Source organism: Granulicella aggregans, from assembly GCF_014203275.1.
In the GTDB taxonomy this organism is placed as follows: domain Bacteria; phylum Acidobacteriota; class Terriglobia; order Terriglobales; family Acidobacteriaceae; genus Edaphobacter.
On the sequence record NZ_JACHIP010000007.1, the window covers coordinates 1 to 57,671 of the forward strand.

The 57,671-nt window shown below is 59.0% G+C and carries 44 protein-coding genes, 1 tRNA gene and 1 riboswitch (1 of these 46 running past the window's edge); of the genes, 28 read left to right on the top strand and 17 right to left on the bottom strand.

Annotated elements, in window-relative coordinates; all coding sequences use genetic code 11:
- The 4 genes from HDF16_RS21455 to HDF16_RS21470 all read right to left on the bottom strand — a co-directional run.
- The coding region (locus HDF16_RS21455; protein ID WP_184221484.1) for a VirB4 family type IV secretion system protein at positions 1 to 1,823 on the bottom strand (1,823 nt) is incomplete at its 3' end.
- Complete coding sequence (locus HDF16_RS21460) at positions 1,807 to 2,067, bottom strand: VirB3 family type IV secretion system protein (protein WP_184221487.1); 261 nt, start codon at positions 2,065 to 2,067, stop codon at positions 1,807 to 1,809. The genes HDF16_RS21460 and HDF16_RS21455, both read right to left, overlap by 17 nt.
- A gap of 13 nt (positions 2,068 to 2,080) precedes the next feature.
- Positions 2,081 to 2,464, bottom strand: a complete 384-nt coding sequence (locus HDF16_RS21465; RefSeq protein WP_184221825.1) for a TrbC/VirB2 family protein — start codon at positions 2,462 to 2,464, stop codon at positions 2,081 to 2,083.
- A gap of 130 nt (positions 2,465 to 2,594) precedes the next feature.
- Positions 2,595 to 3,572, bottom strand: coding sequence for a LysR family transcriptional regulator (locus HDF16_RS21470; RefSeq protein ID WP_184221489.1), 978 nt, complete (start codon positions 3,570 to 3,572; stop codon positions 2,595 to 2,597).
- 324 nt (positions 3,573 to 3,896) lie between these two features.
- Between HDF16_RS21470 and HDF16_RS31625 the strand changes: the two genes are divergently transcribed.
- The gene (locus tag HDF16_RS31625; RefSeq protein ID WP_432432263.1) at positions 3,897 to 4,229 is read left to right on the top strand and encodes a helix-turn-helix transcriptional regulator; all 333 of its coding nucleotides are present in this window, start codon (positions 3,897 to 3,899) and stop codon (positions 4,227 to 4,229) included.
- On the opposite strand, the gene HDF16_RS21480 is transcribed toward HDF16_RS31625, so the two are convergent.
- From HDF16_RS21480 to HDF16_RS21490, 3 genes are all read right to left on the bottom strand, one after another.
- On the bottom strand, positions 4,226 to 5,452 hold the full coding sequence (locus HDF16_RS21480) for a phage integrase central domain-containing protein (protein WP_184221491.1): 1,227 nt from the start codon (positions 5,450 to 5,452) through the stop codon (positions 4,226 to 4,228). The two genes, HDF16_RS31625 and HDF16_RS21480, sit on opposite strands and share 4 nt — an antisense overlap.
- 206 nt (positions 5,453 to 5,658) lie before the next feature.
- Positions 5,659 to 5,732 (bottom strand) — tRNA-Gln (locus tag HDF16_RS21485).
- Between the two features lie 97 nt (positions 5,733 to 5,829).
- The gene (locus HDF16_RS21490) at positions 5,830 to 6,987 is read right to left on the bottom strand and encodes a VWA domain-containing protein (protein WP_184221493.1); all 1,158 of its coding nucleotides are present in this window, start codon (positions 6,985 to 6,987) and stop codon (positions 5,830 to 5,832) included.
- Between the two features lie 111 nt (positions 6,988 to 7,098).
- Here HDF16_RS21490 and HDF16_RS21495 point away from each other — a divergent pair, with 111 nt between their 5' ends.
- The 7 genes from HDF16_RS21495 to HDF16_RS21525 all read left to right on the top strand — a co-directional run bounded on the left by HDF16_RS21495 (position 7,099) and on the right by HDF16_RS21525 (position 17,983).
- Positions 7,099 to 8,922 carry a SpoIVB peptidase S55 domain-containing protein gene (locus HDF16_RS21495; protein WP_184221496.1) on the top strand — a complete coding sequence of 608 codons (1,824 nt, stop codon included), beginning with the start codon at positions 7,099 to 7,101 and terminating at the stop codon, positions 8,920 to 8,922.
- Between the two features lie 134 nt (positions 8,923 to 9,056).
- Entirely contained in the window at positions 9,057 to 10,064 is a 1,008-nt protein-coding gene (locus HDF16_RS21500; RefSeq protein ID WP_184221498.1) for an NAD(P)-dependent alcohol dehydrogenase, read from the top strand.
- A gap of 126 nt (positions 10,065 to 10,190) precedes the next feature.
- Positions 10,191 to 12,371, top strand: a complete 2,181-nt coding sequence (locus HDF16_RS21505) for a hypothetical protein (RefSeq protein ID WP_184221500.1) — start codon at positions 10,191 to 10,193, stop codon at positions 12,369 to 12,371.
- A gap of 20 nt (positions 12,372 to 12,391) precedes the next feature.
- Positions 12,392 to 13,639 carry an FtsX-like permease family protein gene (locus HDF16_RS21510; protein WP_184221502.1) on the top strand — a complete coding sequence of 416 codons (1,248 nt, stop codon included), beginning with the start codon at positions 12,392 to 12,394 and terminating at the stop codon, positions 13,637 to 13,639.
- 397 nt (positions 13,640 to 14,036) lie between these two features.
- The gene (locus HDF16_RS21515; RefSeq protein ID WP_184221504.1) at positions 14,037 to 14,483 is read left to right on the top strand and encodes a carboxymuconolactone decarboxylase family protein; all 447 of its coding nucleotides are present in this window, start codon (positions 14,037 to 14,039) and stop codon (positions 14,481 to 14,483) included.
- Between the two features lie 25 nt (positions 14,484 to 14,508).
- Positions 14,509 to 15,255 (top strand): ABC transporter ATP-binding protein, encoded by a 747-nt coding sequence (locus tag HDF16_RS21520; protein WP_184221506.1) that lies wholly within the window; start codon positions 14,509 to 14,511, stop codon positions 15,253 to 15,255.
- 250 nt (positions 15,256 to 15,505) lie between these two features.
- Positions 15,506 to 17,983 (top strand): ATP-dependent Clp protease ATP-binding subunit, encoded by a 2,478-nt coding sequence (locus tag HDF16_RS21525; RefSeq protein ID WP_184221508.1) that lies wholly within the window; start codon positions 15,506 to 15,508, stop codon positions 17,981 to 17,983.
- Positions 17,984 to 18,087: 104 nt separating this feature from the next.
- Here the strand turns inward: HDF16_RS21525 and HDF16_RS21530 are convergent, their stop codons facing one another.
- Positions 18,088 to 18,393: a YtxH domain-containing protein gene (locus HDF16_RS21530; protein ID WP_184221510.1), complete on the bottom strand. Its 306-nt coding sequence runs from the start codon at positions 18,391 to 18,393 to the stop codon at positions 18,088 to 18,090.
- Between the two features lie 90 nt (positions 18,394 to 18,483).
- Entirely contained in the window at positions 18,484 to 19,200 is a 717-nt protein-coding gene (locus tag HDF16_RS21535; RefSeq protein ID WP_348641385.1) for a uracil-DNA glycosylase, read from the bottom strand.
- 193 nt (positions 19,201 to 19,393) lie between these two features.
- Between HDF16_RS21535 and tig the strand changes: the two genes are divergently transcribed.
- The 5 genes from tig (at position 19,394) to lon (ending at position 26,384) form a co-directional block, all read left to right on the top strand.
- Entirely contained in the window at positions 19,394 to 20,833 is a 1,440-nt protein-coding gene (gene tig, locus HDF16_RS21540) for a trigger factor (RefSeq protein ID WP_184221512.1), read from the top strand.
- A 77-nt stretch (positions 20,834 to 20,910) separates the two neighbouring features.
- A complete protein-coding gene (clpP, locus tag HDF16_RS21545; protein ID WP_184221514.1) occupies positions 20,911 to 21,501 on the top strand; it encodes an ATP-dependent Clp endopeptidase proteolytic subunit ClpP in 591 nt (196 codons plus the stop codon).
- Positions 21,502 to 21,790: 289 nt separating this feature from the next.
- Positions 21,791 to 23,074, top strand: coding sequence for an ATP-dependent Clp protease ATP-binding subunit ClpX (gene clpX, locus HDF16_RS21550; protein ID WP_184221516.1), 1,284 nt, complete (start codon positions 21,791 to 21,793; stop codon positions 23,072 to 23,074).
- Positions 23,075 to 23,249: 175 nt separating this feature from the next.
- Positions 23,250 to 23,804: a hypothetical protein gene (locus HDF16_RS21555; protein ID WP_184221518.1), complete on the top strand. Its 555-nt coding sequence runs from the start codon at positions 23,250 to 23,252 to the stop codon at positions 23,802 to 23,804.
- Positions 23,805 to 23,957: 153 nt separating this feature from the next.
- Positions 23,958 to 26,384, top strand: a complete 2,427-nt coding sequence (lon, locus tag HDF16_RS21560) for an endopeptidase La (RefSeq protein ID WP_184221520.1) — start codon at positions 23,958 to 23,960, stop codon at positions 26,382 to 26,384.
- 68 nt (positions 26,385 to 26,452) lie between these two features.
- Here lon and HDF16_RS21565 read toward each other — a convergent pair whose 3' ends face one another.
- The 4 genes from HDF16_RS21565 to HDF16_RS21580 form a co-directional block, all read right to left on the bottom strand.
- Positions 26,453 to 26,599 (bottom strand): lmo0937 family membrane protein, encoded by a 147-nt coding sequence (locus HDF16_RS21565; RefSeq protein WP_184221522.1) that lies wholly within the window; start codon positions 26,597 to 26,599, stop codon positions 26,453 to 26,455.
- 140 nt (positions 26,600 to 26,739) lie between these two features.
- A complete protein-coding gene (locus HDF16_RS21570; protein WP_184221524.1) occupies positions 26,740 to 27,021 on the bottom strand; it encodes a MoaD/ThiS family protein in 282 nt (93 codons plus the stop codon).
- A gap of 51 nt (positions 27,022 to 27,072) precedes the next feature.
- Complete coding sequence (gene thrC / locus HDF16_RS21575; protein ID WP_184221526.1) at positions 27,073 to 28,350, bottom strand: threonine synthase; 1,278 nt, start codon at positions 28,348 to 28,350, stop codon at positions 27,073 to 27,075.
- A gap of 115 nt (positions 28,351 to 28,465) precedes the next feature.
- Positions 28,466 to 28,569: riboswitch (SAM riboswitch) on the bottom strand.
- Between the two features lie 121 nt (positions 28,570 to 28,690).
- A complete protein-coding gene (locus HDF16_RS21580) occupies positions 28,691 to 29,119 on the bottom strand; it encodes a hypothetical protein (protein WP_246409616.1) in 429 nt (142 codons plus the stop codon).
- Between the two features lie 198 nt (positions 29,120 to 29,317).
- Here HDF16_RS21580 and lpxB point away from each other — a divergent pair, with 198 nt between their 5' ends.
- The 3 genes from lpxB (at position 29,318) to HDF16_RS21595 (ending at position 33,856) form a co-directional block, all read left to right on the top strand.
- Positions 29,318 to 30,544, top strand: a complete 1,227-nt coding sequence (gene lpxB, locus HDF16_RS21585; protein WP_348641393.1) for a lipid-A-disaccharide synthase — start codon at positions 29,318 to 29,320, stop codon at positions 30,542 to 30,544.
- Between the two features lie 86 nt (positions 30,545 to 30,630).
- A complete protein-coding gene (locus tag HDF16_RS21590; protein ID WP_184221528.1) occupies positions 30,631 to 32,643 on the top strand; it encodes a M1 family aminopeptidase in 2,013 nt (670 codons plus the stop codon).
- A gap of 94 nt (positions 32,644 to 32,737) precedes the next feature.
- Positions 32,738 to 33,856: a Gfo/Idh/MocA family oxidoreductase gene (locus HDF16_RS21595; protein ID WP_184221530.1), complete on the top strand. Its 1,119-nt coding sequence runs from the start codon at positions 32,738 to 32,740 to the stop codon at positions 33,854 to 33,856.
- 114 nt (positions 33,857 to 33,970) lie between these two features.
- Here HDF16_RS21595 and HDF16_RS21600 read toward each other — a convergent pair whose 3' ends face one another.
- Positions 33,971 to 34,660, bottom strand: coding sequence for an L-ribulose-5-phosphate 4-epimerase (locus HDF16_RS21600; RefSeq protein WP_221312993.1), 690 nt, complete (start codon positions 34,658 to 34,660; stop codon positions 33,971 to 33,973).
- A 117-nt stretch (positions 34,661 to 34,777) separates the two neighbouring features.
- On the opposite strand from HDF16_RS21600, the gene argJ reads away from it, so the two are divergent.
- Complete coding sequence (argJ, locus tag HDF16_RS21605; RefSeq protein ID WP_184221532.1) at positions 34,778 to 36,046, top strand: bifunctional glutamate N-acetyltransferase/amino-acid acetyltransferase ArgJ; 1,269 nt, start codon at positions 34,778 to 34,780, stop codon at positions 36,044 to 36,046.
- Between the two features lie 50 nt (positions 36,047 to 36,096).
- Here the strand turns inward: argJ and HDF16_RS21610 are convergent, their stop codons facing one another.
- Positions 36,097 to 36,849, bottom strand: coding sequence for an SDR family NAD(P)-dependent oxidoreductase (locus tag HDF16_RS21610; RefSeq protein WP_184221534.1), 753 nt, complete (start codon positions 36,847 to 36,849; stop codon positions 36,097 to 36,099).
- 189 nt (positions 36,850 to 37,038) lie between these two features.
- Here HDF16_RS21610 and aceE point away from each other — a divergent pair, with 189 nt between their 5' ends.
- The 4 genes from aceE to HDF16_RS21630 all read left to right on the top strand — a co-directional run bounded on the left by aceE (position 37,039) and on the right by HDF16_RS21630 (position 45,212).
- Positions 37,039 to 39,744 carry a pyruvate dehydrogenase (acetyl-transferring), homodimeric type gene (aceE, locus tag HDF16_RS21615; RefSeq protein WP_184221536.1) on the top strand — a complete coding sequence of 902 codons (2,706 nt, stop codon included), beginning with the start codon at positions 37,039 to 37,041 and terminating at the stop codon, positions 39,742 to 39,744.
- Positions 39,745 to 39,780: 36 nt separating this feature from the next.
- Positions 39,781 to 40,638: a thiamine pyrophosphate-dependent enzyme gene (locus tag HDF16_RS21620; RefSeq protein WP_184221538.1), complete on the top strand. Its 858-nt coding sequence runs from the start codon at positions 39,781 to 39,783 to the stop codon at positions 40,636 to 40,638.
- A 40-nt stretch (positions 40,639 to 40,678) separates the two neighbouring features.
- Positions 40,679 to 42,610 carry a capsule assembly Wzi family protein gene (locus HDF16_RS21625; protein ID WP_348641386.1) on the top strand — a complete coding sequence of 644 codons (1,932 nt, stop codon included), beginning with the start codon at positions 40,679 to 40,681 and terminating at the stop codon, positions 42,608 to 42,610.
- 91 nt (positions 42,611 to 42,701) lie between these two features.
- The gene (locus HDF16_RS21630; protein ID WP_432432261.1) at positions 42,702 to 45,212 is read left to right on the top strand and encodes a hypothetical protein; all 2,511 of its coding nucleotides are present in this window, start codon (positions 42,702 to 42,704) and stop codon (positions 45,210 to 45,212) included.
- Positions 45,213 to 45,500: 288 nt separating this feature from the next.
- Here HDF16_RS21630 and HDF16_RS21635 read toward each other — a convergent pair whose 3' ends face one another.
- Positions 45,501 to 46,916 (bottom strand): UDP-glucose dehydrogenase family protein, encoded by a 1,416-nt coding sequence (locus HDF16_RS21635; protein WP_184221542.1) that lies wholly within the window; start codon positions 46,914 to 46,916, stop codon positions 45,501 to 45,503.
- A gap of 119 nt (positions 46,917 to 47,035) precedes the next feature.
- On the opposite strand from HDF16_RS21635, the gene HDF16_RS21640 reads away from it, so the two are divergent.
- The 5 genes from HDF16_RS21640 to HDF16_RS21660 all read left to right on the top strand — a co-directional run bounded on the left by HDF16_RS21640 (position 47,036) and on the right by HDF16_RS21660 (position 53,508).
- On the top strand, positions 47,036 to 49,297 hold the full coding sequence (locus HDF16_RS21640) for a GumC family protein (protein ID WP_184221544.1): 2,262 nt from the start codon (positions 47,036 to 47,038) through the stop codon (positions 49,295 to 49,297).
- Between the two features lie 2 nt (positions 49,298 to 49,299).
- Positions 49,300 to 50,316 (top strand): polysaccharide biosynthesis/export family protein, encoded by a 1,017-nt coding sequence (locus tag HDF16_RS21645; RefSeq protein ID WP_246409619.1) that lies wholly within the window; start codon positions 49,300 to 49,302, stop codon positions 50,314 to 50,316.
- Between the two features lie 62 nt (positions 50,317 to 50,378).
- Complete coding sequence (locus HDF16_RS21650; RefSeq protein WP_184221546.1) at positions 50,379 to 51,641, top strand: glycosyltransferase family 4 protein; 1,263 nt, start codon at positions 50,379 to 50,381, stop codon at positions 51,639 to 51,641.
- Positions 51,642 to 51,695: 54 nt separating this feature from the next.
- Complete coding sequence (locus HDF16_RS21655; RefSeq protein WP_184221548.1) at positions 51,696 to 52,880, top strand: glycosyltransferase; 1,185 nt, start codon at positions 51,696 to 51,698, stop codon at positions 52,878 to 52,880.
- Positions 52,881 to 52,911: 31 nt separating this feature from the next.
- Complete coding sequence (locus HDF16_RS21660; protein ID WP_184221550.1) at positions 52,912 to 53,508, top strand: putative colanic acid biosynthesis acetyltransferase; 597 nt, start codon at positions 52,912 to 52,914, stop codon at positions 53,506 to 53,508.
- A 97-nt stretch (positions 53,509 to 53,605) separates the two neighbouring features.
- Here the strand turns inward: HDF16_RS21660 and HDF16_RS21665 are convergent, their stop codons facing one another.
- Positions 53,606 to 53,989 carry a response regulator gene (locus tag HDF16_RS21665; RefSeq protein WP_184221552.1) on the bottom strand — a complete coding sequence of 128 codons (384 nt, stop codon included), beginning with the start codon at positions 53,987 to 53,989 and terminating at the stop codon, positions 53,606 to 53,608.
- A 194-nt stretch (positions 53,990 to 54,183) separates the two neighbouring features.
- On the opposite strand from HDF16_RS21665, the gene HDF16_RS21670 reads away from it, so the two are divergent.
- Together HDF16_RS21670 and HDF16_RS21675 are read left to right on the top strand one after the other, a co-directional pair.
- A complete protein-coding gene (locus HDF16_RS21670) occupies positions 54,184 to 55,536 on the top strand; it encodes an ABC transporter ATP-binding protein (protein WP_184221554.1) in 1,353 nt (450 codons plus the stop codon).
- Between the two features lie 276 nt (positions 55,537 to 55,812).
- A protein-coding gene (locus HDF16_RS21675) for a hypothetical protein (protein WP_184221556.1) crosses the window boundary here: on the top strand, positions 55,813 to 57,671 show its 5' portion. Its footprint extends 355 nt past the window's final position; only the first 1,859 of its 2,214 coding nucleotides appear in the window; its start codon is at positions 55,813 to 55,815; its stop codon lies beyond the right edge, outside the window.

The following is a 57,671-nucleotide window of genomic DNA, read 5'->3' on the forward strand; positions in this document are numbered from 1 at the left end:
TCGGCGTACTGCTTGGTATTTACCCCTTGGAAGTCGAAGCACTGAAGGCGGGACATCTCCAGGCTGTCTTCCACATTGTCGAAGACGGAGTGATAAACGCCGTGCCCGGTCCACTTCGCCATGTAGCGGTCGAGATGCTTGGGAAGAGTGAGGTTTGAGAGTCTCCGCATCGCTTGCGGAAGGTTGTAGATGCCTTTGACCGACTTGAATACCTCGTCGTCATCTTCAGGACCAATCGCCGCCCCTGAATTGGTAAGCAGGAGCTTGATGAAGGAGTGGAGAAAACCGATGTTGGTTTCAGTTGGTTCGAGTGCGAAAGGGTTGATGCGGGGACCGTTCCTTCCGACCCGCTCGATGCGCCCTCCATACAGCTCAACGACGCTCTCGTAGCTGCCGCCGATGTCGAAGATGAAGGTGAAACCACCGTATTTCTGCTCCAGGCTGAGCATTTGGCAGGCGTTTACGCTTTTTCCACTACCCGTTGGACCGATGATGAGCTGGACCCTCACGCCATTAACGTAGGCATCCTGGAAGTAAGGGGTCCTTGTTCGCGTCTCAAAGATGTTCAAATACTCGGCGTCAAGATCGTCCGAACGAACGTGGCCTAGGTTCGGAGCGAAGATGCTCGACAGGCGCGCGTGATGGTCTTCCCGCAGCCAAAGCGGATAGACATTGAACTGCCGGTTGCCCGGGAACATCGCGTAGAAAGCGGAAAGATTGCCGTAGGTCTCTTCGATGATTGGAGCGCGCGCATCCACAAAGAGACGATGGACAGCGGGCGTTGCATCACGTAGCTCAGCTGCTGTACCTGCGGAGAGCAGCAACCGGAGCGCATAGTCGCCCTGGCCCAGTTTGTCGAGCGATGAGACAACCTCCGCGAGGCTGTCCACATTTCCCGTGACAGCTTTGGCGGTCGCGCTTGTTTCGAGCGGTGCCGTATTCTTACCGCTCATCAGACGCTGGATGGGCGAGTGTTTGAAGAACTCCAGAAACTTCTCCTGGCTCGTTACCTCCTTAAGCGTGGCGCTGTCAGTTTGTGGCCGCCAAACCGAGCACAGGATGCTGTCGCAATCGAGCTCCATCAGGTTCGTGAACAGACACGGGCGAGAGATCTCAGGTGTGTTCGTCAACGGGAACATCTGGACGTAACGACGTCCGATGCGAAGATGGTCGCGATGCCATTCCACTGGGGATTGAACTATCTGTCGGTCAATACCCGCGTCAGAGCGCAGACGAACGCCCGATGACCACTCTTCAAGGTTGAACATGTAACTGAAGAACTGAAACGCTTGTTCCTTGCCCAGAAGTTTCAGACCGATCGCATCGCTCAGATGTGACTCTAGGATCGTTGCTGCCTTTTCGAGTTCAAGCAGCCGTCGGTCTATTACCGTCCTCTGTTCCTTTGGCTTACGAGCTAGCGGATTACCGGTATCGGGCTCAATTGTGAGGCACCAATGCAGGTCGACGCGGCGGAAGCGGGCCGTCTTATCCAGGAATGCGATTCTGTCGCTCACAAAGGATTCCGTCGCTGTGTCGGGGTATCTCCCCTGCCGGGGCAGATCGAAACCAGCCCTTACGCGGGCGTATTGGTACAGGCATGAGTCCTGTGGCAGACCACGCAACGAAGCTTCAACACCCCGCACGCGGACATCAAGATCCTCGTCGGTGCGGCTCTCGGCATCTATTCCATCGAGCGAGAACAGGCAACCGTAACCGCCGCCCTTGAGCGCGAAGATGCTGTCCCCAACAAAGTGTGAGATCGGTACAATGCTGCTCGCTGCTCCTGCCTTCGTAAACCACGGTGCGTTATCTGCGCGGGTCATAGTAGCTCCTCTGCTTCAGACTCAGAGACCAGAGTTGGAACATCTTTGGGTGCTTCCGGACCACCAGCCATGCTCCAAGCAAGAGTGCGGGAAAGCTGAAGATGGCAAGCCATTTGAAACCGGCGAGGAATACCGTCACCGTAACGAACACAATGGACATCCACGCTGACAGTTCGAGACCTAATTTGGTCCTGGGTCGATTCAGTGCGCCATTGATTGGGGACGGAATTCCTCGCCTTATCATGTCGATGTACCTCCTACATCGACTGCCCGGTCAGTGAGCCGATCCAGCCGGCACCCCAACCGAGCACTCCGGCGCCAAACAGCGCACCGAAGAGCCCTGGGATAGCATCTTGAAATCTCCCACTCATCATGCGGATTCCGGCGAAGATCAAACCGCCGAAGCAGATGACCGCCCCCGCGTAAGTTGCGAAAGTTTTGAATGAGCCCATGAGCGTTGTGGCCCCAGAGAAGTCCATCGTTCCCTGGGCATGAGCAATGCTTGTGACTGTGAGCGCGGCGAGCGCCGGCCACATCACACGCGTGGCGCGGAACAGTTTACGTTTCGAAAAAAGTCGGGCCAATCGCTTGGCAAGGCGGGCGGTACTGCGGGAGATCACTACTTGGCTGCTGCGTATCATCGGCACCTCCATCGACTGGTCTCAGTCGGGAATATGTCGTGATGATTGAGCCTGTCCTCCGCCCTCGTCCAATACTTGTTATCAATCGGGTGATTGATCTGATTGATCGGCGTCCTCCGTGAAGGCCGTTTCAGCTGAGAAGTGTGAGTTGAGTGGGCTTGTCTTGCGGCGCTTCAGAGGCCCGTCCGAGGCTCGTGGAGGCCGCCTGCTTTCCGTTTTTTCTGAGCTGTCGTTTGAATCTACGAACCAGGACGGGAAGCGTTTTTGGATGACGTTCTTGGTGGTAGATCAATACGGTATCTACTGTCCAATTCACACCGGCGATCGGACGAGTCGTCAACTCGCTCTCAAGCGTTGATCCTTGTCGAATCAGAGCTAGCCCGTAGCCTTCTTTCACGAGAGTTTGCATCTCGTTCGGATGCGATGCTCGGGAATGCTCCTCGAGTTCGACACCGGCATTTCGGAGCAATTCAAGGAGCCTAGCGTGAGCCATGGGATGTCGTTGCGGGTGATAAAGGATAGTGAGATGTTTCTGCAAATCCAGCGTGGTTAAGGCATTTTTCGAAGCCAGAGGATCATCTTTGCGCAGGCAAACGACGAGGCGATCACATTGGATGTCCTCGACCCGCAATGCCGCGTGTTCAATCGGGCGGGTCACGATTGCGGCATCGAGCACGCCTGCCAATACATCTTCTACGAGCGGCATCGTGTCGTCTCGCTCCGGACGAACGGCACAGCTTGGCAGAAGCTCTCGATGCATTTTGCAGAAGCTTTGAAATAGAGTTTGATCCGCGAGAGGAGAGCACCCAAACCTCACTGAGGTGATCGCCCTACGCTCGATTGCAGCCAGAGCCTCGAACGCCTCCTCTCTTGCCTCCAAGACTGACTTCGCAATGAATTGGAAGGCAACGCCGGTATCGGTCGGCTTGATGCGTCCATCTTTTGCCTTCTCATACAGGCGAACGGAGGCATTTTCCTGAAACTGTTTCGCCTGGATGCTCAGGTTGGGTTGCCCCGTGTTGAGTTGTTCCGCTGCCGCGCGAAATCCCCGCAGTTCCAGAATCGTTAGCAGGTATCTGAAGTGTCGAAATTCGGCCCAATCATACATAGTCCAACCGCCTCAATCATTGGAAATCCAACTCTAATTCGGCGAACAAAAGTTCGTGCATGAAGTCCGATTCTTCCGGTGATTTTGGCAAACGAGGGCACCGATAACAACAGAAATAGTGCAATTTGGCCAAACTTACTGCACATCAAGCGAAAAAACACGAAGTTTCATCTCGCCCGATCAATGAAATGAATCACCCGATTGATAGCAAGTATTGGACAGCATGCCGCAGTCGAGCGACGCTAGATATATTTCCCGATATGAATTCGAAAGCGCGCTTCTGAGTTGGCTGAGCTGGAGGTCACTGTGAGGAACCGATTAGCCGTGGAGTCAAAACTTGTAGAGCATCTTGGAATCAGCTCAGGCAGCCGCAAGGCTATATTAAGCGGTTCGGATGAAATTATTTTTTGGCGGCTGCCAGAGGTGAAAGCGGTGACAGGGCTGTCGAAGTCGAGCCTTTATGAGTTGATCCGAGCGAATAATTTTCCTTCGCCTGTCCACCTGGGAGCACGCACGGTTGCATGGGTTGCGTCCGAGGTCAAACAGTGGGCAGCTGAACGCATCCTCAGCTCAAGAACCCCTGCGCCTAGTGTCGGCAGCAGGCGGATGCCCCAGGGTGCTCTTCCGGCACAATGGGCGTCGAAGAAGTGGGCTTAGGCTGTCAACGCCCGTCTTCCTTTGGCGAGCTGCGCGTCCAAATAATCTGCCCACCACTGCATCATTTCCGCGCGCTGCTTTAGGTATTTCGCGTGGTTGTAGGCTGCAGCCACTTTGTCCCGTTTCATGTGGGCAAGCTGCAATTCGATGTGTGCTTCCTCGTAATCGTTCTCGTGAAGAATGGTCGAGGCCAAGCCGCGGAATCCGTGGCCAGTCATCCGGCCCTGATATCCAAGCCTGTAGAGCGCGTAAAGGAGGGTGTTGTTGCTCATGGGCTTCTTCTTATCCATGGCTCCTGGGAATACCAAAGCGCCATTGCCAGTGAGCAATTTGAGAGCTCGCAGCACGGCCACCGCCTGATGTGACAGAGGAATGATGTGAGGTGTGTCCATCTTCATCCGTTCAGGCGGGATTATCCATCGCGCCTGGTCTAAGTCGAACTCTGTCCACGGGGCCTCGATCAGTTCGCTTGTGCGAGGAAAGCAATAGGCAAGAAGCTTGAGTCCGAAGCGAGTGAGCGCGTCCCCGTTGTAGTCATCCATCTTGGCCAGCAATTCCGGCAGGTCCTTCTCGTCGACTCGCGCGAAGTTCTCAGTCTTTGCTGCGGCCAAGATGTCTCTCGGCCTAAAGTCGGCAGAGGGATTCCGGCTTGCAAGATCGCGGGCGATCGCAAAGCGAAAAATCTGTCCGATCGATTGATGTGCTCTCTTGGCGACATCGCGAGCGCCTCGCGTCTCGATCGCAAGCATGATGTCGCGAACATGGCCTGTTTGAACGCCGTCAATGGGCAAGTGCCCGATGACGGGGAACACATCCGCTTCAAGACGGTTCATCAAGATTTCTGCGTGTCTAGGCGACTTGCCAATCGACCACCAAGTCCACCACTTGCGGGCGACCTTCTCAAAACTGCTGTCAGCTTCACGTTCGAGGGCCTTGACCTCCTGTTGCTTTGCTTCCGCCTCAGCTTTGCGTTCGGCCATCGGGTTGACGCCCGTGGCCAGCAGTTTCTTCGCAGCATAGTGAAGCCCGCGCGCGTCCTTCGGGCCGACGAGTGGGTATTCCCCGAATGTCATGTTCTTTTCTGCGCCATCAAACCGATAACGCCACAGCCAAGACTTTCCACCCCATGGCTGCACGAGGAGACAAAGCCCACCACCATCAGCCAATTTGTATTTCTTGTCCTTCGGCTTTGCGTTCTCGATTTCCTTGATTGTCAGTGCCACGGCGGACCCTCCATAGCTGGGGTTTTTCTTTCCCCACACTTTGGCTCATCCTACCCCACATTTTTCCCCACAGGAAAGTCTGGGTGTCCTCGGACGTTCCCGCACGCTCACACACGCATTTAAGACGTAAGTAGCTGTAAAACAACAACACCCTCGCGTGCGAGGATGTTTGGGGAGGTGCGAGGAAGTTCAGGTTTTAGGTGTTTTGGTTGCCCCCCAGGGATTCGAACCCCGATCGAGCGAGTCAGAGTCGCTAGTCCTACCATTGAACGAGGGGGCAATGCAGAGTTGTGCGGGCCGCGAGGTGCTCATCACAGCCACTAGCTAGAGTGTACGAGGCATTGGGCTTAAGGTCAACGCGCCGCGATCCACAGACGTCACTCCACCGGCAACTTTGCTTTGTACCCATCGCGCGCGATGATGGAGTACTTCACCGACTTGCCTTTCTCATCCACCATCTTCAAGGGATGTCCTTCATTGTCAACCAATAGCACCTTGATCTTGCGATAGGTCCCGTCCGGCTTCGTATTCGTTGGCCGGTACGTCAAGACGTATTGGTTGCGAATCGAGTCGTTGATCTGCGCAAACACATCCGGCAGTTCGCCCTGGAAGATGGGACTGAAACTAAGGCCGCCGGTCATCGAGGCGAAGGTCTTCAGTTGGTTCTGTGCCTGGAGGTAGTTCATGTCGCGAATGGAACCGCCAATGCCGCCCCGGCCGCCGTATAGTTCGTTCTGGAACGCTCCCGTTCCAATGGTGAAGATGGTCACATTCGGAGTCGCCTTCACCTTGGCGAGAATCTTGTCCAAGGTCAACTTCGAAAAAGTATCTCGGCCTGAACCGATCAGGATGATGTACTTCCTTCCCTCAATGCGGCTCACACGGTCGAGCGTCTCGTAGAGCGCGTCGAAGGTATTCGTATCGCTAAAGCCCGGAATGGTCAGGCTCTGCAACGCTTGTCCGAGAATGTCCTTGTTGTTCGTGAAGTCGTTCAGGATATGGGTCTTCAGATCAAATGTGACGACTGCGATGTAATCATCGGGCCGTAGAGACCGAAAGAAGCTATAGGAGGCGTTTCGCATGTCCTGGATGTATCCCCAGTTGTTGGCCGCGAACTCAAGCAGCATCACGGCGGTGATGGGAGTCTGGGTCATGCGGACGGTGTCTACCTTCTGCTCCACTCCGTCTTCCAGAACGAGAAACTGTGCGGGCCTAAGCCCGGGGACAAACTGCTTGGTCTTATCCAACTGGACGCTAACGTCGAGTGACACCAGAGGATTGTCGACGCGCAGGTTGTAGTTCGCGCCATTCGGATTCTTGATCTTCTCCTCAGCCGGGGCTGCTGGCGGGGGCGGCTCTTGCGCATCCTTCTTCTTCTTGATGACCACGGGGCCATTATCTGTTTGTGGTCCACCCTCGTCGGGCGCAGGCTGCTGCTGTTGTGCCGGGACGGTAGCGGGAGTCGACGTCTGGGCCTGCCCGGCCTGGGGCAGAGGAGACAGGGCTGCGAGAAGAAGCAGATAGCGGAACTTCATGATGAAAACTGTACCTCACGCGTCGTTACGAGTGCTGCTTTGCCTATTGTGCATCGTTGCAGCAGCTTTGAAGTAGGGATGATCTAGTCTGTAGATGTGAGACGAATCCGAATGAGCCAAACCCCAGAACATGGAAGGCCGTGGCTCCGCCTGCTGATCTGTTTGACGTTCCTTGCGCCTGGTTTGGTAACGGGCAGCTCCGCTCAGTCCGCAAATCCTTGCAGCAGCTCGATAGTTCCACCCTCTCCCCCGGCAACCACCATCGTCTTCCCTCTCTCGGAGGTTCGTCGCGGTCTGTGCGGCACCGCCTATACGGTCTTCGAGGGAGTCAACCCCGAACCCATGCAGGTGGAGATCCTTGGCTTGCTGAAGAACTCCCGCGGTCCGGGCCAGGACATGATCCTTGCGCGACTCCACGGACTGAAGCCGGAGTACACGGGCGTAGTCGCCGGCATGAGCGGCAGCCCTGTCTACGTTGAAGGCAAATTGCTGGGAGCACTGAGCTTCCGTATCGGCCAATTCAGCAAAGAGCCAATCGCCGGAATCACCCCGATCGCCGAAATGCTCGCAGTTCGCGACGGAGCAACAACGGTGGCTGCGGGGACTGAAAAAGCAGCCACTACGCCAACCCTCGGTGGCGCATCGGCGACGCCCATCGAAACACCGCTGGTCTTCAGCGGTTTCTCTCAGGAAGCCATCGACCGCTTCGGCGACCGATTCCGCGCTCTCGGACTTAGCCCGGTGATGGGGCTCGGCTCCTCTGCAAGCGATCTCCCTCAGCCCGAACCTATCGTGCCGGGATCGGCGGTCAGCGCAGTCCTGATTCGTGGCGATCTCTCCATGGCCGGGACCTGCACTGTCTCTTACGTCGACAAGTCGAGCCTTCTCGCCTGCGGCCACCCCATCACGCAGTTCGGCCACATCTCGTTCCCGATGACGAAGGCCACCGTACTGGCGACATTGCCATCTCCCCTGAACGCCTTCAAGATCATCACCACCACGGAGACAGTGGGCCAGTTCACGGAGGATAGAAATGCCGCGATCGAGGGGCGTTTCGGTGAGACAGCGCACATGATTCCGGTAGAAATCGAAATTACCGGCGACCCCGCCGCGGAAGGCGGCGCTGCACCAAAGAAGACTGTTCAATTTGAGGTCGCGGATAATAAGGAGCTGACTCCTTCGCTCATGTTGGTCTCGATCTTCCAGAGTCTGCAGCAGAATAATCTCGCCTCAGCCGAGGCCAGCTATCGTCTGTCTGGAGAGCTAACCTTGGAAGGGGAACGCCCGGTACAACTTGACGCGCTGGTGTCCCCAAACGAGTTGAATCCGGCGGCGATCAATGCTGCTTTATATGTCAATGAGCGATTTTCCCGGCTCTATGGAAACGCAACGACAAAGCCGGTGATATCCGGTCTGCATCTGACGTTGTCGTCCGTCGGACCGACCCGCTCCGCGACTTTGGAAGGTGTTCGCCTGAGCCGAAACGACGTTCGTCCCGGAGATTCCATCGACTTGGAAGCTACCCTGCGTCCGGTGCGTTCTTCACCAGTAATTCTCCGCCTGTCAGTCAGGATTCCGCCCGGGACCGCGCCCGGCGACTTGCGCCTTGTTGTAGGAGATAGCGCAACGGCGGACAGAATGAGTCTGCCCAATAGCGTTCAGGGACAAAATATCTCGCTCGCCGATGCTGTCACCCAGCTAAATCGAACGCACGCGAACCACCGCGTCTATGTCACTCTACTGACACATGACGTCCAGACCTCGCTTGAAGGCGGGACGATAGGAATGGTGCCGCTCTCCCTGGCAAACGTCTACGAGTCGCAGCGATCGGAACAAAAGATTCAGCTGAATGGCGAAAGCGTGGAAGAACTGGGTTCGGTCGAGGGTGGATTCGCTATCAGCGGGTCACAGGTTCTTACGTTGAAGGTAAAGTGATTGATGGCGCTGCTGATTGCCGAGGTCCGACCTGTAGGCTGAAGTCCGCAGGGAATTCCACCGGGCCGGTGTTGTAGCATCAGAACATCTGGGCCTGAGAAAATACAGCGCACAAGAAAGTCGGGAACAGAAACATGAAACAGATCCATGGTCTGGCCGTGCACGCGGCCGGGGCCCAGTTGTTGGCCTATAAATACGGCGTTGAAGAGATCGCGCCAAACGATGTCGAAGTCAAGATCTCTCACTGCGGCGTCTGCCACAGCGACGTCCATCTGATCGACAACGATTGGGGCATCAGCAAATATCCCTTTATCCCCGGCCACGAGATCGTTGGCGTCATCACTGAGATCGGAAGCTCCGTCCGTGATCGCAAGGTCGGTGAGCGTGTCGGCATCGGCTGGCAGGCAGATAGCTGCGGCATCTGCGAATGGTGCCGGCAGGGCGACGAACATCTCTGTGCCCTGTCACAGCCCACCTGTGTCGGTCGCAATGGCGGATATGCGGATGGCATCCGCGTCAACTCACGGTTTGCCATTCCCGTTCCTGAAGTTCTCGAGAGTGAGAATGTCGCTCCCCTCCTGTGTGGCGGAATTACCGTCTATGCTCCGATCCGCAATCATGGCATCCGGCCATCGTCGCGCGTCGGTGTCGTTGGCATCGGAGGTCTCGGGCATATCGGACTCCAGTTCGCCAAGGCTTTCGGCGCAGAGGTCACAGCCTTCTCCACATCGAAGGACAAGGAAGCCGAAGCAAAGTCGCTCGGAGCTCATCACTTCGTGAGCACACGCGATACCGGAGCCCTCAAGAAGGTCGCCGGATCATTCGACTTCATCCTGTCGACTGTCAGCGCCGACCAGGACTGGCCCGCATACATTGCTGCGCTTCGTCCCAAGGGCACTCTTTGCGTCGTCGGAGTTCCTCCGAGTCCGATTCAACTTCCAGCCTTCGGCTTGATTGCCGGACAGAAGGCCGTAGCCGGCAGTCCGATAGGAAGTCCGCGCGACCTGCACGAGATGCTGGACGTTGCAGCAAGGCACGGCGTGAAGGCGATCACCGAGCGCTTCCCCATGGCCAAGGCAAACGAGGCCATCGCAAAGGTAAAGAAGAACCAGGTCCGCTATCGCGCGGTGCTCGGAAACTAAGCCGCTTCAACCTCTCAAGACACAAAGGGAACGTCAGCGATTGCTGACGTTCCCTTTTTCTTTGCTCGCCCTATCCTCGCCCCCGCTTCCGCTTTCGCTTAGACTCGAAAGACGATGATGCGACGGATGGCAGCAGTTTTAGCGGTATGTGCAACCTCACTTGGAACACTGTCCGTGCAAGCCCAGGGGACGAAGCTCTGGACGCAATCGCGTTATGAAGAGTTCGAGCGAGGAACGGCGGATGGCGTCGCGATCCGCAACGACGGACGCCTTGAAGTGGCTCCTGCGAAAAAGCTTCTGTACACCACAAGCGGAAATTACATCTGGTCCATCGCATCCGATGCCGCTGGCAACGCCTTCCTTGGCCGCGGCGGTACGTCTTCCGGCTCTGCGACGATCACTCTGGTTAAGCCAGATGGCAGCGCCGCCGACATCTTTACCGGCAAGGAGATGGCTGTCCAGGCTATCAAGTCCACGTCTGAAGGAACGATCTTTGCCGCGACCTCACCGGACGGCAAGGTGTATCGCATTGACGCGCCCAAGGCTGCAGCGACCGCGAAGGTCATCTTCGATCCGGCTGAGACCCAGGAGAAGCCGAAGTACATCTGGGATATCGCGACGGGCAAAGGCGGCGAAGTTTACGTCGCGACCGGTGCCCCGGCAGTGGTCTACAAGATCTCTCCCGGCAGCAGGCCCGCAGTTCTCTTCAAGACTTCAGATCAGCACATCCGCTGCCTCCTGCTCGCCCCCGACGGCACACTCTTTGCTGGCAGCGACGGCGCGGGCGTGATCTACAAGATCGACACGACCAAGTCCGACGCCAAGCCCTTCGCGCTCTACTCCGCCGCTCGCCGAGAGATCACTTCCCTCGCGCTCGATTCCGCAGGCGCTCTCTACGCCGCCGGAGTCGGAGCGCGCGGAGCCGTCCCCCTGCCCAATCTTCCGGTGAGTGGAGCATCGGGAATATCGATCACCTTTGTTCAACCCGGATCATCGACCGCAGCAACCTCCAGCACGGTCATTCCTGACGGCTCCGAGATCTACAAGATCACCTCTGATGGTTCACCGTCAAAGCTGCTGACCCTGAAAGACGACGTCGTCTACGCGCTCACTTTCCGGAACGGAAGTCTTCTCGCGGCGACCGGCAATCGCGGCCGCATCTATCGCATCGACACGACCGTAGCCGGACGCTGGACCGACATCGCCCATCTCGACGCCACGCAGGCCATGGCCTTTTCTTCGTCTCCGAACGGCCTTCTCGTCGCGACGAGCAACAGCGGCAGGCTCTTCCAGATCGCGGACGCGGGAGCTTCAGATGCAACCTTCATCAGCGCCGTCTTCGATGCGCAGATCTTCTCCCGCTGGGGTAGATCAGAACTGCTGCCAACGACGGCGAGCAGCGATCTTGACTTGTATGTGCGGAGCGGGAACGTCGAGAACCCCATCCTCGGCTGGAGCGATTGGATCAAGGCCACGCCAAACTCTGGGGGCACGGGCGCTCCACCAGCGCGCTACATCCAGTGGAAGGCAGTCCTGCGTGGCCCCGCCGCTATCGACTCCGTCAGCCTGAGCTACCTCACTCGCAATGTAGCTCCGGTAGTGGAAGAAGTGGTCTCCCAGCCCGGTGCCCGCGTCGCCGTCGTCCCACCTACACCAAACCTCACCGTCCAGGTGAATCTTGCGCCAGGCACGCCCACGACCTCGCAAATCGAGAACGCCGCTACCCCGCTCACCGCGCAGAAGGACAAGACCGCCGTCACCGTCCGCTGGTCTGCTCGTGACGACAATGGCGACGATCTGGTCTTCAGCGTCTTCTACAAGGGTGAAGGCGAGCAGAACTGGCGATTACTCAAAGAGAAGATCACAGATCGCTTCTACAGCTTCGACTCTTCCCTTCTCCCCGACGGCACCTATTCCGTGAAGGTCGTGGCAAGCGACCTGCCAGCCCACTCTCAGGCAGATGCGCTGTCAGGCGAGCGGACCAGCGAATACTTCGTCATCGACACCACACCGCCAATCCCCGGCACATTGACCGCAACGATCGAAGGCAAGAACATCCACGCTCGATTTGAAGCGAAGGACACAATCTCGCCTATCAGCCACGCTGAATACTCTATCGACGCCGGCCCTTGGCAGTATCTCGAACCCTCGGGCGGCATCTCGGACTCGCTCGCGGAACATTATGACTTCCTCGCCCCTATCCCGCCGCCAACCACCGCAGTCGTCGATGCCAAAGAGCACGTAATCGCAATTCGCGTCTACGACCGCTACGAAAATGCCGTCACCGCGAAGGCGATCGTTCGATGATCATGGACACTGAATAGCCGATGCGATTCGAACTCTTCATAGCCTCACGTTATCTCCGCGCCAAGCGCCGCCAGGCTGTCGTCGGCGTCATCACGGCGATCTCCGTCATCGGAGTCGCCGCCGGGGTCGCCTCGCTCATCATCGCCCTCGCGATCACCAACGGCATGCGTCGCGACCTACAGGACCGGCTCGTCGGCTCGACCGCCCACGTCATGCTGATGCGCGTTGCTGGAGATGGCATCCGAGATTGGCAGCCTCTGCTATCCCGCCTTCGCACGACACCGCACGTCACTGCTGCTGCTCCCGGCCTCTGGGAGCAAGTCTTGATTTCGCGTGGCGCACGCAGCAGCGGAGCGCTCATCAAGGGCATCGTCCCCGCCGACGAGCGCACCGTCAGCGATCTCCTCAAAGGCATGGTCGCCGGATCAGCTAACGCTCTTGAGCCTCTTGTTGACAGCGACCCTAACGCCCCCGCGATCCCACCCATCGTCATCGGCAAAGACATGGCCGACAGCCTCGGCGTACAAGTTGGCGAGACCGTCCAGGTCATCAGCCCGCAGGGAGAGATGACTCCCTTCGGCCTCGTCCCTCGCTACCAGCGCTACACCCTCGTCGGCATCTTCAAGTCTGGCTTCTACCAGTACGACTCCGCCTACGCCTTCACCCGCCTCGCCGACGCCCAGCGCCTCTTCTCCGAGCCCGACCTCATCTCCGTCATCAGCTTCAAGGTCGACAACCTCTACGCCGCCGACAAGATCGGCCGCGCCATTGAGACCTCCGCAGGCCCCGGCTTCCAGACCACCAACTGGATGGAGCAGAACATCGAACTCTTCCGCGCCCTCCGACTCGAGCAGTACGTCTCCTTCATCGTGCTCACGTTGATCGTCTTCGTCGCCGCGCTCAACATCCTCATCGCGCTCACCATGATGGTGATGGAAAAGACCCGCGACATCGCCGTCTTGATGAGCTTCGGCGTGCGCCCGGAGCAGGTTCGCCGCATCTTCCTCTTCCAGGGCCTGCTGATCTCGGTCATCGGCACCGTCCTGGGCCTGATCGTCGGCTACGGGATGAGCTGGCTTGGCGGCCACTACCGCTTCATCCACCTCGACGCCTCGGTCTACTCCATCGAGTACCTTCCGTTCGCGCCAACCCTGATCGACGGCCTGATCGTCACCGCTGTCTCGTTAGGAGTTAGCCTCATCGCCACACTCTACCCCAGCGGTAGCGCCGCCAGTGTGCTTCCTGCAGAGGCGTTGCGCTACGAATAGTCCGGCCCTCGACTGATAGGATCTCTCATGCGGCCAAATAGAGCGATTCACACGTTGCTGTCTTCCACAGGATGGGTCTTCGCGGGCATTGCGGCTAGTGCATTATTGGGAATTGCGCTTCTTGTTCTCGTGATGATGTTGTCGAATAGCGAGGCTGTCGGACAAGGGATGATTCTTATCGGAGCTTGGATGATTCTTGTACCCGTAGGGGTCTGCATCGGGTTTACTCACGCTCTCTTCGCGTGGGAAAGGAGGAACGCGCTCCGTCAAGAGCTGCCGAGCACTTCCTACCAGAAGTAGATTTTCGGAAATTCTGCTCGTCAACCTTATCGCGACTCTCTACCCCAACGGGAGCGCCGCCAGCGTGCTACCTGCCGAAGCATTAGGGAAAACCCTCATGGATCAACGCCTTCGCTACGCCCGCCTCATCCCCGACGGTCTCGCCAAGATGACCGCTCTCGAGCACTATCTCAACACCGAAACTGGACTGGAACCGATCCTTCTCGAACTAGTCCGTCTGCGCGCCTCCCAGATGAACGGCTGCGAGTACTGCATCACCCTTCACACAGCCGAACTCAAGAAACACAACGAATCCCCCGCACGCATCGACTCTGTCGCCGACTGGCGAAACTCCGACGCCTACACCCACCGAGAGCGTGCCGCCCTTGCCTGGGCCGAGGCCATCACCAACATCCAGGACGGGCACGCCCCCGGTCCCGTCTTTGAAGAACTCCGCGCCCACTTCTCCGAGGTCGAGGCCGCCAACCTCACCCTCGTCCTCACCACCATCAATGCCTGGAACCGTCTTGCCATCGCCATCGGCCCGCACTCCGGCAACCGCTAGGTCGTTTGCGTTACTGTGGAAAGAGATGCCGGAGACCGAAGACATATCGCGCCTCGAGCCCTATCGCCTCGAACCCCTGATCGTCGAACCGCGCGACATCGTCCTCCGCGCCGCCAAGCTTTCGAAGACCTACACAACCGGCCGAGGTCAACTAGACCTCTTCCGCGACCTCGATCTCGAGGTCCACGCCGGAGAGATGGTCGCCATCGTCGGCGAGAGCGGCGTCGGTAAGAGTTCCCTGCTTCACCTTCTCGCCGCCCTCGACCGTCCCACTTCGGGAGAGGTCTGGTGCGGCGAAAGCAAGCTGAGCGAGTTCACTCCATCGCAGGCTGCCGAGTTCCGCAACCGGGACGTCGGTTACGTCTGGCAGTTTCACTACCTGCTGCCGGAGTTCACCGCCGCCGAAAATGTAGCCATGCCGTTGCTGGCCCGAGGCGACTCCCGCCGAACCGCCATACACCAGGCGATAAAGTGGCTATCGGAGGTCGGCCTTGCGGATCGCGCCGAACACCGTTCCGGCGAGTTAAGCGGAGGCGAACAGCAGCGTGTCAGCCTTGCCCGCGCCCTGGTCACCGAGCCGAAGCTCCTTCTGGCGGATGAACCAACCGGGGATCTTGATGGAAAGACAGCAGATATCGTCTTCGACCTCATCCAGAACCTCCACAAAGCACATGGTCTGGCCAGCGTTCTGGTCACTCACAATCTTGAGTTCGCGGCACGCTGCGACCGCATGCTGCGCCTCCGCGACGGACGCCTGGCTCCCAGCATCTAAAGGCATCACCCGGGAGCGGGTCTCGTACCACCTTTTTCACATGGCCAGCCGAACTTGAGGTGATGTAACGTAACGGTAACTTTGGCGAGACGCAAAGGGTCTGTTGGTGGTATGCCACCGGACAGATACACTATTCGCAGCGGATGGATGTCCTGGCTAATTTGGCAGGCACCCTGTTTTCAGTGCAAGTGGACCAAAGGCACCCAATCGTGCCCCAGGGCCGGTGGTTGCCCAGTCTGTGAGGGGGAACATGTTCGAACGCTATACGGAGAAGGCGCGGCGCGTTATTTTCTTCGCGCGGTATGAGGCCAGTCAGTTCGGGTCGCCTTACATCGAGACCGAGCATCTGCTGCTCGGGTTGTTGCGGGAGGACAAGGCTCTAACCAATCGTTTCCTGCGGTCGCACGCCTCGGTCGAATCGATCCGCAAGCAGATCGAGGGGCACACTACGATCCGTGAGAAGGTCTCGACCTCAGTCGATCTTCCACTTTCCAATGAGTGCAAGCGAGTCCTCGCCTACGCTGCGGAAGAGGCCGAACGTCTCTCCCATAAGCACATCGGCACCGAACATCTGCTCCTCGGCCTTTTGCGCGAAGAAAAGTGCTTTGCCGCCGAGATTTTGCAGGAGCGCGGCCTCCGTCTGCCTGCAATCCGAGAGGAGCTTCAGCGCACCACGCAGGAGAAGGCACCTGCTGCACAGGCCGCCGGAAAGCAGAGCGGTCAGCGTGGCGAACAGTCCATGCTCGCCGAGTTCTCCCGCGACCTCACTCAGTCCGCGATGGACCAGCAACTCGATCCCCTCGTTGGCCGCGACACCGAGGTCGATCGCGTCATCCAGATCCTCTGCCGCCGAACGAAAAACAATCCCGTCCTTATCGGTGAGCCGGGCGTCGGCAAAACCGCAATCGTCGAAGGCCTCGCGCAAAAGATCGCCGATGGCGAAGTTCCGAGCTTCCTCGCGGACAAGCGCGTCCTCGCGCTCGACCTCTCGCTCATCGTCGCCGGAACCAAGTACCGCGGCCAGTTCGAAGAGCGCCTCAAGACCATCATGAAGGAGTTGATGGAGAACCAGAACTCCATCGTCTTCATCGACGAACTCCACACCCTCGTCGGCGCGGGATCAGCGGAAGGCTCGCTTGACGCTGCCAACATCCTCAAGCCCGCCCTCAGTCGTGGCGAGATCCAGTGCATCGGAGCCACCACCCCGGCCGAATACCGCAAGTCCATCGAAAAAGATCGTTCTCTTGAGCGTCGTTTCCAGGCGGTCAAGGTACCGCCGCCGAACGAAGAAGACGCGATCAAGATCATCATGGGCATCAAGGAGAAGTACGAGAAGTTCCACGCCGTCAGCTACACCGACGAGGCGATCAACTTCTCTGTCTCGCACTCCAGCCGCTACATCCCGGATCGCTTCCTTCCCGACAAGGCCATCGACCTAATCGATGAGGCCGGTGCTCGCGTCAAGCTTCGCCAGACTTCCCTGCCCGAAGAGTTAACCGAAGTACAGAAGCGCATCAAGTTCATCGTGCACCGCATGGAGAACGCCATTGCGAACCACGAATTTGAAAAGGCGCGCTTCTACTCTGACGAAGAGCGTAAGGAACGCGAGAACCTCCGCGCCTTACGCGACAAGTATCATCTCGACGATTCTTCAGCCGGTATTGTCACCCGCGAGGACATCGAAGATGTGGTCAGCCGCTGGACCGGCGTTCCCATCACCTCGATCAAGGAAGAAGAGACCCAGAAACTTCTCCGCGTCGAAGAAGAGCTGCACAAGCGCGTCATCTCGCAGGACAAGGCGATCTCCGCCCTGGCCCGAGCGATCCGCCGCTCTCGCGCTGGCTTGAAAAATCCTGCCCGCCCCATCGGCAGCTTCCTCTTCCTCGGACCCACCGGCGTCGGCAAGACCGAGATGGCCCGCACCCTTGCCCAGTTCCTCTTCGGCAATGAGAAGGCGCTCATCCGCTTCGACATGTCGGAATTCATGGAGAAGCACTCCGTCTCAAAACTCATCGGCTCTCCTCCGGGCTACGTCGGCTACGAGGAAGGCGGCCAGCTCACCGAGCGCGTCAAACGTTCGCCCTATTCGGTCGTCTTGCTCGACGAGATCGAAAAGGCGCACCCCGACGTCTTCAACCTGCTCCTGCAGGTCTTTGAAGACGGTCAGCTCACCGACGGTCTCGGCAACCAGGTCGACTTCAAGAACACCATCATCATCATGACTTCGAACATCGGAGCCAAGCACCTGCAGAAGCGGCAGGGTCTCGGATTCCAGAGCGAGAAGGAAGACATGATCCTCGACAAGATGGAAGAGCTCGTCAAGGGAGAGGTCAAGCGGACCTTCAACCCCGAGTTCCTCAACCGTCTCGACGAGATCATCATCTTCATGGCGCTCACCGACCATGACCTGATGCAGATCCTCGAACTCCTCGTCCAGCAGCTCAACACCAACCTAGTACATAAGGCGATCACGCTCTCGGTCACAGACGAGGCCAAGCAATATATTCTCGCCAAGACCGTCGCGGACCGCACCTACGGCGCTCGTCCTCTGCGCCGCGCCTTGCAGCGCTTCATCGAAGACCCGCTCTCAGAGGCCCTCATCGGTGGCGGCATCATTGAGCGGCCAGCCTTCCTTGAGGTCTACCTCGACAACAACGTGCTCCATTACCGCCCCATCGCAGCCGACGGTGAAGAGAAGGCCGCGGGCCTCGCTCTCTCCACCGTCTAACCCAGCTTTCAAGGAGCAACAGAAACGCCCCGGAGCGATCCGGGGCGTTTCTGTTTGTCTTCTCATTCCCAAAGAAAACTTGTTTCTAAAGCTGTGCCCACACCTTAGATCATCGACTTCACTTTGTTCACCGACTTCGCCGCACTCGAAACAAAATCTCCGGCAGCATCGACCGCATTGTCCGCATACTCCTTCGACAGCTTGATCGCCTTATGCGCTTCCTTGCTCAGCTTCTCAGCCTGTTCCTTCAGGTAGTCGCCCGCGTCCTCAAGATAATCCCCGGCATCATCAATATTGCGCTTCAGCTTCTTGCGCGTCACGGTGCCCGTCTGCGGCGCGTAGAGAAGTGCGATCGCCGCGCCAATCGCTGCACCCGCGCCGAAAGTGATCCAGAATCCTTTTTGACTCATACGTACCTCGTCCTTTGTATTTTCCAACCAACACTTGTTCAGATTCTCACTTCCCGGCATAGGTTGGATTTAATTCTTTCTGCGCGGGCGTCAATCGAGCCCGGCCAGTTCCCGCGCCCGCACAAAAATCCGTGCAAACATTACCTTATCCAGCCGTCCCGTATTTGTATTTCTCAGCGACGGGTGATAGGCCGCCAGCAGAACCAGCCCATTCGGCAGCCGATACTCGGCACCATGCCCAAATTTGTACAGCGACCGCCGCTCAATCACGCCCGCTGCGAGCAGATGCGCGAGGTAGCCATCGAACGCAATCTTTCCGAGCGCCACCACGACCTTCACTCGCTTCAACTCGCCCAACTCCGCCGTCAGGTGCCTCGAACAGTTTCGTATCTCCTGCGGAGTTGGCTTATCGCCCGGCGGAGCGCATCGCACCACCGAGCAGATCCACGCATGGCGCAGCTTCAGGCCATCGTCACGCGAAACCGCGTTGCCGTGGTTCGCCAGGCCCATCTCGTGCAGCACGGGATACATGAAGTTCCCAGCCCCATCGCCAGTGAACGGCCTGCCCGTGCGATTTGCCCCATGCGCCCCGGGGGCGAGCCCGATGATCAAAATCCGTGCCTTCGGGTCGCCGAACCCCGGCACCGGCTTCGCCCAGTACGTCTGGTCGATGTAAGCTCGGCGCTTCACCACGCCCAGATTCTCGCCGTAGGCACGCAGCCGCGGGCACTGCGTACACGCCACAATCCCCGCCTGAATCTCCTGCAGAACCGTCAACTTCCCGTCTACGACCAAACTCTTCTTCACAATCGCTTTCACTACTTACAATCCTATTCGGTTCCAGGGCGGGAAATCCCCGTTTTCAGCAGCACGCCGTTTGACCCCTCCCATTCAAGACTCGTACAGTAAAGGTTGAGGCGTCGGTCGCATCCTGCGTGTATATCCGCGCACACCGGCCTAAAAGATTTCAGTCACACGCACTCCGAAAGGCAACAAGACATTGACCCCTACCGAGCTTGAAACGACTGCTGAAGCAGCACACGATCACACGCACGACCACAATCACGATCATGACCACGCGCACGATCACGACCACAGCGACCTCGCGCCCGGTCTGCATCAGCATCAGCATGGCCCAACGCTTAACCCCGAGCTCGCCCGCGAGATTGAAGTGGAAGTTCCGGCCGAAGAAGTTTCGAAGGCCTTCAAGACCATCACCAAGCGCTACCAGAAGCTCGCCCGCATCCCCGGCTTCCGCGCCGGCAAAGTACCGGAGTCGCTCATCAAGACCCGCTTCGCCAAGGAAGTCCGCCAGGAAGTCCTTGAAAGCCTCGTCTCCGATCGCTTCAAGCAGGCCATCGACGAGCAGAAGATCACTCCTGCCTCGCAGCCGCAGATGGTCGACATGCAGCTCCTCGACGGCCAGCCGCTGAAGTTCAAGGCCGCCTTCGAGGTCTTCCCTGAGATCGACCTGACCGGCTACGATTCTGTTCGTGTCGAGAAGCAGGACGCCACCCTCACCGACGATGAGTTCCAGGCCGAGCTAGACCGTGTCCTCGAGAGCCACGCCGTAGTAGAGCCGATCGAAGAAGACCGCGAACTCGTCGATGGCGACTGGGCCGAGATCGAATTCAAGGGCCAGATCAAAGACCTCGCCCAGACCGTCACCGAGGAGGGCGTCGAGAACGCCGCTCCGACAGAGCCGATCACCGGCGAAAACGTACTCGTCGAAATCGGCGGCAAGAACACCCTGCCCGCCTTCAACGACGCTCTCCGTGGCACCAAGCCCGGCCAGGAGATGAGCTTCGAAGTCTCCTACCCTGCGGACTTTGGCGAACCCAAACTCGCCGGTCAGACTGTCGCCTACGACGTCACCACGAAGGCCATCAAGAAGAAGACCTTCCCCGCCCGCGATGCAGAGTTCGCCTCGCAGCTCGGAGCCTTCGAGACATGGGAAGAGTTCGAGTCCAAGCTCCGCGAGATGGCCTCCAGCCGCAAGGCCGAGTCCCTCCAGAACGTCGCCAAGGACAAGCTCCTCGGTGACCTCATCGAGAAGTATCCCTTCCCTGTCCCCGAGTCCTTCGTGCAGCAGCAGATCGATGCTCGTCTCGATCGCGGCCTTCGCGCTCTCGCCCAGCAGGGCATGAGCACAGACGACATGCGCAAGCTCGACTTCGCCCGTCTCCGCGCCGCCCAGCGCGACCAGGCTGTCAACGAAGTAAAGGCCTCGATGATCCTTGACAAGCTCGCCACGGCAGAGAACGTTGAGATCAGCGAAGACGAACTCAACAACGAAGTCATGATGCTCTCCATGCAGTCGCGCGAGCCCTACGAGACCCTCGCGGCTCGTCTCGCCTCCGACGGTGGCATCGACAGGCTTCGCGATCAGATGAAGCGCGAAAAGGTTGGCAACCTGCTCTACGAGAAGCTGGCTTCGTAAGCAAAACCCGCAACCCGTCAACCGACAAAGTGCAGCAGAACCGCGGTGGAGACACCAGCAAAAGGAAAGAGCGTGTTATGGGACTAGTACCTATGGTGATCGAGCAGACGAGTCGTGGCGAACGTGCCTACGACATCTACAGCCGTCTGCTCCGCGACAACATCATCTTTCTCGGCACCCCGATCGACGACAACATCGCCAACGTCATCATCGCGCAACTGCTGTTTCTCAGCGGTGAAGATCCGGAGAAGGACATCCAGCTCTACATCAACTCTCCGGGTGGCTCCATCACTGCTGGTCTCGCGATTTACGACACCATGCAGTACATCAAGAATGATGTTGTGACCTTCTGCATCGGACAGGCCGCCAGCATGGGAGCCTTCCTTTTGATGGCCGGTAAGAAGGGCAAGCGCTTCGCTCTGCCGAACGCGCGCATCCTCATCCACCAGCCGTCCATGGGCGGGCTTAGCGGCCAGGCTACCGACATCGACATCCACGCTCGAGAGATACTTCGCATTCGCGAGATCACCAACAAGCTGATGAGCCATTCGACCGGCCAGCCGCTTGACCGCATCGAACGCGACGTAGAGCGCGACTTCATCATGACCGCTGCTCAGTCCAAGGAATACGGCATCATCGATGACATCATCGACCGGCCACGCACGTAGCCGCTACTCACATACCCGTTGGTCGCTTGAATCTTCCTCTTGCGACCAACGGGAGCACCACGCGAAGCGGTATACACGTCACGAAGTGACCGCGCCACGCGAAGTGGGCCCGTCCGGCAGGACAAGCTGTTGCCCTTCTGACGCATTACTTTCATGCACCCTATCCGGTACCCGCCGGGAATTAACTTCGACTTGCCCACAGCGACGGTCGATCTCATCAGGTGTAAACTTCGATATAACGTGACGCAAGTAACGGGTCACCGTGGTCTCGACAGGAGCTGTTCCCCCAATGAAAACGTCGCGCGGCACTGACGAATCTCTTCGTTGCTCGTTTTGCCACAAATCGCAGGATGCGGTTGCAAAGCTTATCTCCTCCCCCTCGGACTATCCTCGCGCTTACATCTGCGATGAGTGCGTAGCCGTCTGCAACTCGATCCTCGAAGACGATCGTACCGAGGCCGCTCCCGGTGCTGCCCCCGCGCATCTTCCTAAGCCACAAGAGGTTAAGGCCTTCCTTGACGAGTACGTGATCGGCCAGGACCAGACCAAGAAGAAGCTCGCCGTCGCTGTCTACAATCACTACAAGCGCATCCAGATGAACAAGACGCGCGGCAACGATGTTGAGCTTGCCAAGTCGAACATCCTCCTTGTAGGCCCCACCGGCTCCGGCAAGACGCTCCTAGCGCAGACGCTCGCGAAGATGCTCGATGTTCCCTTCGCCATCGTCGACGCAACCACCCTCACCGAGGCCGGCTACGTCGGCGAAGATGTCGAAAACATCATCCTGAAGCTCCTCCAAGCCGCAGAAGGCGACGTCACCCGCGCGCAGAGCGGCATCATCTACATCGACGAGATCGACAAGATCGGCCGCAAGGATGAGAATCCATCCATCACCCGCGATGTCTCCGGCGAAGGTGTCCAGCAGGCGCTGCTCAAGATTCTCGAAGGCACCGTCGCCAACGTCCCGCCGCAGGGCGGACGCAAGCACCCGCACCAAGAGTTCACCGCAATTGACACGACGAACATCCTCTTCATCTGCGGCGGCGCATTCGTCGGCCTCGAAAAGGTGATCGGTCGCCGCATCGGCAAGAAGGCCCTTGGCTTCCGCGCGATTGCAGAGGCTGACGCGAAGGAGATTGCAACCCCGATCCGCGCCCAGCGCGACTCCGAAATGCTTCGCCAGGCTGAGCCCCAGGATCTTCTGAAGTACGGTCTGATTCCCGAGTTCGTAGGCCGTCTTCCTGTCCTCGGAATCCTCGATGAACTTGACGAAGCCGCGCTCATCGACATCCTCACCAAGCCGCGCAATGCCATCCTCAAGCAATACGCCAAGCTCTTCGACTACGAAGGCGTGAAGGTCACCTTCACCGACGATGCCGCCCGCGCCATCGCCCGTGAAGCTCTGAACCGCAAAGTCGGCGCACGCGGTCTGCGCATGATTCTCGAAGAGCTCATGCTCGATCTCATGTATCACGTCCCCGGCAACAAGAAGATCAAGGATCTTGTCATCACCGAGGCGATGGTTCAAAAGCGCGAACTCACCATCCCGGTCATACTCGAAAAGGCTGGCTGATCCTCGCTCTACCCCCCGCAAAAGCCTGAAGAGCGCGCAGCTCTTCAGGCTTTTGCTTTTTCCCGCTAAGAAATAGCCGTGACGGCTGTACGTTTTGGCGCAAATTGCCGATAGAGCGACAGCGTCGCGTGTGAGCCAAGGTCTCTCCGCGCCTGTGTCAAAGTGGAGGAGTAAATTGGCGCAATTTATCCGGAACGCGGCGCTCTTGGCGCTTTTACTTTGCTTCGTGAAGTCGCTCGAGGCACAAACTGCAAAACTCTCCCCGGACGACACCGTCTCCTACATCAACACCACGATTCACAAATATCCCACGCTGGAGTTTGTCGATTCTGGCTGCCCCGGCTTCGAGCAAGCCATCTCGATCTCCGAAGATCGCCGAAGTCTTCTTATCAAGCAGGATTTTGCCCACTCTGTGGCAGGAACGTGCAACTCTCAAACGCTGACAGTCCCTATCTTTGGCTTGAGCCAGCAAGGACTTGGCGGTTGGTCCAGGGTGGGCCAGCACTCCGCGTTTCTCCTGGATTGTAAGAATCACGTCGACTGTTTCAGCCGCGGTTCTACCGCACAACACTTCCCCTTCTCTGCAAACAAGTGGTATCTGCGATTGACGGGGCCAAACCAGGTCTCGGACGAACTCACGAGGGCGATTCAGCACCTCGTGGACTCACTCTTGACCGAAGCGAATGGCCGTCTGGATGGCAACGATCCCTTCGCAAAGCGCTCTCACTGATTCTTCGCCGTAGTGGGAAAACCGCGAATTCGATGGGACGCTAAAGCGGCCCTTGCTCGATTCGCATGTTCCTCGATCCCCAATTACAATCACGTAAACGCACGGCGGCCTCGTTTGCATCCTGCAGCGCTGTCGAACGTCTAATGGGGATATATGACAAACCGAGCAAAAGAGACTCTGACCGGCGAACTCCGCAAGCTTCCGATGATGCCGATTCGCGACATGGTGATCTTCCCCCATATGATGACGCCCTTCGTCGTCGGCCGGGAGTCGAGCGTCCGCGCCCTCGAAGAAGCTCTCAACGGCGACCGCAAGATCTTTCTCGCCACCCAGCACGACGCCTCAGTCGACGAGCCCAATGCAGACGACATCTTCGCCACCGGTACCATCGGCAATATCGTCCAGAGCGTGAAGATGCCCGACGGCAACATCAAAGTTCTCGTCGAAGGAGTAGAACGCGCCCGCGCCACCGAAGTGAATGACGAAGACGGCTTCTTCGTCGCCACCGTCCGCACCGGCAAGACCCGCCTCGAACTCACCCCGCAGATCGAAGCCCTCGCGCAGCGCGTCCATACCCTCTTCGAGCAGTACATCAAACTCCAGCAGTCTTTGAACTACGAGACCATGGCCGCCACCGTCCGCATGGACGAGCCCACCAAGCTGGCCGACACCATCGCCGCTAATCTTCAGCTCTCCATCGAAGAGAAGCAGCAACTCCTCGAGGTCTTCGATCCCGAACTGCGCCTCTCCCGTATCGCCGACGTCCTCGACGTGGCCATCGAAAAGCTCAACATGGACCGTACCATCCAGAGCCGTGTGAAGCGCCAGATGGAGAAGGCCCAGAAAGAGTACTACCTCAACGAGAAGATCAAGGCCATCCAGAAGGAACTTGGCCGCGGCGAAAAGTCCGAGTTCGACGATCTGAAGAAGAAGATCGACGAATCCGGCATGCCCAAGGATGTCCTCGAAAAGGCGACGCAGGAGCTGAAGAAGCTCGAAGCCATGCCGCCCATGTCCGCTGAGTCAACCGTCTCGCGCAACTACCTCGACTGGCTGCTGGCGGTGCCCTGGAAGAAACGGTCTAAAGAAATCAGATCCATCGAGCACGCCGAAAAGATCCTCAACGAAGATCACTACGGCCTCGAGAAGATCAAGGAACGCATCCTCGAATTCCTCGCCGTCCGGCAGCTCGTCAAGAACCCCAAGGGCTCGATCCTCTGCTTCGTCGGACCTCCGGGCGTTGGCAAAACCTCGCTCGGCATGTCCATTGCCAAGGCCACAGGCCGCAAGTTTGTCCGCATGTCCCTCGGCGGCGTTCGCGATGAAGCGGAGATCCGCGGTCATCGCCGCACCTACATCGGAGCACTCCCCGGCCAGATCATCCAGTCGATGAAGAAGGCCGGCACCAAGAATCCCGTCTTCATGCTCGACGAGATCGACAAGATGGCGTCGGACTTCCGCGGCGATCCCGCCAGCGCCCTGCTTGAAGTCCTCGACCCTGAGCAGAATACGAGCTTCCAGGATCACTATCTCGACGTCGAATACGACCTCTCGCAGGTTCTTTTCGTCGCCACGGCAAACGTACTCCACACGATCCCCGGCCCGTTGCAGGACCGCATGGAGATCCTTCGCCTGCACGGTTACACGGAGGTCGAAAAGCTCGAGATCGCCAAGCAGTACCTGGTCAAGAAGCAGCTTGAAGGCACCGGTGTCACCGCTCAACAGATCAGCTTCACCGACGACGCTCTCAAGGGCATCATCCGTGGCTACACCCGCGAAGCTGGCGTCCGCAATCTCGAACGCGAGATCGGTAACGTCTGCCGCAAGGTAGCTCGCCGTGTCGTCCAGAACGGCCCGGAACACAAAGAAGAGATCACCGGCGAGAACCTCGAATCCATCCTCGGTGTCGCAAAGTTCCGCGACTCTCAGGTCCATGAGAAGAGCGAGGTCGGCCTCGTCACCGGCCTTGCTTGGACGGAAGTTGGCGGAAGCATCCTCCAAACCGAAGTCCAGATCCTCGACGGCAAGGGCAAGCTGACCACCACCGGCCAGCTAGGCGATGTCATGCAGGAGTCCGCACAAGCCGCTCTTAGCTATATTCGGTCTCGCGCGCGGCAGCTTGGCCTCGAGCGCGACTTCTATCGCCACCTCGACATCCACGTCCACGTTCCCGAAGGGGCTATCCCCAAGGACGGCCCGTCGGCTGGCATCACGCTCGCTACCGCGCTGGCAAGCGCTCTAACGAAGATCAAGGTTCGTCGCGACATCGCCATGACCGGCGAGATTACGCTGCGCGGCAAGGTTCTTCCCATCGGCGGCCTCAAAGAGAAGCTTCTCGCCGCTCATCGCGCCGGCATCTTCGAAGCGATTCTCCCGGCAGAAAACCGCCGCGACTTCGCGGATCTTCCAGAGCTTTTGAAGTCGTCGATGAAGCTGCACTTTGTAGAGCAGATGGATGAAGTTCTCCAAATCGCCCTTGAAGAGGAACTTCCCACGCTCTCGGAAGAGCTTCCCGAGGCTCTCGCTGGAAGCGTAATTCCGCCTGTGACTTCCGTTCCTCAACCCATGTCGCACCAATAATCCTCACGCAATAAAGAAAAAGACCGAGCCAATGTGGCTCGGTCTTTTCAGTTTCTGAGGAGCTATTTCTAAGCTCTTCGACCCGATATAAAGTGCATCACAATCGAGATCACAGCGAAGATCAGAAGAATATGAATCAGAAATCCGCTGACATGGAAGAGTGTGAAGCCACCAATCCAGCAAAGTACGAGAACAAGGGCAAGGATCAGGAACATGGCATCTGCTTTCTTGAAACCAGAGAGTGGCGCGGTTGCGCTTGGCTGCACCTTATGAGAGACACTGCGCGACCGAATCGTTGCTTGTAGTCAAACGAATCAGTCGCGCAGTGTCCCCAGGCAGCAATCCAGCCCTCGGGTCAGCCCTTGCCTCCGGCTATCGACGGAATCAGCATGACTTCATCGCCATCCTTGAAGCTATAAGCGTCGCCGCCCAGGAAGCGGATGTCCTCGTCGTTGATGTAGATGTTGATGAACCTCCGCAGCTTCCCATCGTCGCCCTTGATCTGCGTGGCAAGCGCGGGAAAAGTCTGGTCGATATCGGCAAGTAGTCCGGGCAGGTCTGAAGCAGAGGAAGCAAACTGCTTCTGTCCATCGGTGTGGCGGATGAAGGCAGTCGGAAGCACAACTTTTACTGACATTGATTCATTTCTCCTGTAGCTAAGCAAAAACACAAACATGAAACGACCGGCCTAAACTTCGACCAATTCGGGTTCCGGTTCGCGAACTCCGTCGAGTTCTTCGAGGTACTCCGCGAAGTCGGCAAGCCGCGGGCGAACCGCCCGATCAAACTCGTACCGGTTCGCAATCGCGTCCGTGGTCTTCAGGCCATTGCCGGTGATGCAGATCACCGTCGTCTCATCCTCGGAGATGCGGCCATCGGCGTACAACCGAGCCGCAACCGCCGTCGTCACGCCGCCCGCCGTCTCAGTGAAGATGCCCTCTGTCTCAGCCAACTCTTGAATGCCAGATGCCAACTCCACATCCGAGACATCCTCCGCCCAGCCGTTCGTCGCTGCGATCATTTTCGCCGCAGCAGGCCCATCCGCCGGATTCCCGATTGCCAGCGACCGCGCGATCGTGTTCGGACGCTGCGGTTCGATGTAGTCAGTTCCCTGCTTTACCGCAGTTGAAATCGGCGAGCATCCCGTAGCCTGCGCTCCAAAGAACCGCACCGGCTTGTCTTCCACCAGCCCCAACGCGATCAACTCGTTGAACGCCTTGCGGATCTTGCGAATCAGCGACCCACCCGCCATCGGGCAGACCACATTGTCGGGCAGCTTCCACCCAAGCTGCTCGACGATCTCGTAGCCAACAGTCTTCGATCCCTCAGCGTAGTAAGGCCGCAGGTTCACGTTCACGAAGCCCCACTTGTAGTCGTCCGCAATCAGCGTGCAGAGCCGATTTACGTGGTCGTAGTTGCCATCGATCCGCACCAACCGCGCACCGTACACCAGCGTGTTCAGAATCTTCGCCGGCTCCAGATCTGCCGGAACAAGAATGCATGCCCTCAGTCCCAACCGCGCAGCCTGTGCCGCCACAGAGTTCGCCAGATTCCCAGTCGACGAGCACCCCACCGTCTCAAATCCAAATGCCTGAGCATTCGCCAGCGCGACAGACACAACGCGGTCCTTGAAGCTCAAAGTCGGGAAGCAGACAGCATCGTTCTTGATGTACAGATTGTTCGCGCCAATGCGCTTGCCCAGCCGCTTCGCCTTGACCAGCGGCGTAAAGCCCACTGGAAGATCCGGTTCGAAACCTGCCGGGATTGGCAGCAGCGCCTTATAACGCCAGATATTCGCAGGTCCCGCGGCGATCTTCTCGCGGGTAAACTCTGCGCGGACAGCCTCTAAATCGTAATGAACTTCAAGCGGGGCCAGGCAGTCGTCACATGCGGAAAGGGGCTGGTTGCCAAAGCTCTTGCCGCACTCATTGCACTTCAACTCATACGCCGAACAGGAATACTCCATTGCACACTCTCTCGTGAAGGAGGGGTGCGGCTGTCTGCGACGTACTCTTTTCTGGAAGAATTACAGGAAGGAAATGCGGGGGTGCCCACCCTGGAATAGCGGCAGCGTGCTCCGAATCTCATGTTCCCTGTTTCCAGGAGAGAGTTGACACCGGTACGCATGTTCTGTCCGGTTGTCGTGGCGTCTCAGGGCTCGTCCCTCAACCACTCTGCATGAAATTCAAATTTGCCCGAAGGCAAACTGGAATGAATCTGTTGTATCACGCGTAATTTTTGAATGCAACAAACGCTGTCTTACCAAGGTGGTGTCGCGAGATGCAACAGCCCCAAAACCCGCTTCGTTATTGCTTCGCGACGATATCCTGCACACCACCGACGAACCTTGCAGGATCGAACTCAGTCCGCAGAATCTCGTCCGGGCAGTCGGTCAGGATCGCGACGCGCCAGTTGCAGACGAACGCCACAAGCTGCTCTGGCTGTGCCGTCTTGATCTCCGAGCACATCGTCTCCGCATCATGGATCGCCTGCTCGCCTTCCACGTCAATCAGAACCAGGTCGTAATGCTTCGCCCAGAACATGTCCAGCCCCTCCACCGCAGACAACGTCGAGTCCACATCAAATCCCGAGAGCCGCAAGATCTGGTCACGCAGAGGTCGAAGCATCTCCCGCTTGCAGATATGCAGAATGGCGCGCTTATCGTTCGGTAAAACTACGGGAGTGCTTGTCGAATCTTCGTTGATTGCCATTGCGTCGGCCGGACCCATTTCCATCGCACCGTCAGTCGACAGTGGCGATCGATCAGTAGTTTTCTTCGATCATCCCATTCTACGGCGGTAGTCTTGTATCAAGCCAGACCATTCGATGACAGATCGTTCATCATGCCCAAAAACTCTGCCCCTGTCTGTCGCGTGAAAGACACACATCCAACCGTCTAAACTGGAACTATCGCCACCGTACCCAATCCGCGCATCTTTCTCTCCGCCGGTGAAGCCAGCGGCGACCACTACGGCGCGCAACTCATTGATGATCTAAAGCTGACAAACCCGGATTCCAGCTTCTTCGGCCTTGGCGGACGTGAGATGGAAGCCGCTGGTCAACACCGGATCGTTCGAGCCGAAGACGTTGCCCATATGGGCATCACGGAGGTCATCCGTCACGCTCCGTTCATCTACTCGCAGTACCGAAAATTGGTCAGCGCCATCCGACGCGAGAAACCCTCGGTGGCCATCCTGATCGACTTCCCCGACGTAAACTTCCGTCTTGCAAAGCATCTTCACCGCCTCGGCATCCCGGTCGTCTATCTCGTCAGTCCGCAGCTCTGGGCATGGAAACGCAGTCGGCTTCAATGGGTGCAGGAACGCGTCACCAAGATGCTCGTCATCTTTCCCTTTGAAGAGCCGTTCTACCGGAACCGAGGCGTAGACGCCGAGTTCATCGGCCACCCGCTCGCCGCGCTTCCCAAGCCCAGCGTTGCCCGCGAAGCCTATGCGGCCCACTACAAGCTCGACCCGTCCAAACCCTGGATCGCCTTGCTGCCCGGAAGCCGCTGGAAGGAGGTGACGGCGAATCTCCCGACGATGGTTCAGATGGCCAGCCATATTCCCTATCCCTGCGAGTACATTCTCCCCGTCGCCTCTACCATCGACCGCGCCCGTCTGCAGGAGTTCGTCAAGGGTTGGATCACCACCTCCACCTCGGCCCCGTTGCCCTATATTCACCTCGTGCCCGACGCACGTGAGGCGCTCTTCCATGCTCGCGCGTCGGTCGTCGCCAGCGGTACGGCGACGGTTCAGGCCGCAGTCATCGGCAACCCCTTCGTTGTCGTCTATCGTGTCTCTCCGCTCACCTTCGCGCTTGCTCGCAACCTCGTGAAGTACCCACCCGAGATTCCCGCCGACACCGACCGCTACGGCAACCTCCCTATCGCCATGGTCAACCTCATCGCCGGTCGCCGCATCGTCCCGGAGCTTCTCCAGCAGCAGTTCACGCCGGAGAACCTGGCCGCCGCCATCGCTCCCTTGCTGGCCGAGACCCCCGACCGCCGCCGGATGGTCGAAGACCTCGCCCAACTCCGCACCCAACTCCTGCCTGACCCCACCATTCAACCGATCAAGCGTGCGGCGGAGATCGTGGCTGATCTGCTCACACCGCCTAAATTGGAGGCTTCTCAAGGCGTTCCCGATCTCAATCGCTGAACCCACAAAGTTTTCTGCAATCTCCATCCCTCATTCGCAGCGTCTAAGGTATGAAGATATCGTTGGTTGTGAGGAACTTGACCCGCATGATCCGCATTTGCCGCTCTACCCTGGCGCACCTTTCGCTCTGCACCCTGCTGCTCTGCGCCGGCGTAACCTTCGCCGCACCTGTGCGCCCCCAGGTGCAGGCAACCGGATACGTCATCAATGCCACAGTCGATCCTGCTACGAACAAACTGACTGCCACGGTTGCGGTGACCCTGACAGCGCTCGAAGATGTCTCGCAGATCACGCTTGAACTGAATAACGGCCTGCAGATCACGAAACTCGTCGACGCTGCGCAGCACCAGCTCACGCCAGAGCGCTTGACCACGAACTCAACCGTCCGCATCCCGCTTACAACGCCCTTCGCCAAGGGCACAAGCACGACGCTCACCTTCGACTACTCTGGAACCCTCACGGGCTCCGACACCAGCCCCGTCGAAGGCATCAAGCTCGCCGCCATCGCCGATCCTGTCTCGATCCTGCTCTACGCCGGCCGCTGGTTCCCTCTTGCCACTCCCGGCCTGTTCACCAACCGCTTCACCGCGGAGATGCACATCCATGTGCCGTCAGACTACCGCGTCGTCGGCAGCACCACCACGGAGTCCAGCCCCAAGAGCATCCCCGGCAATCTCACCGAATACAACTTCAATTGGACCAAGCTAGGCTTCCCCGGCACGCTGATCATCGGAAAGTTCCTCGCTCCGATCTCGGCACCCGGCATCCCTAACGTCCGCATCTGGGTAACCGAGAAGCATAAGGCACCTGCAAGCGGATACGCCGAGACTGCAGCGGAGCAGTTCGAATATTTCAGCTCAGTCTTTGGTCAGCCCGAGTCCGGCCGCCTGAATATCGTCGAGCTTCCAGATGACGCCGTCTCCGCCGCCTGGGCACCCCAGATTGCTGCCATCGCCGGCAATCGCATCGGTGATAAGAACAGCCGCCGCCTCCTCGCCAACACCATCGCGCACCAGTGGTGGGGGTCTGAGGTCTCTCCGGCGACTCTGAACGACGCCTGGATCACCAATGGCATGTCGCGCTACTCCGAGTTGATGTATCTGGAGGAGACTGCAGGCAAAACATCCTTCCAAAGCGCGATCACGGACGAGTCCGCCGCCGCGCTGGCTTATGACACCGAACCACTCACCACGCTCGGCCGTCTCGACTACTTCTCCCCGCAGTTCCAGAACATGACGATCGAAAAAGGCGCCATGGTCTTTCACATGCTCCGCTGGGAGATGGGCGACGAGGTCTTCAAGAAGTTCCTTCGCGGCCTGCTCTCGCAGTACACCGACAAAGGCATCCGCAGCTCCAACATCGAGACGGTGGCCGAGGCCCAACTGACTCCCGCTAACGGAAGCGCTCCGAATCTACAGGCCTTCTTTGCCCAATGGCTGGATGGAACCGGCGCACCCCAGTTCCACAACAAGTTCACCGTGTATCGTCTGGGCAACAATAAGGGCTTCCGCACCGTCGGCTCCATCGACCAGGATCTCGACCTCTTCCGCATGCCCGTTGCCTTACGCATCGAGACCGACGGAAAGACCGAACTGCGCCGCGTCGATGTCTCCGGCAGCGAATCGCAATACACCATCGAGACCTTCGGCCGTCCACGCCGCATCAACATCGATCCCGACAACTGGCTGCTCAAGAGCACACCGGATCTCGCTGTCCGCGTCGCTGTTCTTCGCGGTCAGAACCAGGCTGCCCAGGGAGACCTGATGGCTGCGCTCGGCGAATATCAGAAGGCGCTCGACATCAACAAAACCAGCTCCCTCGCCAACTACCGTATCGGCGAGATATTCTTCACGCAGCGCAACTACCAGTCTTCGGCCAACTCATTCCGCGATGCCTTGCGAGGCGACGGCGATCCGAAGTGGGTCGAAGTCTGGAGCCACATTCAACTCGGCCGCATCTTTGACGTGACCGGCCAACGCGATCGCGCCGTCAACGAGTATCGCCTGGCCGTCCAAACCAACGACAATACGCAAGGTGCGGTCAACGAAGCTCGCGCCCTCATGCAGAAACCCTATCAACGTCCCCGCGAAGAGAACTGATATCCAATCTCGTCTCGCTAAGTAAGTGTCTGCGTAGGCTTCGAGCAACTAGTCCCGCTGACTCCCGGTAAACCTTCTCTCAAAGGAACAAAGAATGGCATCGCAAGTAGAAAGAGACTCCATCAAGGCCGCAGTGCTTGGATTTGGTCTGGCAGGTCGGGTCTTCCACGCTCCCTTCATTAGCGCAGTCCCCGGACTTCAACTCTCCTCCATCATGCAGCGCAAGGGCGACGAGGCCTCAAGGGCGTATCCCGATGTCACGATCCTTCGCAGCGTCGACGAAGTCCTCGCCTCCGATGCTCAGCTCGTCGTCGTGGGTACTCCCAATGAGACCCACTTCGATCTAGCCATGCGCTCCCTTGAGGCGGGCAAGCATGTGGTCGTCGACAAGCCTCTCGCCGCCACCAGCGCCGAAGCTGCAACGATGGCCAAGCTCGCAGCCGAAAAGGACCTCATCCTCGCTCCCTTCCACAATCGCCGCTGGGACGGTGACTTCCTCACCGTACGCGCTCTTCTAATGCAAGGTGCTCTCGGACGCCTGACCACGTTCGAATCGCACTTTGATCGCTTCCGCCCCATCCCGCGCGCGGGCACATGGAAAGAAGCGGCGCACCCTTCAAACGGCATGCTCTTCGATCTCGGCCCGCACCTCGTCGACCAGGTCCTCTGCCTCTTCGGGGTGCCCCAGGCGATCACCGCCAGTGTTCGCAGCGACCGCGACAACTCCGAAATCGAAGACGCCTTCGACATCACGCTGCATTACCCGCGCATGCTCGCCATCTGCCGAGCCACAATGATCGCCGCCGACCCTGGCCCGCGCTTCCAACTGCACGGAACCAAAGGCAGCTTCCGCAAGTACGGCCTTGATCCACAGGAGCCTGCCCTTGTCGCTGGCGCTAAAGTTCCCCGCCTCGGGAGCAACGGCAAACCGGAACCCGGCGACGACTGGCTCGGCGAAACCTCAACCCGATGGGGCAAGCTCTTCATCGCTCCGGACCCCGAAAAGCCCTCCGAGATCACAAACTACGAGGTCGAAACTGAATTGGGCGACTATCGCGGCTTCTATCTCAACGTGCGTGACGCAATCCGCGGTACAGGCAAACTCGCCGTAACACCCACCGATGGCTACCAGGTCATCCGCCTGCTCGAACTAGCCCGCGAAAGCAGCGAAACCGGCCGCACGCTGCCGGTGAAGTTTGAGCCTATTACGTAGTTTGTATCGCTTGCCGTAAGCCTCTTTGTTTGAAGGTTTTGAGAAAATGGCTTGCAGAAGAAAACGCCCAGTGGTCTGACCACTGGGCGTTTCTGTGTCCTTCCTGGTGAACAATTACTGCCCGTAAGTAGCCTTCGCGCCATGCTTGCGGAAGTAATGCCGATCAAGCAGAGCCTGCGAAACCCCATCAGCCTCGGGGTTGAGGAGGAGCGTCTTATAGGCCATCTTGGCCACTGCCTCCAGGACGACAGCGTTGTGCGCCGCATCATGCGCATCTTTACCCCACGCAAACGGAGCGTGTCCCGCCACCAGCACCGCCGGAATTGCCATTGGGTCAATTCCCTCGAATCGCTTCACGATCGCCACTCCGGTCTCGTGTACGTAGGCTCCGCCGATCGCTTGGTCGGACAGAACCGCCGTTACGGGCACCGGCCCATAAAAATAATCCGCATGAGTCGTGCCAAGCGCCGGAATCTCCATGCCCGCCTGCGCGAAGCTCGTCGCAAACTCCGAATGCGTATGCACCACTGCACCAATCTCCGCAAACTCACGGTAGAGCAAAGTATGCGTATCAAGATCCGACGACGGCTTCAGGTCGCCATCCACGATCTTTCCGTTGAGGTCTGTCACCACCATGTGTTCCGGCCGGAGATCGTCGTAATCCACGCCGGACGGCTTGATGACCACCAGTCCCTGCTCCCGATCCACACCCGAAGCATTGCCAAACGTGTACAGCACCAGTCCACGCTTCACCAGTTCCAGGTTCGCCTCAAGCACTTCGGTACGCAAATCTTTCAGCAGCATCGGTCCGTCTCCTGTACTCACTCGGCCCTGGGTTGGGCGGGTTGAGAAATCGTTTTCTCATACAGAATATCTCTTCCGTTTCTCATCCGTCGACATCCGCTTGATAAAGTAATTTCTATGAGTTCCGACGCATCGCTCCCTTCCGCAGATCTTCCTCTCGGCTTCCAGTGGGGAGCAGTTAAAGCTGGCATCAAAGTCAGTGGCAAGCTTGATCTCGCCGTCGCCCTTGCCCCCGGCGGAGCCAACGCCGCAGCGATGTTCACCCGTAACCGCGTTGTGGCTGCCCCGATCATCGTTGGCAGAAAGCACCTCGCCGCCACGGGTGGCCGAGTCTCCGCGATCCTCGTCAACTCCGGCAACGCCAACTGCATGACCGGAGAAGCTGGCATCGAGGCCTGTATTCAGACCTGCGTCGCCGCTGCTGAAGAGTTCCACTGCATCTTCGATGAGGTCTTCCCCTCCTCAACGGGGATCATCGGCGTCCCCTTCCCCGCCGAAAAGATCGTCGCTGCCCTGCCCTCTACATCCGACAAGATTGGGCCATCCGCTGCCCACGCCGAACTCTTCGCCAGCGCTATCCTCACCACCGACACGCGCATGAAGGTGGCACGCGCCATCGTCGGCATCGATGCAACCCACCCCGACTACGCTGGAATGGAATTCCGCATCTTCGGCGTCGCCAAGGGCGCGGGCATGATTCATCCCCAACTGGCCGCCGCCATGCCCCCCCACGCGACCATGCTGGTCTACCTCTTTACTGACCTTGACGCCACGCCCGCCGAGCTTGAACCTCTGCTCGCGCTCGCTGCGGAAGGCAGCTTCAACAGCATCTCCATCGACGGCGACACTTCCACCAACGACACCGTCCTTCTGCTCGCCAGCGGAGCCAGCGGCGTGAAGCTGGACGCCACCGGCAGTGGCCGCATCGGCGAGGCCTTTGCCAATGCCCTCGGCCTGGTCTGCAACTCGCTTGCTCACCAGATCGTCGACGACGGCGAAGGCGTCACCCACCTCGTCAACCTCCACATCACCGGAGCCGCGACAGAGACCGATGCCCGTCGTGTCGCCAAGGCCATCGCCCACTCGCCGCTGAACAAGACCGCATGGTCGAGCGGCGATCCCAACTGGGGCCGCCTGCTCGCTGCCGCCGGCTACTCCGGAGTTGACTTCGACCCGAACACCGTGACCGTCTGGATCGGCCCGCACCTCGTGCTTGCCAATGGCCTCCGTGTGCCTGAATTCGATGAAGCCGCCACCCACCAGACCATGCTCGAACGCGAGTACACCATCCGACTCGACCTGGGTGTCGGCACGGCGGAAACCAAGTTCCTCACCTGCGACCTCACCGCCGAATACGTCGCCATAAACGCCGACTACTCAAGCTAGGCGCTTGAGTAGTCGGTGTGAACTGCGATATCGCAGTACTCGCATCAGGACTAAATACCCGCTCCGCCCGATACAAAGATCGTCTCGCCGGTGATCCAGCGCGCATCCTCAGAAGCGAGGAAAACCGTGGGCAGAGCAATATCCGCCGGCAGACCAGTACGGCCAAGCGGGGTGGTTGCAATGGTCTGCTTCTCCATATCGCTGCCAATGATACCGAGACTCTCCGCGCCTTCGGTCACAACCATGCCGGGATTGATGGCATTGACGCGAATCTTGCGTGGCCCAAGCTCCTTGGCAAGCGACTTGGTGATGGTGTCGAGCGCTCCCTTGGTTCCCGAGTAAACCGAACCAAACGGCGGAGCAAGCGTGCTGACCACGGAACTGATATTGACGATACTGCCGCCGGTCTCAGGAAAGAGGGGCAGCGCATGTTTAGTGGCAAGAAAGACGCCAAGCACGTTCGTGTCGTACTGGCGGTGGTAGTCCTCCACTGTGATCTGTTCGACCGGCGAAAATGCGAAGACGCCCGCGTTGTTGATCAGGATATCGACCTTGCCGTAGGCTTCCTTGGTCTTCGCAAAGAGATTGATTACTTCGTCCTCTCTAGCAACGCTGCCGCCAATCGCGATGGCCTTGCCGCCGGCCTTGACGATCTCGTCGACGACCTTGTCAGCGCCCTCTTTGCTCGAAGCATAGTTCACAACCACTGAGGCTCCCTCAGCCGCCAGGTGTTTGGCAATCGACGCGCCGATGCCCTTCGATGCTCCAGTAACCACTGCAACTTTATCCGCAAGCTTCGCCATATGGTGCTTCCTCTTTCGTTTACTCGGACTCGCCATTTCGCGAGTCACCTAGTTGATGTGAGGCTATTCCCAACGATGCAGAATTCCGCTCCGACTCGCCGTTCACAGCGTGGAAATGATTCTCAAGGTGACGTTTCCCGCTGCACCTATTATCTTTATCAATAGCGCTATTAGAGGAACCCAACACCCATGTCGACCAAGCTCGAAGCACCTGACCAGACCGCTACCCAAATCGATCACTCTGCAGAAGTCTCCGAGTGGATTGAAGCCTTCGACGATGTCGTCGCAGCCGACTGGCAACACGGTGCCGAGCTCCTCGAAGCCCTCCGCCAACGAGCCCGCGAGGCTGGCGTGCCCACTCCCACCGAACTAACCACGCCGTATCGCAACACCATCCCCAAGCACGACGAAGTCCCGTACCCAGGCGACCGCGCCCTCGAGCGCCGCGTAGAAAGCCTCATCCGCTGGAACGCCATGGCCATGGTCCACGGCCAGAACAAGAAGGACGCCGGCATCGGCGGCCACATCTCGACCTACTCCTCGCTCGCGACGCTGCTCGAAGTCGGCTTCAACCACTTCTTCCACGCCAAGTACCCCTCGCCCACCGGCGGCCCGCAGCAGCCCGGAGACTTCATCTACTTCCAGGGCCACGCCTCGCCCGGCGTCTACGCCCGCGCCTTCCTCGAAGGCCGCTTCGACGAGTCCCGCCTCGGCAACTTCCGCCACGAACTCCGTGGCGAGCCTGGCCTCAGCTCCTACCCGCACCCGTGGCTGATGAAGGACTTCTGGAACTTCCCAACTGTATCGATGGGCATCGGCCCGCTCAATGCCATCTACCAGGCGCGCTTCATGAAGTACCTGGAGAATCGCGGCCTCATCGAAGCCACGCCGCGCAAGGTCTGGGCCTTCGTCGGAGACGGCGAGACCGACGAGGTCGACACCCTCGGTGCCATCTCGCTCGGCGCGCGCGAGAAGCTCGACAACCTCGTCTTCGTCGTCAACTGCAACCTGCAGCGTCTCGATGGCCCGGTCCGTGGCAACAAGCGCATCATTGACGAGCTCGAAGGCGTCTTCCACGGCGCGGGATGGAACGTCATCAAGGTCATCTGGGGCAGCGACTGGGACGCCCTCTTCGAGCGCGACCACACCGGCCTTCTCCTCCGCCGCATGGAAGAGTGCGTCGATGGCGACTTCCAGAACTTCAAAGCCAAGGACGGCGCGTATCTCCGCGAGCACTTCTTCGGCAAATATCCCGAGCTTCTCGAACTCGTCAAGGACATCTCCGACGATGACCTCGCCCGCCTGCACCGCGGCGGTCACGACCCGATCAAGATCTACAACGCCTACAAGCGTGCGCTAGAGCACAAGGGCAGCCCTACCGTCATCCTCGCCAAAACCGTGAAGGGCTACGGCCTCGGTTCCGCACAAGCTCGCAATGCCACGCACTCTGAGAAGAAGCTGGCTGACGACGCGCTCGCTGCCTTCGTGAAGCGCTTCGACATCCCGGTCCCCGAGGAAGCAGCCAAGGATGGGGCCTTCTATCGCCCGGCTCCGGACTCGCCAGAGATTGCGTACATGCAGAAGCGCCGTTCGGCACTCGGCGGCTACCTGCCCACCCGCGAGACCCCAAAGCTCGGATTTACCGCTCCCGGCCTCGACTACTTCAAGGAGTGGACGGCAGGCTCCGGCAAACGCGCCGTCTCCACCACCATGGGCTTCGTGAACATCCTTAAGCACCTGCTGAAAGATCCGACCCTTGGCAAGTTCGTCGTTCCGATCGTGCCCGACGAAGGCCGCACCTTCGGTCTTGAGTCCGTTATCCGTCAGGTCGGCATCTACGCGTCTGAAGGCCAGAAGTACACGCCGCACGATGCGGACATGCTTCTGTACTACCGCGAAGCCAAGGACGGCCAGATCCTCGAAGAGGGTATCACCGAGGCTGGTTCCATGGCCTCCTTCACCGCCGCTGGAACTGCGTACTCCAACTACGGTGTTCCGTCGATTCCCTTCTACATGTACTACTCCATGTTCGGCTTCCAGCGCATCGGAGACATGGTCTGGGCCTTCGCGGACTCGCGCGGCAAGGGCTTCCTCATGGGCGGAACCGCCGGTCGCACCACCATGCTCGGCGAAGGCCTTCAGCATCAGGACGGCCATTCGCTCGTGCTATCAAGCACCGTTCCCACCTGCGTCACCTTCGACCCCGCCTACGTCTTCGAACTGGCTATCGTGCTTCAGGACGGCATCCGCCGCATGTACCAGGAGGGCGAAGACGTCTTCTATTACGTCACCATGTACAACGAAGATTACGAACAGCCCGCGATGCCGGAAGGCGCGGCCGAGGGTGTTCTAAAGGGCCTTTACAAGTTCCGCGCCGCGACGAACGGTCCGGCACAGGCGCAGCTCTTCGGCAGCGGCCCTATTCTCAACGAAGTGCTCCGCGCGCAGACCATCCTCGCCGAGAAGTACAACATTCCCACGGACGTCTGGAGCGTTCCCAGCTACACGGAGGTCCGCCGCGAGGCACTCTCCGTCGAGCGCTGGAACCGCCTCCACCCCGCCTCTCCCGAGCGCAAGCCGTACCTTGTCGCGGCGCTCGAAGGCGCAGGCGGCCCCATCATCGCCGCCAGCGACTACATGAAGTCCATCCCGGACGCCCTTGCCCCGTGGCTGAACGTCACTAGCCAGCGACTCGTCACCCTTGGCACGGACGGCTTCGGCCGCTCCGACAACCGCGAACATCTCCGCCGCCACTTTGAGGTCTCTGCCGAAGCCATCGCCGGGGCCACCCTCTCAAAGCTTGCCCGTGACGGCAAGATCAAGCCCAAGAAGGCCCAGCAAGCGCTCGTCGAACTTAACCTCGACACCGAAGCTGCCGACCCAGCTCACGCATAAGGGTCGGCGCTTGCACAACCGATCGAGGAGAAACAATTGAAGTCCCCAAAGAAGAGTGGCGCTCCCGCAGTTGAAGTTCCATGGGAGAATCCCCTCATCCCGAATAAGCGCCTCCGCGAGCTCTACACGGCCATGGCAGAACTTCGCCTGCTCGAAGAGCACATCGCGACCATCCAGCGCCGTGCCAAGCCCTCGTCACGCCTGCAAGTCAATCCCGGCGAAGAAGCATGCCGGGTCAGCGCCGCTCTTTCGCTGCTGACAGACGACGTCACGAGTGACCCAGCTCCCGGCATCGCAACCCGTTTTCTTCGCGGCGGGAAGCTGGCGGGGATTCTACAAAGCGCGGAACTCGACGTCGATGCTACCCAGCCGGTCTCCACAGAGCTTCCCTTTGCGATAGACCCTGAGAGACGCCTGCTCCTCGCCATCGGCGCGGCCCTGGCACTCGCCTCAAAGAAGAAGGGGCAGCTCGTCCTGGCAAATATCTACCCAGGCGAACTCACGCTTCCCGAGTGGAAGCCCATCTTTCGCCTCGCCTCCGCGCACTCCGCGCCCATCCTCTTCGTCGCCCTGCCTGCATTCGGCAACTCGCCCAAACCTGGCAAGCTCGCTGAGCTCTCCACCTCCGCGAGCGTTCCTGGCATCCCCGTCGACGCTGTCGATGCTGTCGCCCTCTACCGCGTCGTGCAGGAGTCCATGGTCCGCGTGCGCGCCGGTGGCGGCCCCGTCCTCATGGAATGTGTTCCCTTCCAGCTTGCTGGACAAGATCCACAGTCCAGCGATCCCGTCCTTGCGATGCGTGCCTCGCTCGTCCACCGCCAGATCGCCGACGATGCCTGGTTCCATTCCATCGATACCCGCTTCACCGCCCGCCTCAAGGCCGTCAAGCTTTAGTCACGTTACCTGATTTAGACTTAGGGCTATCGAGGTGCAGGTGCGTACAGCATTTCTACTTGCCGTGGCGGGTATCGCTTCGGCTCTCTGTTCTCCGCTTTTAGCCCAATCGACAACCCCGTCACTCAATTTCAGTGCCAGAGTTCCCTTCGAATTGACGGAGGCAGCGATCATCCCTGCGCCCGGCCAGCAGGTTCAGTCCGTTCCCGCTCCTACACCCAATCAGGGACCAATACCTTCGCTCCCCGCCTATCTGCCGGTGCCGTTGCCTCCTGCGGAGCTTCCGCCGCCCACACCTCCGTCTCATCCTTTTCCCGAAATCAACGCCTACGATCCCGGCGTCCTCCTGGCGCTGCCGGACCGGTCCGGCTCGGTCTATATCCCCGTCGACAACTGGATCTACCCCGAACTTGTCCGCCTGTACGAACTCGGCTATGCGGACACACTCTCGCTCGGTTTGCGCCCATGGACCCGCCGCTCCGTTCTCCACGTCCTAGAAAAGTCGCAGGCCGAGATCCTCAACGGCGACAGCGAGGAGGCTAAAGGCATCTTCGCGACGCTGGTCGACGAGTTAGACACGGAGCGCGAGACCGGACACGCCGCGCGCCCCATCGTCTACGGCACGGAGTCCGTCTACACGCGCCTGATGGGCATCTCCGGCACGCCGCTGCGCGACAGCTTCCACCTCGGTCAGACCATCAGCAACGACTACGGCCGCCCCTACGAACACGGCTTCAACGCCATTGCCGGATTCTCCACGCTAGCTGAAGCGGGCCGATTCTCGCTCTACGTTCGGGCCGAGTACGAACATGCTCCCTCAGCAACTGGGTACTCGCTTGCCTTGGCTAACCAACTCTCCCTCGGCGACATCATCGGACCCTACCAGGCCCCGAACGCTCCGCAGGCCACCATTCCCGCCGGCCCCATCTCCGCCCAGAATCCCTTTCGCATCGTCGAAGCGAACCTGTCGTATCACGTGCTCAGCCACGAGATCTCCTTCGGCAAGTCCGACGCCTGGCTCGGTCCCGCCGCCGGTGCTTCCATGGCCTGGTCGAACAACGCCGAAGACATCTACTCCTTCCGCATCAATCGCATCGAGCCCCTTCGGATTCCTCTGCTCTCACGAATCACCGGGCCTTTCCGTTACGACTTCTTTTACGGCAGCCTCAAGGGTCACACCGCCCCCAACAGCCCCTACGTCCACTCAGAATCACTCAGCTTCCAGCCCACCGGCAACCTTCAAATCGGTTTCCAACGCACCATCATCTTCGGCGGCAAAGACCATGCCCCGGTCACGCTTCACACCTTCCTGAAGGGCTTCTTCAGCACGGCAAATACCACCGCTGCTGAGAAATTCTCACGGGCCGACCCTGGCGCGCGCTTCAGCTCCTTCAATCTCAGCTATCGCCTGCCATACCTGCGCCACTACGCAACCTTCTACGTTGACTCCAACGTCCACGACGACGTCTCGCCCATCGATGCTCCCCGCCGCGCTGCCTTCCGGACTGGCATCGACCTCTCCCAGTTCCCCCGCATCCCGAAGCTTGAACTCCGCGTCGAAGCCGTCTCCACCGACCCCCGCATCACTCAAAGCCAGCAAGGTGGATTCTTCTACTACGAGACCGTTCAGAAGCAGGGCTACACCAACAAGGGTCTCTTGCTCGGCGACTCCATCGGTCGCGAGGCCAAGGGCGGCCAGGCGTGGCTCACCTATCACCTCGCCCCCAAAGAGTGGATCCAGCTTGAATATTTGAACAAGAAGATACCCAATGACTTCGTGGGAGGCACCACCCAGAACCAGTTCAAAGCCTCGGTCGTGAAGCGCTTCCACCAGGACATCGAACTCAATGCTTACGTCCAGTACGAAGCTTGGAAAGCACCTATCTACAAGACTGGAAGACAATCAGATACCACCGCCGCGGCCCAGGTCACCTGGTTCCCCAAATTGCACTCCACCACGCTCAATAAATAACCGATAGACCTGCGTAGGTGTCCGATCTTCGCACCGCACCAAAGTGTCACGGCGGCTTTGACGTTCTCGCGCCATACTGTCTGGAACGAAGATGCGACCCGTGAAGACTAGCCTCTGTATAGCTGCCTGTGCGCTTTGCTTCTATCTCAGCGTGCCAGGACTGTGCGCGCAGATCGCGCCTCCCAACTCCAAGACCGGCAAGCCTGCTGTGACTGATCCCACGCGGATGCCCGATCTGATAGAAAGCCACGGTCGCATCAGCCTACCTGCACCTGCAAAGCCGTTTCCGCTTGGAGAGGACACCGCACTCTCCCTGACCCTCAAAGGTCCATCCCCACTTCACATCTTCACCTCTCAGAGCACCGTCGATGCAAAGGGCGTATTGTCGTCGAGGATCGAGGGCGGAGATGCGGAGGTTACGCTTCAGCGGACGGCCGAAGGGCAAACTTTCTTCAACATTGTTCCGCAGCGACCTGGCAAGTTAAGAGTCTCGGTGGACGTCTCCTTTTCGGATGGCGGCTTGGAACAGGCATCCGCCATCGTAGACGTGGTCGCGACTAAACCGCCGACCCGCCTGAACGCGGGATTTGCTCTTGGCGGTATCGGACGGATGAGACTCGATCTATCCGAGTACGGGCGGCGGGAGTTTCTAAGGATCAGCGCGACGTACGTTGGGATCAAGAATCCACTGCCCATAGACATAGCCCAGGCGCAGTTCAAGGTCACGATGCCCGGCGGACCGCCGCCAATAGCCTTCGATCCGAAGACGTTGGAGGTCAAGGCACTCCGGACTGGCCATGCGCTCATTGAGGCGCTTTACGCTGGGCTCTCGCTCAAAACCTGCATTCAGGTTCGCGAAAGCCGTGAGGGATACGACCGGTCTGATTGCAGCGAGCTATCAGCGGATCATGACAGACCGGCTCCAACCGCTGGCGGGAGCCCGTCAGCCTACGAGTCCCGACTTCCCTACGAAGCGAATGACAATCGTATCGGGCGATTTCTCGCGGACGACCGGGTCGAAGTCGTCCCGCCGAGCAAGCCGTTGCACATCGCAATGGACAATCCAGTTACCCTCCGCTTGAACGGACCGGCGGCGGTGCGGATTGATTGCCATCCTTCGTCGAACAGCAACCCATGTGAAGCGTGGAAGGGGGAATGGTCACGCACAGGCATGCCATTCAAGCAGAACGATGACGGCACGGTCGCGCTGAATCTCTTCCCCATGAACTTCGGCACAAACGAGTTCACCTTCTCCGTTCTCTTCGTCGATGGGGGCGTAGCTCTCAAGAAAATGACTGCGGAGGTGGATTCCGGCAACGTAAAGCCGATCTCCATCGGTCAACCTTGTGCTGCCGAAAGCACCGATGCCGATCTTCCGCTGGCGCTGGTGCCACCGAAGGACGGTCACGAAGTCTTCCCAGGTAAGAGCACGCTCTCCACATACGCCTGCTACAGCGGTGTCCGCACCTCGGTCAGCGTCCCAACCACAGCTGTGAAGTATCAAATTAGGAGCGAGGGCAAAGAAGCCCCGATCGAGTTCGATGCCTCAACCGGCACGGTTAAGGCGATCCGATCCGGCCAGGCGCTCGTTCAGCGGAGCTTCGCGGGACTGACCAGCACGACGTGTGTTGTCGTAGCCCCGATGGAGGACCCGGAAGCGTCGAACTGCCGCCATCTGCGTGCAAAGTACGGAGTTCCACTGCCACAGCTAAAGGCGAAGGTCCTTCCGCCGGAGACAGAGGATGAGCCGGAACGCCCCGCAGCGGGCAGACCTGGAAGTATTGGCGTCATCCAGTTGGGATCCGGGAAGACGCCGCCGATTCCGGTTATCAGTGCCCTGGCTGGTGCCAGGCTCTCGCCGAATGTCCGCGACCGTTTCAACGCGGATGCGCGCTTGACTTTTGCCATGGCGGGTTTAGCAGTGGAACTCGGTCAACCCACCAACCTCCCTGTCCGCTTCACCGGCCCTGCAGTCCTCTCAGTCAAGATCCAGCAGGAACTGATCCGCTACTCCGCAAAGTTTGGCGCTCTTCCGTATGAAGAGTCCGCGTACATGGAAGAGCGCAACGCAAACCGGATCGGACGCAACCCTGATGGGAGCACCTATCTCCACATCGTGCCGCTGCGGACAGGAACGGCCGAGTTCCACATATCGGTGTTATTTGTGGACGGTGGCGTTGCTACCCGCATCGTCCGTTTGCCGGTGAAACTGGCCGCCAGCCCGCAGCCGCGCCTCGTCAACGGGCTCGAAGACACGATGCGCGGCACACAGTTCGAGGCTACGACGCTGCACCTGGCCGCTGCTCCGCCCGGCACCCGCAATCTATTCCCCTTCCTCTACTTCGAGGGCACAAGAAGCTCGATTTCACTCAGCCCTGGCGAAGTCGAATTTTCCCTAAAAGACACCAACGCCAAACCTATAGTCCACCTTGAACCAAACACAGGGAAGGTGACTGCTCTGCGAGCGGGGCACACCCTGGTCAAGACCCGCTACGCCGGCATCGAGACTGAGACTTGCGTCGTCGTCGTGGATGACATAACGGCGGGAGACGCATCGACCTGCCGGGAGCTTCGCGATCCAGCACTGTCGACCAGACCGTAAAAGCTGTACTCGTTTCAGTGTTTAAAAGGCAACTTCGGATGTCTAACGAAATCAGGCTCTCAGTCAGCAAGACATCGCAAAGATAAGAGCCGAAAAATCCGGCAGCTCCCGTAACCAGAACTCGTTGCGACAAAGGGTTGCTTCCGTCTTGCATGGGCAGCCATAGCCGCCTTTGTAGCGGCCCGCCAATGACAGTCGACTGGCCATCAATCGCCGGTCTGTGGTTGGGTGTCTCTTAACAAGCAAGGCCGTTCCATCGGGAACGGCCCTGCTTGTTTATGGAGGCTCTTAGACGAGTGCAGGTTCCACAACTGACTCGCGTACCGGATAGGATGTGGGCCGGCCAACGCTCACGTAAGTGAAGTTGTGGCTCGCCATCACTGCCGGATCAAACATATTGCGACCGTCGATCAGGATGGAGTAACGCATCGAGCTGTTGAGGCGTGCCAGATCCAGATGCTTGAACTCAGCCCAGTCCGTCAGGATGAGCAGCGCGTCGGTATCCGCCGCAGCCTCGTAAGCGTCCTTCGCGTAAGTCATCTGCGGTCCGGACGGAATCACTTGCGCAGCCCGTTCCATCGCCGCTGGATCGAACGCCACGATCGAGCAGCCTTCAGCCATCAGCATCTCCACAAGCTCAATTGCAGGTGAGTCACGAATATCGTCCGTCTCGCCCTTGAACGCCAGCCCGAGAACGCCGAGTCGCTTTCCGCGAAGTGTCCACAGTGCCGCGCGAACCTTGCGCACGAACCGTACCTTCTGGTTCGCATTGATCTTCTCTACCTCGGTCAGCAGGCTGAAGTCCACGCCGAGCTGGTCGGCGACGGAACGAAACGCCGCCACATCCTTCGGGAAACATGAGCCGCCGTATCCGATACCCGGTCGCAGGAACTTCGGCCCGATGCGCGAATCCAGCCCCATACCATGAGCTACCTGTTGCACGTTCGCGTCCGTCGCCTCGCAGAGGTTCGACACCGCGTTGATGAACGAGATCTTCAGCGCCAGGAACGCATTCGAAGCGTGCTTGATGATCTCTGCGCTCTTGGTGGAAGTGAACAGAAGCTGCGGAACCGCGGTCTCATTACACATTCCCGGGATCGCATCGGAGGTCTTGTAGTAGCTGCCTTCGGTCAGAGGTGCGTAGATCTTCCCCAGAATCGCTGCTGCGCGCTCGCTGTCCGCACCGACCACGATGCGGTCCGGGTGCAGGAAGTCTGCAACCGCTGTACCTTCACGAAGAAACTCGGGGTTCGAGACGACATCGAAGAGGTTCCGCGGAACTCCGTTCCGCTCCATCGCTCGGCGAATCCACTCGTTGGTGTACACCGGCACAGTGCTCTTCTCGACGATCACCGTGTACTTGTTCAAAGACCGTGCAATCTCACACGCCACGGCTTCCACATACGAAAGATCCGCGTCGCCGGTCTCGCTCTGCGGTGTTCCCACCGCGATAAAGATCGCATCGCTCTCTCGCGTCGCTTCGGCAAGATCAGTCATGAACCGGATACGCTCGTTCCTGTAGCGTCCCAGAAGCTCGGGGAGAAATTCCTCGTGAATCAAGGTTTCGCCGGCGCGTAGTGCGGTGACCTTGCGCTCATCGTTGTCTACGCAGATAACCTGGTGTCCCATCTCGGCGAAGCACACAGCGGCTACCAGTCCAACGTATCCTGAACCGACGACCGCAATCTGGATCGAAGATGACATGAGGGGTTCTCCTGTTTTCATTTTTGGCTACCGCTTCATTCTAAGCGAAGACCTTGAACAGTTCATAACCACCGTGATTCGCGAATCGAACTCTTAGGTCTTTCGGCTACAATCCCCTTATGGCGTTACAGATAGAGCAGCCTGCCTCACCCAGGGAGTCGGCGAGTTTCACTCCTGCGGGTTCAGGTGCTACGACAGAGTCATCGCTCTCTGAATCACTCATCGTCCTTAAAAAACGTAAGCTCGTTGTCATTCTTGCCATTACCCTTGGGCTTGTATACGGGGTCTACCGGGCGGTAACCCAAATCCGCATGTTCGACTCCTCAGCCAAAATTGAGGTTCGAAACGGAGCGTCGCAAGAGTACAAAATCGATCCCGCCCAAGCGCTCCAGGGCGACTCCACAAGCAACAAGATGGCTGCTGAGGTCGTCATTCTGCAAAGCGACTCGCTGATGATGACGGTTGCTCGCGAGATGAATCTTTGCAATAACGCTGCCTTCCTCGGCGAAAAAGGCCCTGTCCCGTTCAGTTCGCTCGATGACCTGGCCACCCGCGAAAAGACGCTCCATCGTCTTCACTCCGAGCTTAAGATTCAGCTCGTCCCGAAGACGGACATCATCAGGCTCAACTACTCCAGTCTCGATCGCAAGCTCTCTGCCGACATCGTGAATCGCGTGATCGCGGACTACATCCAGAGAAGCTACGAGACGCGATATCTCTCTACGCAGCGTGTCTCGCAGTGGCTCTCCGGGCAGCTTGACGACTTGAAGCATCAGGTCGAGACATCTCAAGAGCAGATGCTCGACCTCCAGCGCAGGCTCGGCATGCTTGGCCTGGACCCCACCAAGAACCAGAACACGACGACGCTCGAGGACCTCTCCGTTGCCGTGGCACAGGCAAAGATTCAGCGCATCCTGGCTGAGTCGCGCTACCGGGCCATGACACAAATGGACCCGAATTCCATTGAGGACTCGATCGATCCAAGCAAGGGTGCCGCGCCTCCGGCTCTCACCTCTCTTCGCACGGCCATCTCGACTGCGAAGGCCACTCTCGCGGATCTCGAGGCGAATCTCGGCCCCAACCATCCCCAGGTCAAAGCTCAGAAGGCGCAAATAATTTCTCTGGAGAAGGAGCAGGACAAGGAGCAAGCCCGACTGCTCGCGCAAGCCAAGGAAAACTTTGTCATCGCCAAGGCAAGCGAAGACCGCATCGACGCATCCCTTGACGCGCAGAAGCAGGATGCGTACAAGATGCGCAACGATCTCGTCGAGTACACACTCCGTGCCCGTGAGTTCGAGAGTAATCGCACCTTGTACGAGGGCCTGCTGCAGCGGCTCCGTACCGCGGGAGTCGAAGCTGGCCTGGAGTCATTAGAGATCGACATCGTCGATCCTGCAGTTCCCGCTGCTGCCCCGACCCTCAAGCCGAAGTCGACCATCATGATCACCGCGTTCATCGTCAGCGCGCTTGCTGGGATCATGATTGCCTTCATTCTCGAGAGTCTCGACACCGGCTTGAAGAGCATCGCAGATGTCGAGGCCGCCACTCAGTTGCCATCGCTGGCGATCGTGCCCCGGTTCAAGCGGGGAGCGGGCGAGGTGACCGACAGGATGTCGATCGCCCAGAAAAATCTCTCGGTCCTCACCTCTCCGAAGTCGCAATTTGCCGAGGCTCTGCGCTCCCTTCGAACATCCCTCCTGCTCTCGCATACAGGCAAGCCACCGAAGTTTATCCTCTTCACCAGCGCGACTCCGGCTGAAGGCAAGACCACGGTGTCGACCAACACCTCCTGCATCCTCGCGGGTGGTGGAACACGGGTTCTCCTCATCGATGCGGATATGCGCCGCCCGGCTGTTCACCCCCGCTTTGGGCTTAGCGGAAAAATCGGCCTCAGCACGTTGCTAACCGGTGGAACGACCTTCGAACAAACTATCCAGAGCGTACCCGAGGCTCCCACGCTCGACATCATCGCAAGCGGTCCGGTCCCTCCGTTCCCCGCAGAGCTTCTCGGCTCACAAGCGATGAAAGATCTGCTGGCCTACGCAGGCACCGTCTATGACTACGTCGTCATCGACTCGCCGCCCATCCTGTCCGTCACCGATGGCGTTATCCTGGCACGCGATGCCGACGCCGTCGCTCTGGTCGTGCGTCACGGAAAGTCCAGCAAGCACATCGTCCGCCGCGCGCGCGATCTCCTCATCCGTGCAGGAGCTCCCATCACAGGCATCGTGCTCAATGCGGTTGATTTGAATGCACCCGAGTATCAGGGATACTATGGCCAGTCCGGCTACCACTACTCCGGAAGCGACTCCGAGACCTGGGAGCCCCAATCCACGAAGTCCAACTCCCCCAAGTCTGGCGACTTCGACAGGAAGGGATAACGATGAACCTCCTCGCCTCTCTCATCAAAGGAAGCACATCGATGCCCCGCCTCCGGACACTCACCCGCTCCCTTCTTGCGACCCTGCTCCTCTCTTTCGCAACGGCATCGGTTCACGCGCAGTTCAGCGGGCCAGGCGTCAAAAGTCCCGTCCCGTCGGACTCCGGCACTCTCACCACCGATGCTGCTCTTCTGCGGCCGACAAATCGTTCGATCTACCTGGTCCCTGGCGACCTCGTCACCGTACACATCTTCGGCTCACTGGACTATAGCCCCGTCGTTCGCGTCTCGTTGGATCAGACCATCCAGCTTCCGCTCATCGGCATCATCTCCGTAAAGGGACTTACCGTCGAGCAGGCCGAAACTCTCATCGCCACAAAGCTCAAGACCTCGGGAATGTACATCGACCCCCAGGTAAATATTCAGATCACCGAGTCCGCCAACGGTGTCATCACGGTCGCGGGCGAAAGCCACGCTGTGATTCCGGCAAGCTCGGAGCGCAGGCTCTTGGAGGTTCTCTCGGCTGCCGGCGGGCTGCCGGTCAACGCGAGCCACACCATTACCATCGATCGCCCCGGCGTCGAAAAGCCCATCGTTGTTGATCTGGGCAACGATCCCTTGCATAGCCGGGAAGTCAATCTCCCGCTGTACCCCGGCGATACCGTCATCATCTCGAGGGTTGGGGTTGTCTATATGCTGGGCGAGTTCAAGACCCCTGGCGTCATTCCCATCCAGCAAAACTCTCCTTTGACTTTGCTGCAAGCGACTTCGGTCGCCGGTGGCACTCTTTACGCAGGCAAATATCAAGATCTCCGCATCATCCGAACAGTGGATAGCAAGCGTTCCTTCGTCCAGGTTGATGTTCGACGCGTCATGCTCGGCAAGGATCCCGACCCGATCCTTCAAGCGGACGATGTCGTCTATCTCCCCACCAGCGCTCTTAAATCTGCCGTCGTGTCCGGAGGCCTCAATCTTCTGATCAGCGTAGCCAACCTCGCGATCATCTCCGCCCGCTACTAGACGCTTAGTACCACCTTTAGTTGATCGACCGCACGCCGGTGTCCCGTAGACTATGCCCACGAATGCCTAGCGAAACCCAAGCACCACACGGCCAGAGACGCCGAATCAGGCTGGCCTACCTTGTAAGCCATCCCATCCAGTACCAAGCCCCGCTCCTCCGTCGCATCGCGCAGGAGCCGGACATCGACCTGACTGTCTTCTTTGGGTCGGATTTCTCCCTGCGCAACTATGCGGACAAGGGATTCGGAGTAACGGTGAAGTGGGATGTGCCGCTCGTCGAGGGATACAAGCATGAGTTCCTTCCGGCACTCCGCGACAACGGCACTGTATCTCCGTTTACCCCCATCAGCCGAGGCATCCTGAACCGTCTTAGCGGCCGTGGCACCGGCCCGGCATTCGACATGCTTTGGGTCCACGGATACGCCAGTGTCAATGCCCTTCAGGGAATCTTTGCAGCGAAGGCGCTTGGCATACCGGTTCTGCTCCGTGCAGAACCCACGCTGATCGACCGTCCGCGCAGCACCGGCAGGCTTGCCGGAAAGGAACTCTTCTTCCGCACCCTGCGACACCTCATCTCCGGGGTCGCTCCCATCGGAACGCTCAACTCCGAGTATTGGAAGCACTACCTCAGCCCGGACATACCCTCTTTCCCTATGCCCTACTGTGTCGACAACGCCTACTTCCATGCACGCAGCACAGAGGCACAACAGGGGCGAGCGGATCTGCAAGACGAGCTTGGCATTGATCCCTCCCGGCCAGTCATCCTTTTCGCCTCAAAGCTTCAGGAGCGCAAACGTTGCATCGACCTGATGGAAGCGTATCTCCAGGTGATCACGCGACCGGGGCTGAAGCCTTATCTGGTGATCGTCGGAGATGGCGAAGAGCGGGCTACTCTTGAAGCACGTGCCGCTCAGAGCGGTGTCGACAGCATTCGGTTCTGCGGCTTCCGCAACCAGTCAGAGCTCCCGCGATTCTTCGATCTCGCCACAGTCTTCGTACTTCCATCGCGTCACGAGCCATGGGGACTTATCGTTAACGAAGCGATGAATGCCGGTCGGCCCGTCATATTGTCCAACGACGTGGGCTGCCAGCCCGACCTGGTAACCGATGGCGTCGAAGGCTTCGTGTTCCCGGTGGGCAACGTGAACTCTCTTGCTTCGGCCCTGGTCCGTCTGCTCGAAGATCCTGGATGCGCCTCACGCATGGGCCTCCGTGCTCTGAAGAAGATTCAGGAGTACGACTTCGAGGCTGACGTGCGCGGTCTTCGCGCAGCCGCCGCCTCGCTCACTCGGATCATTGCTGAAAAATCAAAGTCGGTATCTTAGTTTGCTCAACCTCGTGCGCCTGATCTTTTGCCGAAGCTGATAGGCTTCCAGTTGATGCGAACGCTTCACATTATCGGCACGCTCAATCCAGCCTCTGGCGGTCCGGCAGCTGCTGTATCGATGCTTATCGAGTTTTCCGGGCCGGGTCATGCGAGCGAGGCGGTCACGCTCGATAACCCCTCATCGCCGTTTCTAGAGAACCTTTCTTACCCGGTCACCGCCCTTGGGCCAACGCGAATGAAGTTTGGCTACAACCGACGCCTCGTTCCGTGGCTGCGACAAAATGCCTCCCGGTTCGACGCTGTAATCGTCCACGGGCTCTGGCAATACTGCGGTATCGCGACGTGGAGAGCGCTATCGGGCAAAGTGCCCTACTTCGTCTTCGTGCATGGCATGCTGGATCCCTACTTCAAGCGGGCGTTTCCCTTCAAGCATCTCAAGAAGTGGGCCTATTGGATCGCTGCGGAACACTGGGTGCTTCGCAGCGCATCAAATGTTCTTTTTACCTGCACCGAAGAAGAGCGGCTGGCTCGCGAAAGCTTCTGGCTTCACCGCTGGACGCCGGTTGTCGTCCCTTATGGCTCCAGAACTCCGGACATCGATCTCACACAGGCCGCAGCGGACTTTCACCAGCACTTTCCGCATCTCCAGGGACGTCGCTATCTCCTCTTCCTGGGCCGCATCGACCGGAAAAAGGGCTGCGACCTGCTTATCGACGCCTTCATCTCGACCGCCGCAAGTGATCCCGCACTCGATCTAGTCATGGCGGGTCCGGACGAGACTCGATGGCGGCCTCAACTTGAAGAGAGACTTCGGAGAGCCGGAATCAGTCACCGCGTTCACTGGACGGGAATGATCGCCGGCACCCAAAAATGGGGCGCGTTCGCTACCTGCGAAGCTTTTGTCCTGCCTTCTCACCAGGAGAACTTCGGCATCGCCGTTGCTGAGGCCCTCTCCTGCGGTCGACCGGTTCTGCTCTCGGACAAGGTCAACATCGCGCCTGAGATCATAGCGGACCACGCGGGTCTCATGGAAACAGACACACTTCAGGGGACAACAAATCTCCTCCTGTGCTGGATGAAGATGTCGCAAGCGGAGAGAGAGACGATGGGCGCCAATGCGCTCGCCTGCTTTCAGTCGCGCTTCGATATGAAGGCGAACGTCACTATCTTCAACGATCTGTTGGAGGCTGCGGCCCATTTACAATCGAACGAGCAGCTGACCCCTGCATCCAGGTAACAGGCTCCCACTCGAGACACTCGTTCGAATCATGTCCAGACAACCCCTCTACAACGCCGCCGAACATGCCTCGCTGCATACCTCGAGCGACCCTTATCTTCGGCCAGCGTTTTCCCGTGCGAGCAGGATCGGCAGAGCAAGCTGGAACGTCGTCTGGCTTCTGCTCTACAGGCCGTCACCCAGGCCCTTCCACGCATGGCGCTCGATGCTGCTCAAGCTCTACGGTGCGAAGATGGGTCCGAACTGCCACTTTTACCCCGGCTCAAAAGTCTGGGCACCCTGGAATCTCTTCTGTGGCGAGCAGGTCACCGCAGCCGACGGAGCGGAGATCTACAATCCAGCGCCCGTCACCTTCGGCGGACACGCCATTCTTTCTCAGGATGCCTTCGTCTGTGGAGCTACGCATGACTACGACGATCCAGCGTTTCCTCTGATCGCCTTTGCCATGTCGATCGGCTCCTACGCCTGGGTCTGCGCCCGGGCTTCGGTAGCCCCAGGCGTGAATCTTGGCGATGGAGCCGTACTGGGCCTTGGTTCTGTGGCCACCCGAGACCTGAAACCATGGACTGTCTACGCTGGTGTTCCCGCGATAGAGATCAAATCTCGCCGTCAGCCTGCAACACGGTAAAGCCGGATCATCCGGACCTCGCAACTCGATCTGCAAACATGAAGGAAGACTTTATTGTCCCCGCCAGTTCGCACGACCAGTGCCGGTCCGGACTTCCTTAGCTGCGCAATTTGGCCAGGAGATCCGTGGGATGTACGGGCTTCGCCAGTATCTCGAACTCGTGGCCTTCAGCTCGCGCCTTTTCCAACAAATCGGCTGTAGCTGCCTGACCTGAAAACAATAGAATCTTGCACTTGGGAAGTTTCTCCCGCGTAATGATGGCAGTTTCAATCCCGGTCAAGCCTGTCATGATGACATCGCTGATCAGCATGTCGGGTTCAAAGGTGTCGAGTGCTTCGATCGCCTTTTCTCCGCTGTAAACTGCCTTCGCTTCGAATCCAGCCTGGTTGAGAATAATGGCAAGTGTATTCGCAATCACCTGTTCATCGTCGGCAACAAGTACCTTGGACTTCGGTGCGCTGGTGGGTGTTGTCTCTGGCATGTCTTTAGTTTTCCTTGGGGTTATTACTTCCTTTGGTACAGTACTTCATTATCTGGGACTACAGCGCGTACGAGTCCTCAGTCCACTTCATCATGCTCTGCTCCGTCTAATGATACGCTGACCGCTGAGCAGCTTGTCTATTCAACCCCGATTTCAGCCGGACGACTCGCTCTATCCCAAATCCAATGAGTCCCATGCCAGAAGCGATCATCCGCGCCGAACGTGTCGAGAAATATTACGCGCAACCCAGCGAGAACCGCATCCAGGTTATCTCGCCGACCGACCTCTCCGTCGTCCCGGGCGAGATCGTCGCTCTCCTCGGCCCCTCCGGCTCAGGCAAATCGACCCTCATGCGCATGCTGACCGGCCTCTCCATCCCCTCCGCGGGCCAGGTGTACTGGCACGACCGCCCCATTGGCACCGCCGACGTCAACGTCTCCATCGTCTTCCAGAGCTTTGCGCTCTTCCCCTGGCTTACCGTCTTCGAAAACGTCGAAGCCCCCCTGAAGGCCCGTGGCATGGAGCCCGCCGAGCGCCGCCGCCGGGCCATGAACATCCTTGACACCGTCGGCCTCGACGGCTTCCAGGCCGCGTACCCCAAGGAGCTCTCCGGCGGCATGCGCCAGCGTGTCGGCTTCGCGCGGGCGCTTGTAGTCGAGCCCGAGGTCCTCTTCATGGACGAGCCCTTCTCCGCCCTCGACGTCCTCACTGCGGAGAACCTCCGTTCTGAACTGTTGGAGCTCTGGCAGAAGAAGACCATCCCCACCCAGGCAATCTTCATCGTCACCCACAACATCGAGGAAGCCGTCCTCCTGGCCGATCGCATCATCGTCCTCGGCCGAAATCCCGGCCATATTCGCACTGACTTCAAGGTCTCTCTCGTCCACCCGCGCGACCGCAAGGCCAGCGCCTTCACCCAACTGGTCGACTACATCTACAAGGTCCTCACCCAACCCGACGCCAAACCACCCGCTCTGCCCCAGACCGGCGACGGCAAACCAGTCCGCGACCAGCGTCAGATGCACTACCAGATGCTTCCCCATGCGCGTCCCGGGGGCATCGCTGGCTTGCTCGAGATCCTCATCGATCACGCAGGCAAGGACGACATCTACAAGCTTGCCGACGACCTCGCATTCGAGATCGACGACCTCCTCCCCATCGTCGACGCCGCCCAACTCCTCGGCTTCCTCAAGGTCAACGAGGGCGACGCCGCCATCACCCCGACCGGCACAGAATACGCGAACTCCGAGATCCTTCGTCAGAAGGAACTCTTCCGCATCGCGGCGGTGGAGAACGTGTTGCTGCTTCGGCAGATTGTCAGAGCCATCGAAGCGAAGTCCGACCGTACTGTACCCGAAGAGTTCTTCCACGACATGCTCGACGAGCAGTTCAGCGAAGACGAGACCCTCCGGCAGCTAGAGACCGCGATCAACTGGGGCCGCTACGCCGAGCTCTTCGACTACGACGCCTCCCGCCGCCGCTTCATCCAGCCCGAGAAGCTCCACGAAGACGCGAACGACGAGGAAGCCGCCGAGATCGACGCTTAGCCCACGCCGAACTCTTTTCCTGCCCGAAGCTTCTTGCCTCGCCTAAGGGCGCGGCTTCAGCCGTGCTGCTTCTGTTGACCCTCCCAGGGCTCCAGCCGCGGAGTTAGGCTTTCCATACGTAACTTCCACTCCACGAGGACTTCCCTGAATCCGCCTAAAGCCAGACTCCGTATGTCTATCGAGGACGCGACGAAAGAAACTTCACGCCCACATTGTTTTCGTGAAACGATTTTGACGTTCGCTGCACACTCCTGAGTCAGCCCCACGAGGTTCCCAATGGCAGATGTAGCCGTAGCTCTTTCAATCGACGTTCTCCACGATCTTGAATCCGCGAGCTCGCTGAAGTCTCTCCTCAGTTCGAGCAAGGATGTCCTCTTCAACCTCGGAAGCGAAGTGGCGAAGTTCGCCACGCAGCCCGTTAAAGATGCCGCCGCCGCCAAACCCTCGGCTCAGCTGACCCTTACCGCTCCCGCCAGTTGGACCCTTCCTAACGGGATTGTCTTCTCCCTCTCCGGCAGCGCGAGTTGCGCGATCAGTATCGACACCGCCAGCGAGACCTTTTCAGTTGCGACGACGCTCGACTCCGATGCTACAACTGACATTGTTGCTGGACCGACCGCAGGCATCGCATACATCAACATCGATCTCGACTTCAGCATCCAGGCCTCTGCTTCCGGCAGCGGCACGGTCAGCGGCATTGGCATTGCAGGCACCGCCTCAGGTGGACGCTCGGCCACACTCTCCTTCTGCCAGCCCGTCAGCGACTCGCTGAACACCCTTGAAGCCGTCAAGCAGGCCTTCTCGCAGATCGTCTTCCCGCTCGATCCCACGCGCATCGCCGACATGCAGACCGGTGCTCTCACCCGCGTCCTTTTCGACGGCACGTTCAACGCCGAACTCGATGTCACCTACGGACTCGGCGATCACCTCTTCGCTGCCCCCGGCGTCGCCAGCGCCCTCGCCAGCGCCGAGAAAGTCGTCTCTCTCACACCGCCTTCGGTCGAGATCAACGCTGGTGTCACCGGGTCGGTCACCTACACCCACACCGACCACTTCGCACTCGTCATCGACAAGTCCACGGCGACGGTCGCGACCGCCTACCTCATCCGCGTCCTCGCGTCCGACGCCGGGCTCAACGCCGCTCTGAACGTCGGTGTCACCACAACAAACGTCTCTGTCGCCGTCGACCAGGGTGCCCTGCAGGCCGTCGTGAAGGATGTCACCAAGAGCGACCTCCTCGCCACCGCGGTCGTCAAGGCCGCGTCGACCCCGCTCAACAACCTCGTCACCAGCCTCAACGCCAGGCTCGCGAAGTGGGCCGCCGAAGTCACGGGCGAGATCGGTCTCTCCGCCGGCCTTGCGAGCCACAAGAACCGCACAGCGCTCTTCGTCTTCGACTGCGACCTCACCTCCCCAGCCCTCACCACGGCAAGCTGGTCGGCCCTCATCAGCGGCGACATCATCAAGGCAGTCAACGCGGGCGGCCTCAAGCTTCAGTCTGGCTCCGGTGTCTCCGAGAGTCTCAAGCGCTCCGCCACCATCAACTTCCAGTTCTTCAATCTCTTCTCGTTCAACAACGTCACTGATTTCTTCTCAAACGCCACCGCCGAACTCGGTCCGGACGGCACCATCCGCTTCCACGCCTCGATCGGCGACGAGTCGAAGTCGACAACCAAAACTTCCTTCTCCGCCTTCCGCATCTACTTCGTCGTCGCGGCTAGCAGCGACGCTGCCGGACATGTCTCTACCAGCGAAGTCGACCTCCGCCTGGAACTCTCCGAGGCCAACCGTACGAAGAAGGGCTCATCCTTCGCCGATACTCTCTCTCTTTCCGCTCCTGCTTCCGCCATCACGGACGCGCAGAAGGCGCTCGCGACCTACCTGGGAGGCCATCCTACCGGCGGCGTCACCCTCATCTACAACATCAAGCCGTCCATCTACAGCAAGCTCGCATTCAGCGCTTTCGCGGCCAACAAGCCAGCTCCGCTTCCCCAGGCAGACGACCAGGCCAACTGGTCAGCCTTCCACGGCGCGACCTCCAGCCTCGTGCCCGATCTCGCCTTCGTCTCCGCGCTCACCTACCCCGTGTGGATGGACTACAACCGCGCTTCCATCGATCAGCCCGGCTCCACCAT

Coding starts and splice junctions, on each gene's coding strand:
- HDF16_RS21665 (WP_184221552.1), bottom strand. CDS start 53,989: ATGCCAGAGACAACACCCACCAGCGCACCGAAGTCCAAGGTACTTGTT.
- HDF16_RS21590 (WP_184221528.1), top strand. CDS start 30,631: ATGATCCGCATTTGCCGCTCTACCCTGGCGCACCTTTCGCTCTGCACC.
- HDF16_RS21645 (WP_246409619.1), top strand. CDS start 49,300: ATGAACCTCCTCGCCTCTCTCATCAAAGGAAGCACATCGATGCCCCGC.
- HDF16_RS21630 (WP_432432261.1), top strand. CDS start 42,702: ATGCGACCCGTGAAGACTAGCCTCTGTATAGCTGCCTGTGCGCTTTGC.
- HDF16_RS21600 (WP_221312993.1), bottom strand. CDS start 34,660: ATGCTGCTGAAAGATTTGCGTACCGAAGTGCTTGAGGCGAACCTGGAA.
- argJ (WP_184221532.1), top strand. CDS start 34,778: ATGAGTTCCGACGCATCGCTCCCTTCCGCAGATCTTCCTCTCGGCTTC.
- HDF16_RS21650 (WP_184221546.1), top strand. CDS start 50,379: ATGCCTAGCGAAACCCAAGCACCACACGGCCAGAGACGCCGAATCAGG.
- HDF16_RS21510 (WP_184221502.1), top strand. CDS start 12,392: ATGCGATTCGAACTCTTCATAGCCTCACGTTATCTCCGCGCCAAGCGC.
- HDF16_RS21525 (WP_184221508.1), top strand. CDS start 15,506: ATGTTCGAACGCTATACGGAGAAGGCGCGGCGCGTTATTTTCTTCGCG.
- HDF16_RS21635 (WP_184221542.1), bottom strand. CDS start 46,916: ATGTCATCTTCGATCCAGATTGCGGTCGTCGGTTCAGGATACGTTGGA.
- HDF16_RS21655 (WP_184221548.1), top strand. CDS start 51,696: ATGCGAACGCTTCACATTATCGGCACGCTCAATCCAGCCTCTGGCGGT.
- thrC (WP_184221526.1), bottom strand. CDS start 28,350: ATGGAGTATTCCTGTTCGGCGTATGAGTTGAAGTGCAATGAGTGCGGC.
- HDF16_RS21505 (WP_184221500.1), top strand. CDS start 10,191: ATGGCAGCAGTTTTAGCGGTATGTGCAACCTCACTTGGAACACTGTCC.
- clpX (WP_184221516.1), top strand. CDS start 21,791: ATGAAAACGTCGCGCGGCACTGACGAATCTCTTCGTTGCTCGTTTTGC.
- HDF16_RS21530 (WP_184221510.1), bottom strand. CDS start 18,393: ATGAGTCAAAAAGGATTCTGGATCACTTTCGGCGCGGGTGCAGCGATT.
- HDF16_RS21595 (WP_184221530.1), top strand. CDS start 32,738: ATGGCATCGCAAGTAGAAAGAGACTCCATCAAGGCCGCAGTGCTTGGA.
- HDF16_RS21565 (WP_184221522.1), bottom strand. CDS start 26,599: ATGTTCCTGATCCTTGCCCTTGTTCTCGTACTTTGCTGGATTGGTGGC.
- HDF16_RS21515 (WP_184221504.1), top strand. CDS start 14,037: ATGGATCAACGCCTTCGCTACGCCCGCCTCATCCCCGACGGTCTCGCC.
- HDF16_RS21460 (WP_184221487.1), bottom strand. CDS start 2,067: ATGATAAGGCGAGGAATTCCGTCCCCAATCAATGGCGCACTGAATCGA.
- HDF16_RS21670 (WP_184221554.1), top strand. CDS start 54,184: ATGCCAGAAGCGATCATCCGCGCCGAACGTGTCGAGAAATATTACGCG.
- HDF16_RS21490 (WP_184221493.1), bottom strand. CDS start 6,987: ATGAAGTTCCGCTATCTGCTTCTTCTCGCAGCCCTGTCTCCTCTGCCC.
- clpP (WP_184221514.1), top strand. CDS start 20,911: ATGGGACTAGTACCTATGGTGATCGAGCAGACGAGTCGTGGCGAACGT.
- HDF16_RS21660 (WP_184221550.1), top strand. CDS start 52,912: ATGTCCAGACAACCCCTCTACAACGCCGCCGAACATGCCTCGCTGCAT.
- aceE (WP_184221536.1), top strand. CDS start 37,039: ATGTCGACCAAGCTCGAAGCACCTGACCAGACCGCTACCCAAATCGAT.
- lon (WP_184221520.1), top strand. CDS start 23,958: ATGACAAACCGAGCAAAAGAGACTCTGACCGGCGAACTCCGCAAGCTT.
- HDF16_RS21495 (WP_184221496.1), top strand. CDS start 7,099: ATGAGCCAAACCCCAGAACATGGAAGGCCGTGGCTCCGCCTGCTGATC.
- HDF16_RS21470 (WP_184221489.1), bottom strand. CDS start 3,572: ATGTATGATTGGGCCGAATTTCGACACTTCAGATACCTGCTAACGATT.
- HDF16_RS21465 (WP_184221825.1), bottom strand. CDS start 2,464: ATGATACGCAGCAGCCAAGTAGTGATCTCCCGCAGTACCGCCCGCCTT.
- HDF16_RS21520 (WP_184221506.1), top strand. CDS start 14,509: ATGCCGGAGACCGAAGACATATCGCGCCTCGAGCCCTATCGCCTCGAA.
- HDF16_RS21580 (WP_246409616.1), bottom strand. CDS start 29,119: ATGGAAATGGGTCCGGCCGACGCAATGGCAATCAACGAAGATTCGACA.
- HDF16_RS21610 (WP_184221534.1), bottom strand. CDS start 36,849: ATGGCGAAGCTTGCGGATAAAGTTGCAGTGGTTACTGGAGCATCGAAG.
- HDF16_RS21500 (WP_184221498.1), top strand. CDS start 9,057: ATGAAACAGATCCATGGTCTGGCCGTGCACGCGGCCGGGGCCCAGTTG.
- HDF16_RS21640 (WP_184221544.1), top strand. CDS start 47,036: ATGGCGTTACAGATAGAGCAGCCTGCCTCACCCAGGGAGTCGGCGAGT.
- HDF16_RS21570 (WP_184221524.1), bottom strand. CDS start 27,021: ATGTCAGTAAAAGTTGTGCTTCCGACTGCCTTCATCCGCCACACCGAT.